This window comes from Robinsoniella sp. RHS, from assembly GCF_001029355.1.
Taxonomy (GTDB): Bacteria; Bacillota; Clostridia; order Lachnospirales; family Lachnospiraceae; genus Robinsoniella; species Robinsoniella peoriensis.
This window is the reverse complement of record NZ_JNGB01000014.1, coordinates 1-57,671: the sequence shown is the minus strand read 5'-3', so window position 1 is coordinate 57,671 and position 57,671 is coordinate 1. Positions and strand designations below refer to the sequence as shown.

Below are 57,671 nucleotides of genomic sequence, written 5' to 3'. Positions count from 1 at the left end.
ACGAGGAGGAAGATTCTTATACAGTTATCGGTAAAATACCATTTTCCTCCCAGAGAAAGTGGAGTGCAGTTTCTTTTGAGGGGGGCGGAACATTTGTTGTCGGAGCGCCGGAACGTCTGTTAGATGGCAGGATACCGGGATTTCTTCAAAAAGAGATTGAAAATGGAAAGCGGGTTATTATTGCAGGCATCACCTGGGACCAGGTACAGCCGGACGAAACCCTTACAAGAGTCTGCCCGTTAATGGCTGTCGTTATCAATGATAAGGTGCGGGAAAATGCTTCGGAAACACTGCGGTATTTCAGGAAGGAAGGCGTGGAGATTAAGATCATTTCCGGTGATAATCCGGCAGCAGTATCTTCAATTGGTAAAGAGGCAGGGCTGGCTAATTACCGGGCGTATATTGATATGAGCACCATAGCGGAAGATGCAGATCTCACCCGGATTACTTCAAAATACACCGTATTCGGACGAACTACTCCATTACAGAAAAAACAGCTTCTGCAGGCAATGAAAGAACAGGGGCATTCGGTAGCAATGACAGGGGATGGGGTGAACGATCTGCTGGCACTGAAAGAAGCGGACTGCAGTATTGCCGTTGCCGAAGGAAGTGATGCGGCTAAGCAGGTTGCTCAGGTAGTATTGCTGGATTCTGACTTTTCTTCCCTGCCGGATGTGCTTTTGGAAGGCCGGAGAGTAGTAAATAATGTAACCAGAGTAGCAGGGGTATTTTTTGTAAAAACCATATACTCTGTGTTATTAACGGTGATCTGTATCTTGTTAAATATGCCGTTTCCATTTATTCCGATACAAATTACACTGATAGATGCTGCGATTGAAGCTTATCCGGCATTCTTAACTGCGTTTGAACCCAATGGAAATAAAGTGGGAGAAAAATTTCTTCCGGCAGCGTTTCGAAGAGCTGTGCCGAATGCCGTCGCCATTATATTTGGTATCATGTCTGTCTATCTGGCAGCCCCGCTGCTTGGAATCGGTGCAGGGCAAATGAATACGGCAGCGTATCTTCTGGTAGGTATTGTGAGTATTGCCGCAGTGATCAGATCCAGTGCTCCATTTACAAAACTGAGAGTTTTTGTATGCAGTACGATGACGTTTGGATTCATTGCAGCGATTACATTGTTTCATTCATTGCTCAAAATCGAAGGACTTAGCTTTGAAGCGGTACTGGTACTGGGATTTGCTTCTGTAGGGGCTCTGTTGCTGGAACGAATCGTGTCTATGATTATTCACATAAGCCAGGGGAAAAATTCAGCAGGTTCTATTTCCGGGAGAAAACAATCAGTTGGTGAAAATTAAAATAAGAGAAAAAACGCGCTGTGGTCCTGGCGCGTTTTTTGTGATTGAGTTAGAGAGTTTGGCGATACGCGGGCATTCGCTGCGAAATCCTGATGCATTTCACAGCTCACTGCCCACTCCCATCTTTCCGTTGCTCCATCTCCATCTACAAAGCGTCCCCTTACTCAGCTAAACCCAAATATAATGTTTTGCAACTTATATATCTATTCTGTTTATGCTAACTAAAATCTTGAGTTGTTCGCGGCATATGTGCAATGCAGTACTAATTTAAATCCCTGATATATTGAATCAGATATTGATAAAAATCAGAAATTGGCTTTTTATTCATTACAAGCTGTTCGTATGTGATGATTATGTCCCGGCGGCATACCGGACTGTCAATGGGAAGGAGGACTACCTGGGGGAGATCAGGCAGAGGACCCCAGGAATATTTAGGCCAGAAGCCAATTCCAAGACCGGCAGCAATCAGGTTACGGACAGCCTCGGGACTGTCGCTTTCGAATGCAATGCGCGGGGTAAAACCTGCCGCCAGACAGAACTGGTCGCAGATTGTACGGATGGGTTTGGAACCGGAGAAGCTAATATAGCCTTCGTTCCGGGTTTCTTCCAGAGAAATGGACTGGCGTAAGGAGTAGGGCGAATTTGCGGGAACAGCCAGAAAAAAGTCTTCCTGGAGCAAGAGCAGGCTTTTGCTGTCCAGTACATTTCCGGGAATAGCAGAAGAAATACTCAGATCATAGACCGTATCATTTTGATCCTGGGACAGCTGGAATATGATATCCGGATGCAGAGATTTATAAGAAATGATACAGCTGGTAACCAGTGCGGTAGCAGTAAGGAGGTTTAAGCGGATTGTCCGGCTGGCATTCTCGTTCACTGCCTGTAATTCTGCCGGGAGATGATCCAGAGCGGACATAATGGGAAGGAGGCGCTCTTCCAGCCGCTTACCCATGTCATTTAAGGCGATGCCTCTGTTCTTGCGGTCAAACAGTAAAACGCCAAGTTCTGATTCCAGCCGGTGGATGGACTGGGAGAGAGCAGGCTGTGCAATGTGCAGGACTTTTGCAGCCTGGGTAATGTGTTCGTATTTAGCAGCAGCCAAAAAATATTTTAGTTGTAGAAGTTCCATGGTATTTTATCCTCTTATATTTTCATCTTTATATGTTGGGAAAATTTCAACATATAATATTTATATTATGTAAATATAATTATTATATATTGGATATGATGGAATGACAAGAATATAATAGTAAATTGAAAAGTAATGCAAGGCAGAGGAGTGCATATAATTATGAAGAAAAAAAGGCATGGACAAATGTCAGAGTCCATACCAGTGGGAATTATACTGGCGGTTGTGGGAGGTTACCTGGATGCCTATACTTATAATGCAAGAGGACATGTATTTGCAAATGCACAGACCGGAAACATGGTTCTTCTCGGACAGAATTTGTCTCAGGGTCAGTGGACGGAAGGAATTCAATACATCATACCCATACTGGCATTTGCAGTTGGGATTTATATTGTGGAAAAAATTAAAGAGAGGTTTCAGCGGAATACGCAAATCCACTGGCGGCAAATTATTGTACTATTGGAAATAATATTGCTTCTGGCAGTGGGATTTCTGCCTCAGTCACTGAACCTGCTGGCAAATGTCTGCGTCTCCTTTGTGTGTGCTATGCAGGTAGAAAGCTTTCGAAAGGTGAAGGGAAATTCTTATGCTACAACAATGTGTACCGGCAATCTGCGAAGTGCTACAGAATTGTTTTGTGCATATAGGCAGACTAAGAATCCGGAACTCAGAAAGCGCAGTCTGCAATACTATGGGATTATCCTGGTTTTTATTATGGGAGCTATTATGGGAGTTGTAATGACGCGGATATTTAAAGACAGAGCTGTATGGTTCTGCTGTGTCTTTTTAGCATTCGGTTTTCTGGTCATGTTTATAAAAGAAGATGCTGAGGGAGAGAATTAACGTTTGTTTCAGATGAATAAGAAAAGAAGAAGGAGCATTTTATCCGCAGGGGAAATGCTCCTTCTGTTATCTGATTTAATAGGATTTTACGGTCATGGTGCTTTTCAAGCCCTTTTTGCTAAAAAGTTTTTTATAGTATGCAGTCTTTGACTTTGGAACTTTAATTACGGCATTTGCAGGAATTCCGGATATTACTTTAAGGCCTGCTTTCCTCAGGTTCTTGGATTTTATTGTAATTGTCTTTAATTTTTTATCTCCATAGAAGGCATATCTGCCAATTGATTTTGTGGAAGACGGCAGTGTAATAGATGTCAGTGATTTACACTTCATAAATGCTTTGTCACCTATGGAAGAAACTCGGGAGGTGCCCATAGTTACTTTTTTGAGAGCCGTACAGTTGTAAAATGCATGATTACCAATTGCTGTTATGTTTTTGCCAATGGTAACTTTTTGCAGTTTTTTATTTCCCTTAAATGCAGCATTGTCAATGGCAGTCACTTTCAGCGTAGTATTCAGAAACTTTACGGTGGATGGGATCGTTATGGATTTCAGGCAAACGCCCTTTTTCACACCAGTTAATTTTACTTTAGATGAAGAGGTTACTTTATAGTTTAGCTTTCCGTAGGTAAAGGTGTTGCCCGCTGCCGGCTTTTTCAAGGCCAGAGAGGATACTGCGTTTGTCAAAGCTTTCATTGCGTTGTCAACTTCACTCTGCGCAGCATTTTCTTTTGTTGAGACTGATCTGGCAGCTGCCAGGGCGTTTTGCAGTGATTTCCAGGAGGAATCGGTATAATTGCCCTGCTTTATACCTGCGGCAGATGTTATTTTCTGATTCAGTACGGTTTTGTCAGCTAATCTAACCAGCCCCTGGAAAGCTGCATTTAATTTTGCCAGGGCGCTGTCAACGCTATTTTGAGCGGCATCTTCATTGGCGGCAGTTAATTTTGCTTCTTTTAGTGCTGCTTCGAATACCGTCCAGCTGGCTTTTGTGTAACCCGAAGACTGTAATTTCGACAGGGCTGTAATCCGATTATTCAGATTTGTCATATCCGCACCAGGAACACCCTGTGTATTCGTAAGATCGGCATAGATTTCCCTGCCATCCTGTGTGCCAAGCATGATTTCACCTACTTTTACATTTTCGGTGGTTGGTCTGTCAAAGGTTATTTTTGCAAGTGCAGTGGGCTGGCTGTTATAGGATATCGTTAATTTCAACTGTCCGTTTTCGGTATCCTGGCGAAGAATGGTACCGCCTTTTGCATCAATTTTTGCAACTATTGCACCATCCAGATCTATCACGGCGTCAATCACGCGGGTCTGAGACTTCTGATTCTCTAATTTTAATATTCCGGACTTTCCAGCCCGTTCAAAGATAACTTTTTCGATATCGCGGTTTTTCTTTGCCATTTCCTCCTGCGTCAGGAAGGCACTGGTATCAAATACTTCCCCGGTCATGGTTTCGGGCTTATCAATGCGAAGTCCGTAGAGGGCAAGTGCTGCGATATCAGAATTGTCTCCACCATCCAGCTTTTTCCCGGAATCTATAGTTTGTCCTCCAAGGCCTATGAAAATATCCATGTTGGAAGGATCGGAGGAACCGTGATTGGTGCTGTTTCCGCCGTGGTCTGAATTAGCAATGATTAAGGTATCATCATAACTGCCTTTTTCTTTTAAAGCATCTGTCACAGCCTTGAAATAATCATCATAGAGCTTTAATTCGGACCAGTAGCGGTCGTTATAATATCCGGTACTGTGGCCGATGTGATCCATATAATCGCTTTGCATATAAACTAATGCAGTATTGTTATAAGCATCACTTCTGATATAGCTGGCAACATCATAGAAGCTTTCCTGAGAAGCGGAGGATTTACCGAATACTGCTGCATCTGCTTCAATAATACCATTTAAAATAGGGTTCCATTCGGAAAATGCTGCCATAGGCCTTTCCGGTGCGGCGGCTGTAACGGCTTTAAACATTGAGGGGTAGAGCGGAGTCTCTTTCCCGAAGTCGGCATAGTATTCCTGACCTGCGCTTGTGTTGGTAAGCTGGTATTCTGGAATTACATCACCCCATGGAATGCCATGAATCATAGAGCTGTAATTTTGCCCGGATATGGAAGGTGTGACCGCCTGAGCAGTGTAGCTTGTAGCAAATTCTTTATTAAACAGATCCATTGCATATTCATTGGTACGTTTTGCCATAATGGCAGGATCGTTTGTTTTTGTGGGAAGTATGGAATTGGAAGTGGTATAGTAGATTGCATCGGGATTCCATACCTGTCCGCCTCCGTCTGTGGTCAGAACAACTGCATGTTTATATGGATAAATAGCAGCAGCATCGGCAACAGCTTCCTTTTGTGCCAAAGGCGCCAGTGCAACATCTCCTGCACCGATAACGCCATCACCGTTAAAATCAAGGGCATTTTTAGCGTAAACTGTAATCGTTTGTACTGCTTCCTGAGGATTCATGGCATCGGTTACATCTTTGTCATTTACATATGCATGGAAGTTTTCTACAGAAACAGTTGTGTCGGTTGTGTCTGATACGGTATTTGTTTTGAAATTCAGCTTTCCTAAACGAGTGGTGCCGTATTGCCGGAAATCATCTGTAGAAAGCGCTGCAGTTGAAGTGATTTTCAAACGGCCGGCATTACTGCTGTCTATGGTAACACCGCTCATTTTATGCTGAACATCTTCGTATGTTAAAACTGCCGGGTCGTAGACCAGGTCATAGGTTATTTTATTTACGGAACCGGACTCATCTGTGTTTGCATGGAGATTTACATTCATTTCAGAGTCTTCAGCAGCAGTGCCGGATGAAATGATTCCCAGGTTTACCTGCTTTGGTGTTGGCTCCTGGATATCAGCGTTTTCAAAAGCTTTTTCATCTAGAGCTTTTACCTGTTCCCCGGTCAAAGCGGTATCATACAGTCTGGCAAAGCTTACAGCGGCATTTGACAAATACTCGACACCGTTGTTAGGACTGCTGTCACCCCCGATAACAAAGTTTAAGGCAGTTGTATTTGCTGTAAATTTAACGGGACCTGCAGCAGCAATTTCGCCTTCCAGTTCTCCATTTACATATAATTTAACAGATTCTCCGTCAACCACACCAATTGCATGAACCCATTGACCCGCCTGGATAGAAGCAGTGGGCTGTCTGTATGAACCACCTACATGAGCAAAGAAAGTGAGCTTTCCACCGTCCAGTCCAAGACCGATTCCGCCGCTTTGCTGGTTTGAGAAAATGTCGTGTTCACCGGATGGAAGACTATTATATTTGAACATGCACTCTATTGAAACTGCATTTGTGATTTTTGCATATTTTGCTGAGTCAAAAGGATATATATATGCGGAACTGCCATCAAAGTCAGCAATTGGTTTATGTAATTCCGGACTTTCTGAAATAACAGGATTGCCGATGGTACGATAGGAATTGGCTGTTTCCGAATGGTCAGTTGCCATCTGATCCGAAAAATCTACGTTCATCACATTGGCAGCCGGCAGCTCCGTTTGATCGGACGAAGCGGCAGATGATTCAATGCCTTTTGCAGAAGAAGTTTCATCACTCTGGAAGAGTGCTTCGGGGGAGGTTGGTGTATCTGCCGGAATAATAGATTCGGATTCCGGTGATACGGTATTTTCTTCAATGGATGCTTCTGTGATTGCAGGTTGTGACTGGTAATCTTTCTGACCAGCCTGTACGGTTGTATCGGTCTCTGCTGCAAATGCCGCCATACCGGTATTGGGGGCAGCTAAGGATACTGCAAGCAAAAATGCAACTGCTTTTCTTTTCATAATGTTTCTCCTTTACATACTTAAATTGTTTGATTTGGACAGTGCCCATTATAACAATGGGGCTTTCGAATAACAATAAAATCCAATTCAAGTTTTTGTAAAGTAATTGTAAAAATACAAGTATAAATACTGAAAATTATTGTAGAAAAACTACAAAACAGGTATATTTATCAGAAAATTACCAATTCATTTTTCTGAATTATGCATACTGACAGGAACGGTATATTTATCGATGCTTTTATAGAGTGGTGTTTTATATAACTATAGTGGGGAATAATAGTTTGTAGAAAAATTACAAAATGAAGATACGAACGGAAACAATACAAACTTTTAAAGATAAAATTGTATTAAAATAAAAACAATCAACAGAACGCGAATAATTGCGTCATATTTTGACAAAACCCAACTTTTCATTATAGTAAGATTATAATTTTGTCGTCGTATCATATTATTCGATATTGATTAAAATTGAATTTCCAAGTACAATAAAAGAGAATCAGGGGTGAATAAAAAAGCAGTAAATGAGGCATAGGCCGGGAGGATAATTAATATTGAGAAGAAGTGACAGAGAAATTACAGACTTAAAGGAAATAATGGATGTAATACAGAAATGTGATACCTGCAGACTGGGATTACAGGATGAAAAAGTTCCGTATATTGTACCTCTTAATTTTGGAGTTCGTGAGGAAAACGGCAGAATTACGCTCTTTTTTCACAGCGCGCCGGAGGGAAAAAAGATTCGCCTGATGGAACAAAATGGTGCTGCCGGTTTTGAAATGGATACGGCGCATGAACTGATAGAAAGTGATACTGCATGTGGATATGGAATGAATTATAAGTGCGTTCTGGGAGTGGGAACCCTTTCATTTGTAGAGGATTATGAAGAGAAAAAAGAGGCACTTTCCATATTGATGAAACAGTATACAACGAATCGCGATCTGACTTTTTCGGAAAATATGATAAAAGCGGTAAAGGTAATAAGACTGGAAGTGGAGGAAATCAGCTGTAAATGCTGTAATCGGTAACAACATATGGAAAAAGAATATTATACGGTAGGTGAAGTATCTAAACTCTGCGATATACCTGTTCGGACACTGCATTATTACGATGAAATCGGCCTGTTAATACCGGCGAAAAAAGATGGGGATACAGGCTACCGCTACTATGCTAAATCCCAGTTGCTGCATGTAAATATAATTAAGCAGTTTAAGGTACAGGGATACAATATTAAAGAAATCAAAGAGCGATTGGCAAATCATACTGCCAGCGTTAGCAGGGAAGCCCTGCAGCAAAAACTGTCTGAAATAAAAGAAGACATTGAAGGTCTGATTCTTCTTGAAAAGAGATTGGAATATTACTTAAATGCATTAAATTACCAGGATCATCAGCCGCATATTCATGCAGATAAGTTACCTCCCATGAAGGTCCTTTTCATCAGAAATAAAGGGGCGGCTGACCCGGTTGGTTTCATGAAGCGCTTTGCAGGTCTGGAGGCGCTGATAAAGAAAGAAAAATGTAATGCAGTTGGGCCGGTGATGGCTGTCTATTATGATGACTACCATGTTTATGATCCGATGAATGCGGATATTGAAGTTTGTGTTTCGGTACAGGAGGCAGGGGAAGGATCTGATTATATTCGCGATTTTGGAAATGTGGAAGTTGTTTCCGCCATACATTACGGACCATACCGCAATGAGTACCAGACGTATGGACTTATGATGGAATGGATGGAAAAAGAAGGATTTGAAATGTGTGGAAATGCAATAGAAAAGTATCTCATCGATCCGGTTCTGACAGAGCATGAAGAAGAGTTTATAACAGAATTATTAATTCCGGTAAGAAAACGTTAAGAAAAAAGCTTGACCCTACAGTTACTGTAGGGTTTATTCTTTTTATGTGAAAGAAAATAGTGTTACATGAAAATAGAAAGGATATAGAAGAAAATGGTACATTTAGTTTATTGTGATGATAAAGCAAAGGTTTTGGAGAAAATTATGGAAGGAACTAAGCGTATGATTGTCCGGGGGGCAGCGGGAAGAAAGATTCCTCACAGCCGTGTATTTGAAGGGGAAACGCTGTATTTTATGAAAAAGGGAACAGGAAAGATAACTGCAAAAGCAGAAGTCGCACATGTGGATAATTATTTAAAGCTTTCGGAAGAGCAGATTATAAAAGTGCTTGCGGAAAATCAGGAAAAGTTAGACCTTACAGAGAAACAAAAAGAAAGATGGCATAAAAAGTGTCTCTGCCTGGTTGAATTTAAAAACGTTGAAGCAATCGAACCTATGGACTTTGACAGGCAGGGAAATATGGATGACTGGCTGATCATTCAGAAGATTGAGGATGTAGTAGTGGGAACAAGTATTCCTTATAATTATGATAATGCTAGGTTTAAATCATAGCAGACCATTCAAATCATAGCAGGTTTTATGTGAATTTTGCCAGAGTGTTTGTGTTTGAAAATTCATTCCCGCCACCTCATTCTCTATCCGGGATATCATTTGTTGATACAAAGATTGGAAATTTATGCCATTCCTTCCAGATATTCTAATATTTCACCAGCATTTGTGTCCGGTTTTGCCTTTTCAAAGACCTTTTCAATAATTCCGCTTTCGTCGATGATATAGGTGCTGCGTACTACACCCATGCCCAATTTTCCATATAATTTCTTTTCTTTCCAGACATCGTAAGCCTGTATGGCAACGAGATCCGGGTCGGATAATAAAATAAAAGGAAGATTAAATTTTTCGGCAAATTTGATATGGGACTTTTCACTGTCCTTGCTTACACCGATTACAACAACATCCTTTTCCTGGAAACCTTGATATGCACTGGCAAATGCACATGCCTGCTTGGTACATCCAGGTGTATTATCCCTTGGATAAAAGTAAAGGACTACTTTTTTTCCGGCGAAAGAGGAAAGGGTGATGGCATTGCCGTCTTTGTCATTTAAAGTAAAATCAGGTGCTTTTGTTCCTGCTGATAACATAATAAAACCTCCTTGTTTGTTCATCTGTGTTATTTTCGAGTATTGAGAATTACAACATTACTTATTATAATAATACTTATTCTAACATATTATGGACAATTTTTGTAATTAATATTTAGAGATGGGAATGCTTTAAAGAACTGGATGCAGAGGAGTAGACAATTTTTTTAATTATATTTTGAGATGCGCTGGCGTTATGATAAGGGAAACAGAGACTATGAATGGGACATTTTTGATTTTGGAATCTGGTGTGGTATGATGATAAAAATGGGTATTTCGTTATATTTATGTGAACGAAATACCCATTTTATATTTAGCTTTCTTTGTAAAAACGAATAAAAGCAATTCCGGATGGTAAAACAGGTACTTTGACAGATTTGTTATTTGCTGTCTCAAGAAATTTAGTCGGTTCCCCCTGGATATCACAACATGCAGCAGCTGTAATGGAGAGCCCTGGGAGTGTAATTGTACAATCGCATGGCATGTCGTTAAAATTTTTTATGGCTGCCAGAATATCAGTGGTTCCGCGTATCGGCTGCAGATAAATTGGATAAACGCAAGGGTTGTCACATGATAGATATTGTGTGATCTGGGTATTTTGGCAATGGATGGCGGAACCAGTCACACATGGTGAATTAGCAAGCATTCCAAGTTCATAGGCTCTTTCTGATGTAAAAGTTTCTAATGCAGTTAATTCGTAATGAAAATGAATTTTTCCGGTTTGTTGAATCGCAAAGTTTGTATCCCAGTAATTATTCATGGGCCAGGCAAGGAGAAGAGGATTTTTACTGCGTTTCATCTCTTTTTCTTCTCTGCCAAAATGGAAACCTCCAACCTGGATAAGAGGTGCATCAGGACATGCAAGTGTTACACCGCTGCCTTTTTCAAATACAGATACTGTTTTATCTACAGTAATCCAGTCTCTGCAGGCGCTGCCCAGAATATCGGTATCGAAATGTACAAATGTATCTGCTGTATCATAAACACAGTCCCAGTCTTTTGAAAGGTTCAACGGAAATGCAAAAAAGATCCCATGAGGTGTCCTTCCATTCTTGTTAGAAAAAACAGCATCCAATAAAATACGTGGATGATTTGCGGAAAAGGAAATTGTCTGATGGATATTATCTAATCCGCAGCCTTGAAGTTCATATGCCAACGTAACTTTGTCATCTTCGCATGTTATTTTGGTGTCAAAAAGAAAAGAAGTGCTTTCGTACAATGCCGGCCAGCCGGTTGCCCACTGGCTGATATTCCGGTTTCCCAGATCTACATCCCGAGGGAAAATGGTACTGCGTTCAGGATCAGCCTGAGCAGGATCGATTTGTTCTTTTATAATATCAAAAAAGACCCATCTGCTGGTTTCGTCAATCAGCTGCTGCTTATTACTGCGGTTTTCAATTTGTTTAATCCTTTTTGCTTCAGGATCAAGTGTAATTTTATAGAAGGGCGTTGTAATGATTGTATCTGTTATTGTAATTGTATCTGCTTTTCTGCTAAGAGCTGGTATGGATTTAAATGGTACTTTCATTGAAGAAAAGGGAGGTACAGTTACATTACCAAGATAAGTCTGGTCAGGATGATTCGTGTCATAGGGCAGATAGGACTTTGCCCTTACTGCGGATAAGGTCCTTCCCGGCTGTAAATAAGAGGAGGGAACATAGAGATCCTGGTCTACAGGGAATCCGGTTGGGTTTACTAGGAAGATCCCGTCCTGGCTATCGGATTGCGCCGGATTGCAGGCGGCAGCTTCCATTTGCTGTGACAAAAGGTAAGCAGAAGTATCTGCGCATCGATAGGCAAAATCTTTTTTATGAATCTCCTGGGCATAAGTTTCCTCTTGATCAAATTCAGTAACCGATGTACAGGATCCCCATGTATGTTCGTCGTATAATAAAGCATTTTCATAAGATTCTGCATGTACCTTTTGGTAATGAGCATCTGAGGAGGATGGGGAAACGCATTCCAGGAAATCTGCTTTACGCAGCAGCTGCTTGGCACGCCGGTTCAGCTTTGTCTCACGGGCGGTGCTTCCGCTTCCAAAGTTCCAGTAGTCATTCCAATCGCCACGGTGAACGGGGACATTTTGGATATGGCTGCCGTACAGACGCTGATATAGCATTTCTGGTGTAATAAAACGAATAGTCTGTTCATGACCTTCTCCGTTGTATCGGCGTATCAGGTCCGCCAGGTTATGATCGGGGCAGTTGTTGTCAAATAAGGGAGGGTTTGTGGCTGTTAATACAGCGAAATCATAATTCCAGCTGCCTGATTCTAAACGTGAGACGTAATCTGTGATGCCTTTATGCATCTTTTGTGTGTCGTTTTCTGCTGTAAAGAGAAACTGACTGAAAAGAGAATAATGTTCGCCTAAAAATGTGGGCAGCCGCCTTTTGTCCGGAGTTTCCCATTCGAACAGGTAAGGGCGTGGAAATGGTATTCCGCCCATATGAATGTTAATTCCAGTCATGTAAAATTCAATATGACTGTCTAACATAAAGGAGGAAAGTGTCCAGGGCTGTCCGTTAACATCGTGATTGATTGCGGTACTGACAGAGCTTCCCGTTAAAGTCCGTATCGTATTCAGGGTTGAAAGTGCCTGACTCAGCTGGAAGGAGGTACAGCCAGGAGTAGTGTGCATTGGAAGTGCGGTTATACTCATCTGCCCTCTGGCGACTAATTCACGGAAAAGGGCAATACGTTTTGGGGAAGCAGTTTCCAGCCATTTTAAAAGTGGATATGTAGCTTCGCATGTCCAGCAAAAGCGTGAAGAATCAGGATAGTCTTTTGTTATTTCGCATAGGTCGATTGCCTGTTCCAGGTAATCACATTGCAGTTCCAGCAGCATGTTTTGCGGATGCGTGTAGCCAATATCTAAGTGACTGTGATGCATACAGAGTATTTCTTTTATTTGAGACATATTTTCTCCATTCTATGTATAAATTATTTTTTATCACGATTCAGAGGGTATTTGTATATAGCATCTTAATGCAATGATTTTAATCATATTTTCGGTTAATGAGGAAGTGGTTCAAATGAGAGAAGCAGTGTTTTTATTTCATGTGGTTTAAGGGCAATTGTAATGATATTTTCTTTAAAATCGGCAGTGGATTGAGGCGCTTCCAGCAAATCACAAACGTACGCCTGATGCAGTGTAAGCGCACAGATAAGCCTGTCGGTTTTAGGGGTATCGCTATAGTTAGATAAACGTATAAGAACGTGATCCCTATTGTCTCCTGCCGGTTTTATCATTGAGATGTATAAGGCATTTTCCGCCAGGTGAAAGCCGGAAAATTGAGGGGCAGATGTCGTGCCATTTGAATTCAGGGTAGTAAAACTGAAAGGCTGGACTCTCATTGCATCTGCCGTGTTCAGCAGTTCCACGTTTGAAGTACCTTCTGCAAAAGGCATCAGTGCGTATTCAAAAGTCAGTTCTCCTTCCAACTGCCCGTCTGGCTGTCCGTTAGTTAAAAAGGTTTTCTCAAAACTTCTAAACAAGGTGACATCAATACGGCCTTCCTTTCCCGGGTGTGCAGCAGCTTCGTGCAGTCCTCCTCCTGACAGGAAAGCAAATCCGCTGCCATCGGTTCTTTTTCGATATAGAATATTGCCAAAAGCCTTTTCTTCGCGTTCTGCTTCTTTCCAGTTTTGCGTGGTATGATCTCTTTGAACCGGACGTTCTACAAAGGTAAAAGCCTGTTCTGCATAATAGCACTTAGATGGTATTCCAGTCTGAAGGGATAAAACAAACCGGTGATCCTTTATACTGTTTTTTACAATAGTGCGGCAATTGATAACTTTTGAATGTTGCTCCAAAGAGAGATAAGTCTTGATTTCCAATATATTTGTAAAGGCACTTCTGCGTGTAAACTGTCTGTGATAATCCATCCTGGTAGGCAGATTTAAATGGTGTGTAATACAGAATGTACTCCTGGAGGGACCGTCAGAAACAATGGCAACGCTTGAGGCAGTGCCGCAGTAAGTCACAAGATCAGGGACTGGCGGTCTGGAACTCCAGCCGTCACCTGTTTCTCCGCAGTCTTTGTAGGTGATCAGGTTCGGGTAGGTCTGATTGCAGGTGAGATCTGTCAATGTTACATTCCCGGCGGGTGAAACTTCTAATTGAAGAAATTCGTTCTCAGCAGTTAAGTTGTGGGAGGTTAAGCTGTCATAATAGCGCACAGGCGATGTCACGGGGACAATGGAGCAGCTTGTTTGACCCATAGCCGGTATAACTGCAGAAAAGCTTATCGTATAGATATCCCTGGCTGTTCCGTAAAATTCAGTGGGTTTTCTCACATTAGTATTGTTTACAATAGATTCAATCTGATAGGGGATTTCTTTGCCGTCAGCATTGAATAGCAGGAACCGATTCACAATTTCAGACGGGATCTGCTCAAAACTGGGTTTGGGATAATCCGTTGGGAATGCAATATCTGCGGTTATTACTTTATTCAGTTCGAAAGGAAGAGGGTTGAATAAAGTCAGCTGTAAATCAAACTTGTTATCCGATTCGGAAAGTATGTTTTCAGATGGAAGAAAAACATGTAATGCATTTTCGTAGATTTCCTGGCCGATTTGCCTGGACTGACGGTAGCGGTAAAGCATATCCTGATGGACTTCGTCAGTAGAACAGCCGCAAATTGAATCGTGGGCATGATTCTTAAGCAGATATTGATAAGCCAGCTTTTCAAAGCCATAGGGCAGAGCTTTTCCATACATAGACGCTAGTGCGGACAGGGGCAGGGCTTTTTTCTCCAAAAGAGTCTGGGTGTCGTCATTTGCTTTTTTTAAATCATAACGGCTGGAAAGGGTACCGGATATTAACTTATTGTGCTCCTCCATAGCATGGGCAGGTGCCTGAAGTTCCCCGGTTCGGGAAGGCATATCATTCAAATGCTGATGAAGGCATGCAAAAAATTCGGATACACCGCCGATAGAAACTTTACTGGAGTAGGTTTTCTCTAATGCTTTTGATAATCTAACTGCCTGTGGATGAATTGGTGTATGGTCCATACCATCCATAAGTATGACAAATGGAAGGGGAGAACGAAGCCTTTCAGCAGCTGCATAGGCGGCAGACGCTTCGGTTTCATTCTGGATTGCCCTGTTATCAGAATATACTTCATTCCAGAAGCTTCCATAACCGCAGCTCTCCGGAACTTTATAAGTAACACAGAAACTTCCATTTGGAGATTGCCATACAAAATAAGCAGGCAGATCACACTCATTTGTGCCACGCCCCAGGATAGCATTTGAAATATGAAAGCCATTTAAAATTTGCGGCATCTGGGAAATATGCCCGAAGATATCACATAGATATCCAAGTGGGAGCACAGGAGTACCCGGTGAAAGTTTATTTGTGAGAGCATGACCCATTTGCAGGTTTGCGATAAGGCTCTCGCCACTTACGAGATTTTCATCAGGCATTGTATACCATGGGCCGATGATTAAGCGGCCGGATTTGATAAGTGCCAGGATCCGGTTTTGGTCTTGCGGCATAATTTCCAGATAATCTTCTATGAGCACTGTCTGTCCGTCGCATATAAAGGAAGTAAAAGCCGGATCTGCCTCCAGTGTAGATAAGATTTCCTGAAAAGTAACTACCAGCCGTTGACGGAAAGATTGGAAAGGCAGATACCATTCCCGATCCCAGTGGGTAGATGCAAAATATAAAATTTTGTCAATTGGTTGATTGGAATACATATATTCTCCTCTCTGTGTTTGGAATTATATTACTAACTAACTGGAAAAAGTAGTAAAATAAGAAAAGTTAGTAATTTAATTCAAACAAAATAAAATGAAATAGCAGCATTGTAGATAAAAAAAGCATATAACATGACGAAAAATAAGTCAATTAAAAACTGAAAAATAGGAGAAATACACAAAAGAAATATCTTGAAATTTACGAAAACGATAGTTAGATTACTAAGTTAGTAATGCTTAGTAACAAAAAATGAAAATCAAATATATGCAAAATGATGAAAAAATAGGTAAAAATATAAAAGTAATTGACGAATAGAACAAAATTTGGTATCGTAATAGATAACAAGACCGAAAAGAAATAAAATAGAAAAACAGAGATATATTACTAAGTACTGGTAGAATATGGAATTAAATTATGCTATACTCAAAATAAGATCGTAATAATGCACATAATAAGGAGAAAAAGTTATGATAGAAAACAGTATTCCTAAGTACCAGCAGATAGAAAAAGATATATTAGAAAAAATTTATCAGGGTGTCTATGCAAAATCATCAAAACTTCCAAGTGAAAATCAGATGGCAGAAATATATAAGACAAGCGTACCAACGGTAAGAAAAGCATTCAGTGAATTAGTACATAAGAGAGCGATTTATCGAATTAAGGGAAGTGGTACTTTTGTAAGTGCAGATGAAATGGAAGAGATACCGAATACAACCAGCAGAACAAAATCAATGCAGAATATCTGTTTTTTGGTTTTTACAGACATAACAGACAGTTCTATTATGAAAATGATCCGCGGTGCTCAGATGTATTTATTTGACAAAGGCTATTCTATGACGATACTCTGCAAAAGCCAAATGTCAGGATCAGAAAGCGAACTGATAAGGGGGTGTTTGGAAAGTAATGTAGATGGAATTATCTGCTTTGCAGAAGATCCAAAAGAGAATGCCGGAAGTTTTCGCATGATAATGCAGCACCATATTCCGGTGGTAATGCTGGACAGGGGGCCAAGTGATGTACCATTTACTCTGGTATCTGCGTATAACGTAGACGGAGGATATCAGATTGCAAAGTATTTATTAGAAATAGGGCATCGAAAGATTGTATTCGCGGCAGATACTGCCCAGCTTGTCGCTGAGAAGGATCGCTTAAAAGGATACCGCATGGCATTAGAGGAGGCGGGAATCCCATATGATGAAAAACTGGTATTAGAACAAATTCATTTATCATCCCAGCAGGATAAGTTAATGGAAATTATCAGAAAGCATGAAATTACGGCAGTACAATGCGTAAATGACAAAATGGCAGTGGAGGTGATGAGAAGATTAAAAAGTGAAGGATACCATGTACCTGAAGATATATCGGTTTGCGGTTTTGACGGTTCGGATGAATCGCAATATGCATCACCAAGAATTACTACCATAAATCACCCGTTTGAAGAAATGGGCCGTGTTGCAGCTTCAAAGCTGCTCAGTCTGCTGGGAGGGAAAAAATCTCATAGCCAGACATATCTTGCGGTAGAGCTGGAAGTTAAGGATTCCAGCTGTCCACCAAAGCAGGTTCCTGCGCCAAAGCAAGATAACTAAATACAGTAAGATGTAAGGTACAATATAATTAGGGAGGTATTTATGTACTATTATGATGAATTAATTGCGGAAATAAGTGTTTCGGAAGGAACAGGCAGTGTGGTAACACCCTTGCCTCATCTGGTACCCATAGGACGAATCCATAAAACTGGTGACAGCTGCCAGATTTCTGTTTCTGCGGACGGACAGTTATTTGAGCAGATAGAAGGACATGGAATGAACAAAACAGCCGGTTATTTAAAGGTTGAATGCAAAGGCAACTGCCGTGTTAAGTTTTTTGTTGGAAAAGGATATTGGGCGCAGGAAGAACATTTCTATACGGATGCTATGAAACAGACAAACGAATGGGCGGGGAGTGACGGGATCAATTCCTTTAACCTGGAAAATGGCAGGGATTCGTATAATGCGGATTGTGATACTACCTTATTTGTATTTGGTGATACACTGGTAAGCAGGGTGGATAAAGAGACGAATGAGAGGATACCGCCGGTTTATATGCCAAGTAATACATATGGGATTATGAATAAGCGTCCAAATGACATTCATTTTGTAATAAAGAAAAATGAAGATGGAATTCCACAGCCTGTGCTGACACCGGTGAAAAATCAGGAGGATGATGAGGGTTGGTTCTGGCTTCAGGACGGTGTTATAGCAGACGGAAATCTCTATCTGACTCCGTTAAACATGAAATCAGACCTTTCAAAGCCAGAAGGATTTCAGTTTAAAGTAGCCGGAGTAACAATGGTAAAAGTTCCGGTCAGAGATAAGTTTCCAGTTTTTGAAGACGCAGAATATTACCCTACCGCGCTGTATAGGTGTAACGGGGGCATACAATATATTGGGGGAATTGCTTACCTGCCCTATGCACCTGAGTTTGGATATGAAGAAGGGGATGGGTTCCTGTATGTTTACGGCTATCAAAATGATGTGAATCAAATACAGGACTGCAGGGTATTCGTAGGACGGACAAGACCGGAAAATATACTGGATACGGAAAGCTGGGAATATTTTGACGGGAAAAAATTTGTTCGGGGAATGGAAAATGCGGCTGTTATTCTTGAACATGCTTCCTGTGAGATGAGTGTAATGCCTATAGCAGAAGGCGATATGAAGGGGAAATTTTTAGCAGTCTTTCAGTACGATGTTCAATCTTCCTATGTAGCATATTCTGTTGGTGAAACACCCTGGGGTCCTTTTGATACACAATGCAAAGTATATTACTGTAAAGAAAAAATATATCTATGCAATTCTATCTATACTTATAATGCGAAGGCCCATTCCCATTTATCAAAACCGGAGTCCATACTGGTATCATATAATGTAAATACGCCGTCTATGAAAGATAATTGCAGAATAGCTGATATTTACCGGCCGAGATTTATTCTTTTGCATGATACAACCATAAAGAAAGGAAGATGGCAATGAAAAAATCTGAAATAATAAAGAAAATTATTTTGCATATTATCTTAATTCTACTGGGATTGTTTTTTGTATTTCCGCTGGTTTGGATGATTTTAACAGCCTTAAAATCACCGGCAGATCTCATAGATCCCAATAAGTTTTTTCCAACCACTCCAATTTGGGGGAATTTTAAAGCAGCACTTACTTCTATTCCGTTTTTACAATATTTTAAGAACAGTGTGTTTATTTCAGCAGTTTGTGTAGTTGGATCTGTATTTTCTTCATCATTGACAGCATATGCTTTTGCGAAACTGAAATGGCCTGGGAAGGATGTGCTGTTTGTTATAATGCTGTCTTTAATGATGATACCTTCTCAGATTATACTAATTCCCATGTTTACTATGTATGCAAAGATAGGATTGTTAAATACTTACATACCGCTTACAGTGCCTTGCTTTTTTGGAGTGGGATGCAGTATGTATATATTCCTGCTGCGGCAGTTTTTTAACGGTATTCCAAAAGAGCTGAGTGAAAGCGGATTAATTGACGGAGCCGGACACTTCCGAATCTTCTGGAGCCTGATTCTGCCACTTGCCAAACCCGGTATGATTACCGTTTCTCTTTTTACTTTTATGTTTACCTGGAATGATTTTTTTGGTCCTTTGATTTACGTTACGGATCATACGAAATTAACGCTGGCAGTGGGATTGCGTGCATTTCAGACCCAATATGAATCACGGTATAATTTAATGATGGCAGCAGCACTCGTGGCAATGATTCCCACCGTGCTCATATTCTTTTTAGCTCAGAAAAAATTCGTAGAAGGTATTACATTTAGCGGTATTAAAGGATAACCAAATAAAAACGAACGTCAAAACACATTTTGAAAGGAGAATTATGATGAAGAAGAGAATGAAAGAAATTTTAAAAAGAGGTATTGGAATTGCAGGAGCATTGACACTTGTAATATCGATGGCAGGGTGTGGACAGGAGAAAAAAGAGGAGCCGGCATCTGGCGGCGAAACGAAAGCCCAGGAGAGTGTAAAGGAAACAACAGCTGCAAAAGCAGACGGAGAGAAAACAAAAATATCTTTCTGGCATATTTTTCCTGTGGGATCCGATGGTTATGATGAACTGGATGAGCTGATCATGAATTTCAATAACGTACAGGATAAATATGAGGTGGAGCATGTAGGTTATCCATTCCTGGATTATTTCAGCAAGATGACAACTGCTTTTGCGGGAGATGTGGCACCGGATATCTTCTTTTACACGTTGGATGATGTTCCGGTAAGAGCAGCAAATAATACCATTGCAAATTTAACGCCATTTATTGAAAGAGATAAATATGATCTGAGTGATCTCTATGAAACAGAAGTGGGATTTGGTTCTTATGACGGTCAGCAGTATGCACTTCCGGCTTCTTCCACCAGCCGTATGCTGTTTTACAATTTAGATATGTTAGAAGCAGCCGGATTAACAGAAGCGGATGTCCCCAAGACCTGGGATGAGTTATACGAGGTAGCACACAAAATGGATATCGTTGAGGATGGTGTCATTAAACAGCTGGGATATGACCCGACTGCCGGTCAATCAAACTATTTCCAAATGCTGTGGCAAACTAATTTAGATTTTTTTGATGAAGAAAATAACATTGTAATTAACGATGACGCACATAAAAAAGTGTTACAGTGGATGATAGATTTTAATAAGGATTATCCATATGCACAACGTCAGGCTTTTACAGATGCAAGTAAAACACTGGGAGCGGATGCTTTTGTCAGCGGACGTCTTGCAATGATGGTTGGCACAAATGACGAATATAAAGTGCTGCAGAACAGTCAGGTTCCTTTCCGTTACGGGGTTGCAACGCAGCCAATTCCGGAAGGAGGCACCCGCGTAAACTGGAGTTCCTGCTGGTCCTATGAAATCTTCAACAGTAAAAATGATGATAAAATTAATGGCGCGTGGGAATTTATGAAATATATGTTAACTCCTGAAAACCAGCGAGCATTTTATGACAGCCAGGGTCTTCTTACCGCATCGAAAAAAGCAAATGAAACTTTAAAAACAGATGAAATTATGAGTAAAATTATTGAGGAGCTTCCATATACCAGTGAGAAAAAATACATTGATTTTGCGCCAAAATGGCATGAGGACTGGAATCAGTTTATGGAAAAAGCGGTTGCCGGTACACCTGTGGATGAAGTTATGAAGGAAGCTGAACAGTTTTATAAAGAAAAGCGGGAAAATTATAAAGCAACGAATTAGCTTTAAAGCATAGCGGCAGAAGGAGGAATAACATGAAGCGGGGTTCAAAAAAACACAATAAATTAGATGCTGAAGCAAAGGCAGGACTATTATTTGCATTGCCGTTTATTATTGGATTAGTTATATTTACGGTGATTCCCTTTGTCAGTTCTTTTATCTTCAGCTTTACAAATTACAATATGAAGACCAGTCCGGATTTTGTGGGATTGGCTAACTATAAAATAATGCTGGCAAATGATTCCTTGTTCTGGCCGTCTTTGTGGAATACGATTGTGCATGTACTGATCTCTACACCATTAAATTTGATTTTTGGTGTCATGCTGGCATTATTACTGAACAACAAATTAAAAGGTATGAACGTTTACCGCACTATATTTTATCTTCCAAATGTAGTATCCATGGTGGCAATGGCGCTTCTGTGGCTCTGGTTATTCCAGCCTTCCTTTGGTTTGATCAATCAATTGCTGGGGCCCATCTACAAGTTATTGGGTGCACAGCCTATCGGATGGCTGAATGATGCGTCTACTTCCAAGCTGGCAATCGCTCTAATGGGATTATGGACCTGCGGCGGATCGATGGTTATATACCTGGCACAACTTCAGGATATTCCCAGAGATTTATATGAAGCGGCTGAAATTGATGGTGCAAACGGATGGCAGAGAATGAAACGGATTACAATACCACTTATGACTCCGGCTATTTTTTACAATTTGATAATGACGCTTATCAGCGGGTTCCAGGTATTTATGCAGTCCTTTATTATGACTAGCGGAGGTCCTGCACGCTCTACCTATTATTTCGCATATTATTTATATGATAAAGCATTTAAAGATGGGCAGATGGGTATGGCGAGTGCCATGGCATGGTTCTTACTGGTGGCAACACTGATCGTTACTATGATTGTATTTGTAACAAGCAGACGCTGGGTATTCTATATGAACGGAGAAGAAAATTAAAGAACTGCAAAAAGGCGGCCGGTAGATGCTTTTGCCGGCTGCTTTAAGAATATTTGGGGGGAATTTTATGGATAAAATAAGAGAAACGGAATTTAGCAGGAAGGTTTTTGAAAATCCGCCTGCATGGTACAGAGGTGTCCCTTTCTGGTCATGGAACTGCTTTGTGGATAAAAATAAGATAGAGCGTGATGTCCGGATTTTTAAAGAAATGGGGTTTGGCGGTGCGGACATTCACAGCCGTTATGGCCTGCAAAATGAGTACCTGGGAGAAGAATTTCTGGAACTGGTGCAGTTTTCCCAGAAGGAGCTGTCAAAGGAAGGACTTTATACATGGCTGTACGATGAAGACCGATGGCCCTCAGGTGCGGCAGGAGGATTAATAGCCAGACCGGAAAATACTTCCAGATGTCTTCTGTTTACTCCGAAGAAGCAAGGCGGCAGTTTTTGCAGGGACAGGGAAGAATTTGAGAGGTGCCAAAGATCCGGTGAAGATCCTGATGGATATTTTCTTGCAGCATACTGTGTTCAGTTGGAACAGGAATGTCTAAAAGGATACCAGAGGACAGAAACGGACCATTATAAATGTAATGACGGAGTCTTGTGGTATGCATATCTGGCGCTCGAGAGGAATGACATCTGGTATAACGGTTATGGTTATGTGGATACATTAAACCCGAGGGTGGTTCAGGAATTTACAGAAACTACCCATGAAAAATATGCAAATGTCTGTGGAAGTGCATTTGGAAAAGAAGTCCCAGTGATATTTACAGATGAACCACAGTTTGCATATAAAGAGGCATTGCCCTTTCCGATGGATAAATGTGATATTCATTTATCCTATACGGATGATTTTGATATTAAGTTCATAGCAAAATACGGTTATTCCATTTTGGATTATATTCCTGAGCTAATATGGGAACTTCCTGACAGCAATGTGTCGGTACACCGATACCGTTATCACAATTTCGTTTCTGACATTTTTGCCCAGTCTTATTTTCAGACATTGTATCAGTGGTGTGAGGAACATCATATATTGCTGACCGGACATGCCGTTGAGGAGTCCACACTATGGTCGCAGACCAGAGCGATAGGTGAGGCGATGAGATGCTATCAGTACCTGCATATACCTGGTATAGATATTTTGTGTGATGCAAGAGAGTATTTAACTGTAAAACAGGCGCAGAGCGTTTCACGCCAGGATGGCCGGGATGGTGTCATGAGCGAGCTATATGGGGTGATGAACTTGGATGTTACTTTTCGGGAGCATTTAATCCAGGGAAACTGGCAGGCAGCTATGGGCGTTACCCACAGAGTACTGCATCTTTCACTAATGTCACTGGAAGGTGGAGCAAAAAGGGATTTCCCTGTTTCCTTATCTTATCAGACGCCCTGGCATCAGGAATATAAAGTTCTGGAGGACCACTTTGCAAGGGTAAATTTTGCCATGAGCCAAGGTAAAAGCAGGGTGAGGGTAGGTGTTGTTCATCCGATAGAAAGCTATTGGCTGCATTGGGGACCAATGAATCAGACCCAGCTTTATAGGGAAGAGCAGGAAGAGCGATTAAAGGAATTAATAGACTGGCTTTTATTTGGATTAATTGATTTTGATTTTTTATCAGAAGAACTTTTGTTAAAACAATACAGGGAAACAGATTTCGGATTTCAGGCAGGAGAGATGTGCTATGAGATGATTTTAATACCGGGCTGTGAGACACTGCGAAGTACTACCCTGGAGTACTTGAAGAAGTTTAAAGCACACGGAGGAAAAATTCTCTTTTTAGATCAGCCGGGGGCTTATATAGATGCCCAAAGTAGCCCAAAATTAAAATGTTTTGCCGGCAAGGAAGAAATTGTTTCTTTTTCAAAGAGTGTAATTTTGCATAAACTTGAAGTAGTAAGGGATGTGGATGTAGTTGAAGTTCAAACAGGACGCCGGGGGAAAGATCTGTTGTATCAGATGCGGGAGGAAGCAGACGGAGGTAAGTATCTATTCCTTTGTAATGTTACTCAAAATGAAATGCCAAGTTTTTTTGAAATTACGGATGATGGACTGCCTGGAAAAACGTGTGAAGTGCATTTGCGGGGAATATATCGAATTGAAAAACTTGAGACGAATACAGGAAATATTCTGCCGGTAGATTGTGTTTATCAAAATGGCATGACCATCTGGTATGAAAAAATCTATTCGGGAATGAGTTTTTTATATCATGGTATTCCTGCGGAGCAAAGTATTACAAATGGCAGGGCAGACGTTAGTAAAAAATATACAGATACACATCCGCAAATTGTATGTGAACTTGACTGCATAGGCTATCAACTGGAAGAGCCAAATGTTTTGCTTCTGGACATGCCGGCATTTTCTGTGAATGGAGAAGACATGCACCATGAAGAAGAAATTCTGAGGATAGGGAAGTATGTAAGGACAGAATTAAAGTATCAACGCAGCTATGAGCAGCCATGGCGGTTAAAAGAAAATAATAACAGGCCGGATATGGTTACCCTTCAATTTCATATAGAAAGTGAGATCGAAGGAATGCCTGTAAAGCTGGGGATCGAGCAGCCCCAATATACAGAAATTATCTGGAACAATATACCGGTAAATATGCAGCCGGATGGTTGGTATATAGATGAAGCGGTTAAAACAATACCGTTGGGTTTGTTACAAAAAGGCTGTAATGAATTAATCATTGAAATGAGAACCGGAGTGCAGACAGATTTTGAGCCGTTTTATTTACTGGGTGATTTTGGAGTAAAACTAGAAGGCAGAAAAGCTGTGGTAATTAAGAAACCAGGACATTTAAGTTATGGAGACATAACTTCTCAGGGATTTCCTTTTTATGGAGGGAATATAACGTATTTCTGTAATTTTCAACAGACAGGAGATGATAAAATTCTTTCTATCCATGATTTTAGTGCACCTTTGCTTAATGTGTATATGGATGGGATGAAAGAAGGAAGCATTATTTCAGCTCCGTATGAAGTGAAACTCAAAGGGGGAGATGCAGGGAAAAAGCAAATCGAAATACGGTTATATGGAAACCGTTATAATACACTGGGAGCGGTGCACAATTCAAACCCGTCCTACGATTGGTATGGAAATAATGCCTGGGAGACACAGGGAGCATATTTTGCTTATGAATATCATTTAAAACCGGCAGGAATTTTCACCAGCCCCCGGATTATTACCAAAGCGAGTTTAAAACACGCTCTAGAGCGTGTTTGAAAATTCATTCCTGCCATCTGCACGCCCCACTTTGCGGCATATTTGCCCCGAATTCAGGTTACGTAGCCCGCTACGCGCCCTTCATCCGGGACAAATCTCCCACAAACTGTGACGCACAGCTGCCAGAAAGCAATTTTAAAACACGCTCTAGGGTAAAATTAAGAAAAGAATCAGGAGGAAATTTATGACTTCAAGAGAAAGAATCAGGGCCGTTTTGAATCATCAGAAGCCCGATGTACTGCCAATTGATTTTGGCGGGCACCGTTCCAGCGGCATTAGTGCTATCGCATATAATAGGTTAAAAAAATATTTGGGATATCCACAGGAGACTACAAAGCTTTATGACGTAATGCAGCAGCTTGCCATACCCGAAGATTTTATATTAGAAAGGATGGGAGGGGACGTAGTACAGGTTAAAAGGCTTATGTCTGCATTTCAAATAAAGGGCGACCGTTACAAAATATCCGAATTACCGGACAAAAGCCCCTGCATGGTCCCCTATGACCTGAATCCCGTAGTCAATAAAAAAGGAGATTTCGAGATCCATGACATCAATACCGGAGAACTGCTGGCTGTACGTCCGAAGGATGGGACACTGTATGATTCGGTGAGATATTACCTGGAGGATGTAGAGACACTGGAAGAATTACAGGAGCAGCTGGTATTGCCTGAAGTGACCGAAGAAGAATTGGCATTTATCGAGGTTCAGGCGAGAGAATTGTATTACAATACCGATAAAGCGCTGCTTATGCATGCAGGATGCAGTGTATTCGAGCAGGGGCAGCAGGATTTTGGGTATGAGAACTGGGCTTGCCATCTTTTACTGGAAAAGGAAATGGTGCATGAGTGGGCAGAGAAGATGACGGATGCCTATGTGGTTAATCTGCAGAAAATGCTGGACAGGGTGGGCGAATACCTGGACGTGCTTATTTTTGGCGGGGATGATTTGGGAAACCAGATTCAGCCTCAGTTGTCACCGGAGCTGTACCGTGAAATGATAAAGCCATACCATAAAAAGATCTTCCGGTTTGTCCGGGATAATTATCCGGGGGTTAAGGTAGCGCTGCATAGCTGCGGATCTATTTATGATCTGATTCCGGATCTGATTGAGGCAGGGGTACAGGTGCTGAATCCGGTTCAGATCTCTGCAAGGGGTATGGACCCTGTGAGACTGAAAAGAGAGTTTGGAAAAGATCTGGTATTCTGGGGAGGTGGAGCAGACATGCAGCAGTTTGTGGCTGGCACATCCAGGACAGAGGATATTTACCGCCATAGCAGCGAATTAATTGAAATATTTAATAAAGATGGAGGGTTTATTTTTAATCAGTGCCACAATATTTTGGATGAGGTATCGCCGGAGAAGATTCTGGCTATTTATCAGGCGGCATTGGATTATCGGAAGTAGAAAAGAATGAAATAATATAAAGCTGTAGGTCAAAAGTAATTGATCTATGGCTTTTTATTTTGCAGTTATAAAAGGATACAACTTAGACTATAATTTCCGCAACTTAGAAAAACCAGGTTGAAATAAAAAATGCCAGTGTGTATAGTGGGAATAGATCAAAGAGAGATTTGCGGCAGGAGGTGGAAGGGTGAAGATACATGTCAGGGAGGACAGCAGTTTAAGTGATATGGAGATTACAATTAATTGTCCAAGTGCAAATGAAAAAATAGATAAAATTATTGCCGTGTTACAAATGATGGATCATAAAATTACCGGTATCAAAGATAAACAAACCTATATTTTGGATACTTCCGGAATTTTATATATTGATACCGTAGATAAAAAGACCTTTTTTTATACGGAGTCAGCAGTCTATGAGACACCGATGAAATTATATGAACTGGAAGAACAGCTTGCGGACATGGATTTTTTCCGCGCTGGGAAATCCTGTATTATAAATTTTAATCAGATTAAATCGCTGCGCCCGGATATTGATGGAAGAATTCTGGTTACTATGAATAACGGAGAAAAAGTATTTGTTTCCAGACAGTATGCAGGGACAATCAGAGAGAAGTTGGGGGTGAAATAAATGAGTGATAAAATTCTTTCAAAATACAAATTTGCTGCTCAGGTAATGATCATATTTGCGGTGGAAATCCTGGTTATTGCGATTGCAGGTGCTTTGTGGGGAGAAGAGTCAATGGATTTTTCAAATCTGTATCAGCTGGGGGGCAAAGGGATTGCGAACACCACAATTTTACAGCTTTTTATGTGTTCCATTGTACTTAATCTGGTGCAGAGTATCAGTATGTCTGCTAAAATATTTCAAAATGTCATGATGCTTTGGCGTACGGTAATAATGGTTGTGCTGAGTGTGCTTGTGATTTTGATTTTTGTTATCTGCTTTGGGTGGTTTCCTTTGGATTTCTGGCCGGCTTGGGTAGGCTTTTTCATTTCTTTTGGTCTCTGCTTCCTTGGCAGTACCATACTTATGGTTATTAAGACGAAGCTGGAACAAAAGAAATACGACAGACTGCTAAAAGTTTATAAAGAGAAAAAGAAAGAAAATTAGAAGAAGGGCAGATAAGGTTGAAAGAAAATTAAGATATAGAAAGGATGCCACGGTGTGATTCTTTCAACCTGTTTTATTGTGGCAGTATTGCAGGCAAGCCTGCAATATGCAATGGGTATAAGGTTGAAAGAAAATTATGATATAGAAAGGATGCCACGGTGTGATTCTTTCAACCTGTTTAATTGTGGCAGTATTGCAGGCAAGCCTGTAATATGCAATGGGTATAAATATGGGAGAGATTGTAATTCGAGATATATCGAAATCGTTCAATGAGAAATGTGTTTTGAATAATGTGAATTTAAAGATAGAAGAAGGAGAAGTGTTCGGTCTTTTGGGACCGTCAGGCGCAGGAAAAACTACATTAATTAAAATTTTAACCGGACAGTTAAAGCCGGATCTGGGGGAAGGGACCATTTTTGGAAAGTCCTGCGTACAGCTGGACAGAGAAGATTATAAGATGATCGGTATGGTTCTGGATAACAGCGGATTGTATGAACGGTTGAGCTGTTATGATAATATGTTGTTGCCGGCACGGATATACGGAGTAGAAAAAAAGAGAATTGGTGTACTGTTAAAACGTGTGGGGCTGGAAGATGCGGAGAAAAAAGCTGTGGAAAAATTGTCAAAGGGAATGCGGCAGAGGCTGGTACTGGCAAGAGCGATGCTTCATCAGCCAAAACTATTATTTTTGGATGAACCTACAAGCGGTCTGGACCCGTCGGTGACACAGACAATTCATGAGCTTTTGCAGGAACTGAAAAAGGAGGGGACAACGATATTCCTCACTACCCATAATATGGAGGAGGCTTACAAGCTCTGTGACCACGTAGCCCTGTTAAATGACGGTGGAATCGTAGAATACGGGGTACCGGAAGAACTTTGCAGAAAATACAATACCCAGAATATCATCACAATTCTGTGTAAAGATAAATCGATTGTAAAACTGAAAAATACAAGGGAAAATGCGGACAGAATTATGGAATATTTTCAGGGGGAATGCGTGGAATCTATTCATTCTTCAGAACCGGATCTGGAAACGGTATTTATGGAATTAACCGGAAGGAGGCTGCTATGAGTATACATGCAAGAGTATTACAGGCACTGTTTAGCAAACAGATAAAAGACACGGCACATAATATGCAGGTGCTGATATTATTTTTTACATTTCCGGTGATTGCAATGGTTATGACCCAGAGCATGGGAAAACAGATGGGGAATAGCGCATTTTTTATATCAATTTTTGGTGTTATGCATGGGATATTCACACCCATCGTAGCAACTTCTTCTATGATGGCGGAAGAAAAGGAAAAAAATACACTGAGAATGCTGCTAATGTCCAACGTTAACCCAATAGAGTATCTGATTAGTACCGGTGGATTTGTGTTTCTCTGTACTATGGTTACCGGTGTGCTCTTTTTACCACTGGGAGGATATTCAGTGGCTGAAATGGTAAAATTTATGGCGGCATTGGGAATAGGAAGCATTTTATCAGTTGTTTTAGGCATGGCGATCGGTGCATATGCCAAAAATATGACGTCGGCAAACGGTCTCGCACTGCCCTTTGGGATGATCTTTGCTTTTTTACCTATGCTTGCAAAGTTTAATGACAAGATAGGACAGATTGCAAAATTTACTTATGGACATCAAATCAGCAGTTTTGTGGAAAAAATGGAAGGGATCAGCTGGGAAGGTGTACTGGTGATAGTGGTAAATTTTGCAATAATGCTTGTTGGATTTGTAATTGTGTTCCGCAGAAACCGGTTAGATGGATAAGCTGTATAAAAGCCTGGACGGTAAATAATCCAGGCTTTTACTATCCCCGGCAGGTTGACGCATCCCCTATAAAATAGTACAGTATATAAAAATACTGTTAACTACTTATGAAATGAGGGATGATTATGATAATCAGTGCAAGCAGAAGAACCGATATTCCATCGTATTATACCGATTGGTTTTTAAACCGGATCCAAGAAAAACAGGTCTGGGTCAGGAATCCCATGAATGCCCACCAGATCAGCCGGATTGATTTATCTCCGGAAGTAGTGGACGGCATTGTTTTCTGGACCAAAAATCCAAGACCAATGCTGAAAAGGCTGAATGAACTGAAAGAATATGCTTATTATTTTCAATATACGTTAAACCCCTACGGAAGGGAAATAGAAGAACACCTTCCACTTCTTAAGGATCGGATGAATAGCTTTCAGTGCCTATCGGACATGATCGGAAAGGAGCGTGTAATCTGGCGTTATGATCCGGTTATACTAAATGATACTTATACGGTGCAGTACCATGTAAAGGAATTTTCCAGTATGGCTGAAATGCTTGCTCCCTATACAAATAAATGTGTCTTCAGCTATTTGGATTTCTACACAAAAATGAAAAACAGGATGAAGCAGATGGGGATCCGGCCGGCAGTAAGAGAAGAAAAAGAATATCTGGCAGAAGCATTTTCAAAGGCGGCATCCCGCTATGGAATTGCTTTGGAAACATGTGCAGAAGATATCGATCTTCATAAATTCGGTATTGCTCACGGAAGATGCATTGATGACAGACTGCTGTCAGAGATCATAGACTGTCCCCTGAAGGTGGAAAAGGATAAGAACCAGAGGCTGGAATGTGGATGTGCGGCCAGCATTGATATCGGATTATATAATACCTGTAAAAATGGCTGCGTATATTGTTATGCTAATTTAAACCACGAACTTACTTTAGAAAATAATGCAAAGTATGATAGGGATTCGCCCTTGCTCTGCAGTAAACTGGGGGATAAAGATATTGTAAAGGACCGAAATGTAAAAAGTTTGAAGGAAAGACAGTTAAGCTTGTTCTCACGTGAATCGATAATCCTGTCCTAGAGAAAAAAGTGCTTGACATTGACGCAGCGTAAAGGTTTAACATGGATTTATCAGGAGGTGGATAGAAAATGGAATATAGCATTCAGAAACTGGCTAAACTGGCGGGAATCACTACCCGGACACTGCGCTATTATGATGGAATTGGTCTGCTGCATCCGGCATATGTGAATGAATCCGGATATCGCATATATGGAGAAAAGGAAGTGGACGCACTTCAGCAGATCCTGTTTTTTCGAGATATGGGAATGGAACTGTCCAAAATAAAAGCGATCACTGCAGATGTTTCATTTAACCGGGTGAATATTTTGAGGGAACATCTGGATGTTTTAAAACAACGTCAGCAGCAAATTGATCTCCTGATTAAAAATGTTACTAAAACAATTGAAAAGGAAGAAGGGAATAGAAGCATGACTGACAGAGAAAAATTTGAAGGCTTAAAAAAAGAAATGATACAGGAAAATGAAAAACGGTATGGTGAAGAGATCAGAAAAGCCTATGGAACAGAAGCAGTGGATAAGAGTAATGCCAAACTGATGAATCTGACCATGGAAGAATATGAAAAAATGCAGATGACAGGAAAAGAAATAAACTGTCTGCTGGAGGAAGCGGTTCAGAAGAAGGAAAATCCTTGGGGAGAACTGGGACAAAAAATTGCCGGACTTCACAAAGAATGGTTGTCATACACCTGGAGCCATTATACACCGGAGGCCCATAACGGAGTAGCTGAAATGTATGTGGCGGATGAGCGTTTTACGGATTATTATGACCAGAATGTAAAGGGATGTGCCCGTTTCTTAAGAGACGCAGTTCAGGCAATGAACCAAAGTAAAAAATAGTATGAAAACAAAGTAAAATTCTATTGAAATTCTCACATAAACCAGATAGAATATTCAGTGCGTACAAATGATCATGTACCGTATTGGAGAAGAGAAAATGGTTGAAAATAATCTAGAAAAAGATAGTATTAGAAAACTTGTACTGCGCCTTGGAATTCCTTCCATGCTGGCGCAGTTTATTAATGTGTTATACAGCGTGGTAGACCGTATGTATATTGGGAATATTGATCAGATTGGAGAGATTGCCCTGGCGGGAGTCGGCATCTGCGGGCCGATCGTGGCACTTTTGTCCGCATTTGGGTCATTTGTGGGAGTGGGCGGCTCCCCCCTTATGAGTATCCGCATGGGAGAAAAGGATGAAAAATCAGCAAAACAGATTCTGGCAAACAGCTTTTTACTGCTGCTAGTGGTATCGGTGGCACTGACGATCATATTGTTGCCCCTCAAAGAAAATCTGCTGCTGTGGTTCGGTGCCAGTGAGCAAAGTTTTCCCTATGCAAATGATTATTTTACCATCTATTTACTTGGTACCGTATTTGCGCTGATGTCCATCGGTATGAATCAGTTTATCATCTGTCAGGGATATGCAAAAGTCGGGATGATGTCCGTGATGATCGGTGCAGTTATGAATCTGGTATTAGATCCTGTATTTATCTTCGTTTTTGGTATGGGAGTAAAGGGTGCGGCAATTGCTACGGTCATTTCCCAGATGGTATCCTGCGGTTTCGTACTTAAATTTTTGTTTGGGAAAAAAGTTCCCATAGCAATCAGTTTTGGAGGATACAGTCTTGGGATTATAAGGAAGATTGCCTTTTTAGGACTAACACCATTTATCATTATTGTTATGGACAACGTTCTGCTGATCGCCCTGAATACCGTTTTGCAAAAGTACGGCGGTCCGGACAGGGGAGATATGCTGATTACCTGTGCAACAATCGTACAGAGCTTTATGCTTATGGTAACGATGCCGCTTGGAGGAATCACGGCCGGAACCCAGACGATACTTGGATATAATTATGGAGCACGCAAATCGGACCGAGTTTTGGAAGCGGAGAAGTGGATTGTTATTTTATGCCTGATCTTTACTACTATCATGTTTGTGACGGCTCAGAATTTTGCCAGACCTTTTGTAGGGATATTTACCCAAAACGAAACATACATTCAGTTTGCAGCAAGAGCCATCCGGGTATATACTTTAGGTATCATACCACTAGCAATTCAGTACACCTTTGTGGATGGATTTACCGGTATGGGCATTGCAAAAATGGCACTACCATTGTCTACCTTCAGAAAGGTTGTGTATCTTGGCGCAGTATTCCTGCTTCCCCTGATATATGAAATCGACCAGGTGTTTCTGGCAGAGCCTGTTGCAGACGTGATTAGTGCGGTGGTTACGGGAACCTGCTATTTTGCAATGATAAAGAAAATTTTACATAGGCGGGAAACTAATGTATAAAAAGGCATCAGAATGTATGGGAGGTGTGTGGGATGTGGGTTTTATTTGCTTTTGGATCAGCACTTTTTGCAGGCATAACGGCAGTTCTGGCAAAACTTGGAATTGAGAAGACAGATTCATACCTGGTAACTGCACTTAGAACGGTAATTGTAGTGATCTTTGCATGGCTCATGGTTTTTGTGGCGGGATCTTTTCATACAATTGGAGAGATCGGCAGAAAAACTTTTGTGTTTTTAATCCTTTCCGGAATGGCTACCGGTGCGTCCTGGATATGCTATTTTAAGGCGCTGCAGCTGGGAGATGTAAATAAGGTAGTACCTATTGATAAATCAAGTACAATACTGACAATGCTTTTTGCATTTCTGTTTTTAAAAGAGGGGCTTGGCGGTATCAAGGTGCTTGCAATGGGCCTGATCGGAACGGGCACTTATCTGATGATTGAGAAGAAACATAAGGATCATGGGCTGCCCCGTGCTAAAACCCAAAAAGGCAGGGGCTGGCTGATATATGCTCTTCTCTCAGCAGTATTTGCAAGTCTTACGGCGATACTTGGCAAAATTGGGATAACTGGTGTAGAATCCAATCTGGGAACAGCAATCCGCACTATGGTTGTATTAATCATGGCATGGATCATAGTTTTCGGACTGCACAAACAAAAAGAAATAAAAGACATAGATAGACGATCCTGGATATTCATTTTTTTATCCGGGCTTACAACAGGACTGTCCTGGCTTTGTTACTATCGGGCATTGCAGGACGGACCGGCAGGCGTTGTAGTGCCCATCGATAAACTGAGTATTTTAGTGACCGTCTTTTTTGCTTACTTTGTTTTAAAGGAAAAATTAAAGAAAAGGGCTGTGACAGGACTGATTTTGATTGTACTTGGTACACTTGCTTTACTTATCTAGAAAAATGGATTAAAATATGGGTAGAATCAGAAATAAATCAGCAAGGAGAATTAGTGTGAACGGTGGAAAAGGCGGAAACAGCAAGACATACCGACAGTTAAACAGGGGACTGATGTTAAAGCTGGTTGCTACGGGAGTCTGTACTTCCAGGGCAGAGCTTGCAAGAAGAACAGGTCTTACGAAAATGGCAGTTACAAATATTGTATCGGAAATGCTGGAACAGCATTTGATTGAGGAAACCAGTGTTGTGCAGAATGAGGAAGTCGGAAGGAATCCGATCCGCTTGAAAATATCCGGACAATGCCCGAAAATCATTGGCGTACTGGTATTCAGAAGCCGTCTGGAAGTTGTTATGTGTGACTTTAGTTTAAATATCATCAGGCGGGAGACCAGAGTCATGAAGGAAGCCTGTGTGACCAACAGCGATGGGCTGATGGAACAGTTATATGAGATGATTGACAGGCTGAGGAAGAAAGAGAGGAACATACTGGGAATCGGCGTGGCATCCATTGGTCCGGTAGATGTGAAAAAGGGAATGATCCTGGAACCCCTCTATTTTTGGGATATTAAAAATATCCCCATTGTGGAACTATTGACAGAGCGGTATCATCTCCCTGTCTTTTTAAACCATGACAATCAAAGCGGAGCACTTGCAGAGCTGTTATATGGATATGGAAATGAGTATAAGGATTTCCTGTTTCTGGGTCTGGGACGGGGAATCGGATGCGGGATGGTCATGAACGGAGATTTGTATGAAAACCAGAGCGGACTTCCGTCTGAAGTGGGACATACCAGCATTGATTACCAGGGGGAGCAATGTACCTGTGGAAATAAAGGATGTCTGGAATTATATGCAACCACTCCGGTAGTGGAAGAACGTCTGCAGAGAGAAACAAACAACAATTACCGTTTTACCCGGTTTTGCAGGGAAAGCAATGATCCGGCGGTGGAAGAAGTATTCGCCGATGTGATGAAGAAACTGGCCGCAGCGTTGGTAAATTATGTAAATATTTTAAATCCGGGTCTGATTCTTCTGGGGCATGATGGGATTTATCTGCCTGGGAATGCCATTGCAGTCCTGAAAGAGGAAGTAAACAGCCGCAGATTTTTTCACAATGCGCAGGAAATTGAAATCAAAAAAACACAGTTTGGGGCAGATGCGCAATTGCTGGGAGGAGCATGCCAGGTATTGCAGCAGGCATTTTTAGGAAAACTGCTATTTTAAAAAATATTTTTTTAGTTGAAATGTATATTGACTTTACTATTTTAATTAATTATAATAAATGTAATTAGTAAAGGCGATTTACATATATAATATTACTATAAATAACCTTAAAACAATTGGAGGTAAAAAAATGGATGTTATTTGTGTTGGAGAAATGTTAATAGACTTTATTCCGGGAAACGAGCCGTTTAGTTATATCAGAAAGGCTGGCGGAGCGCCGGCAAACGTTGCTATTGCAATCGGGAAAAATGGTTTAAAGGCCGGATTCTGCGGCAAAATGGGAAATGACGATTTTGGACGTTTTCTGGTAGATACTTTAAAAGAAAATAATGTGGAAGTTTTATGTGAAGAGTTGACAAAGGATGCCGTTACGACTATGGCATTTGTAACTCTGGCGGAAGATGGAGACCGCTCCTTTACATTTGCAAGAAAGCCGGGGGCAGATACCCTGCTTACGATAGATGATGTTAAGAACGCAAATATAGAAGACAGCAAAATGGTACATGCAGGTTCCTGTTCCCTGTCCCAGGGAACCGCAGTGGACGCTACCGTCTATGCAATGAAAGCGGCTCATGAGAACAACAAGCTGGTAAGCTTTGATGTAAATTACCGCAATGTAATGTGGGATGATGATATTGATGCATGTGCGGCTAAAGTTCGGGAAGTACTGCCTTATGTGGATCTGCTCAAGATTTCGGAAGAAGAAGTAGATATGATGGGCGGTGAAGAAAATATTCTGGCGCTTATGAAGGAAAATGGAATTACGGTTGTAATTGAGACATTAGGTGCAAAGGGGGCAAAATGCTTCTTTGGCGGTGAAGTACGCGAGATTCCCGGCAGAAAAGCGAAAGCAGTAGATGCTACCGGCGCCGGCGATGCATTCTGGGGCGGATTTTTATCCAGTATCCTGATACAGGGTGCGGAGAAAAAAGAGGATATTGCCTTAGAGAATATTTTAAAAGCAATGGAATATGGAAATGTTGCAGGATGGATCTGCGTACAGACTAAGGGGGCAATTGATTCCCTTCCTACAAGAGCTCAGATTGAGGAATATTTGTAATATTAAAATGATCTGTTAGAGGGGTTTGACACATTTGGTAACAAAATAAATAGCGGAAATGATCCGCGGATAAGTATAAGGAGAAGGCAGAATATGAAACGATCAAAAATCAATGCAGTTATTAAAGACATGGAAGCATTAATCAAAGAACATGGTTTTGAAGTCCCGCCATTTTGCAAATGGACAGCAGAAGAATGGAAAGATAAAGGAGCGGAATACGATGAAATCCGCGACAATATGCTGGGATGGGATATTACAGATTACGGACTCGGAAAATTTGATGAAGTAGGCTTTGCTTTAATCACTATCCGTAACGGTAATTTAAAAAATGATAAGTATACGAAAACCTACGCAGAAAAGCTTCTGATGGTAAATGAAGGCCAGATGGCTCCTATGCATTTCCACTGGAATAAGATGGAAGATATTATCAACCGCGGCGGCGGAAATGTCCTGATCCGTGTTTATAATTCAACGGAAGACGGAGCATTTGCAGATACGGATGTTACAGTCAACTGCGATGGAAGAGAATTTAAAGTACCTGCCGGAACCCAGGTTCGCCTGACTCCGGGAGAAAGTATTACCATTTATCCATATATGTATCATGATTTCAATGTAGAAGAAGGAACAGGCGCCGTGCTGCTGGGAGAAGTATCTATGTGCAACGATGATGAAAATGACAATCGTTTCTACGATCCGATTGGCAGATTCCCAACAATCGACGAAGATGAACCTGCCTACAGATTACTTTGTACGGAATATCCAAAGGCATAGAGCCAGCAAGTCAAAATATAATAAATTTTATAATAGATTTTATAATAAATATATAGGAAAATAAAGTAGAGAATAAAGTAGAGAATAAGGTATACGGATATAGTAAAAAAGGTATTGTACGTTTAAATAAAATGCAATACCTTTTTTTACTATATCCGTATTTATTTTGCTGTAGTGAATCTTTTTAATAAGCCATGCAACAGAAGAGGAAAATTTATACACTTATTTATAAAACAAAAGTTTTGTATTTTAAATACAAATTCAAACAAGGGGGAAGAAAAATGAAAAAGAATTGTAAGAAGATCGTTCGTATGGCGGTGTGGGCATTCGTATTGGTAATTGGCATCGGATTATGGATGAATGGATGTGAAAAAAAGCAGGAAGAGGTTAAAAAGGAAAGAATAGGGGTGATTGCTCAGATTATGCCGGGATATGAGCCGGGAAAAGGTGATCCGGATCAGGAACCACAGACCGTGCTGGGGATTTTACCGGAAGAGAAAGAAGACGAAGATGATGATGACCTGGAGGCGGTCCCTCGTGAACCGGCAAAGATACGAGGCATGTATTTGCAGCTTAGTGAAAGTGCTTATTATTTTGCAGATGTAGAAAGTAATTCCTTATTTAGTCTGGTCATGACAGATGAGAATGAAATCCATAACCTGAATGGGGAACAGATTTCTTTTGAGGAACTTAAGACAGGGAATATTGTAGATATCTATTATACAGGAGGTATGATGGAATCTTATCCCATGGTTTGCGACAGGGTTATAAAAATGCAGGTCGTAAAGAAAGGCAGTGAGGCAGACGCTGCTGCCAATCTGGAACAGGCAAAGAATTTTTATTGTGAGCCGGATCCAAATGAGAAGCCGGGGCTGCAGATTCAATACATTCCGGCGGAGGGAATGGAAGCCTCTTCCAATATTTCCTACAGGGCTTATGAGTGGACGGTTACCAATGAAGATGGAACGGAAAATGTTGAAAAAGCAGATAGTAAACCGGCAATTCAATATGAGAATCTGGAAGAAGTCGAAATTTCCGTAGATACCCAGGAACTAAAACTTGTTTTCAGTAAAGACCCGGAGGAAATAATTGTCCAAAGATGGAAGGCAGAAGACAGAGGACAGGACCAGGCTAAACCCGGTGAGCCGGTATTGGCCACAAGAAGAGACAAAATATGGATGATCCCAAAAGGAGAAGTCGGGTATGTGTATGAAGTCACCGGAAAGTGGGGAGAAGATTTTGTCGTATATGGATTTTTAATCAGGAGGCGCTAATAAATGCAGTGCCTTGAAATTCACCATGGTGTGTCTTAAAATTCATTCCCGCCATCTGCACACCCCACTTTGCGGCATATTTGCCATGAATACAGGTTAAGCAATTTTCAGATAAGCTCTGGTCCGCCCCCTTCTCTTTCCGAGATAGCATTCGTTGATACAAAGCTGGTTTTCTCAGCATGATGCACCCCCGGGGTTGTGGCATGCCGGACGCGATTGACGTAAAGCAACTGATCTTGAGAACGGAATTTGTTTTTCATTCTCTAACCAGAAAAAGGAGCAAACTTCCATCTTCTTTTACGCAAACAGCCCAAACATACTGAGCATCATCCAATAAAGAACAGCCTGTCACAGCCCAGGGGTTCCAACCGGCTGAGAAAACCAGCTTTGTATCAACGAATGCTACCTCGGAAAGATGGGTGTGGGAAACTGGTATGGGCGGAGGAAGCGTAGAGCAGAGCTGAGTATTTACTTACCTTTCCGAAGTGTTTTTTGGCGGATAGTATTCGACTGGCTCCCATCGGATACTAAGCGGGCAGTGAGCTGCGAAATACATCAGGATTTCGGAGCGAATGCCCGCGTGCTGCCAAAAAGCGCTTCGAAAAGGTTAGAAAATACCAGTTCTGCGGCCAGCTGACGGAGCCCATGCCAGTTTCCCACACCCATCTTTCCGTACACTACCTACATCTACAAAGCGTCATTCCTCAGCTAAACCCAAATTTAAGATAAAATTATTCGCTGTAGCTCTAAAGTAAAAATTTAGGATATAATTTGACGCTCTCGAAATCCTATGATAAACTAATTAAATATGGTAACAAATGAAACCTTGATACGATATCCAGGGAGCTTGTATGACAGGCTGAGAGGAAGTTATGAACTTCGACCGGTGACCTGATTTTAGGAAACAGTATCAGGGACAAGTCTTGCATCTTCCTGCAGGACTTCTTTTATTTTGCAGGATTATTTGCAGATGTATCATGGATTCTATGATTCATGTGGTTAATATAAGAAGAAATAAGGAGATACCGATTATGAAAGTTAGTGGAAGAGATCTGAAACTGTATGCAGTAACAGACCGTAAATGGGTGGGAGAGCAGTCGCTGGAAGAACAGATAGAGGAAGCGCTGGCTGCCGGGGTTACTTTTTTACAGCTCAGGGAAAAACATATGGAAAAGGACGAACTTCTGGAAGAAGCGAAGCGCATAGGTGAGATTGCAAAGCGTCATCAGGTGCCTTTTTTAATTGACGATGATGTTGAAATGGCAATTGCCTGCGGTGCAGACGGTGTACATATCGGACAAAAAGACATGCCGCCCAAAAGAGCAAGAGAACTTCTGGGAGAAGATAAAATACTGGGGGTCACCGCCAGAACATTAGAACAGGCGAAAAGCGCATGGGAGCAGGGCGCGGATTATCTTGGAGTAGGGGCTGCATTTCCCACATCTACCAAAGACGATACGGAAGTGATTACAAAAGAGACAATCCGGGAGATCTGTGAAGCAGTGCCGATTCCGGTTGTGGTGATCGGCGGCATTACAAAAGAGAAGATCAGGGAACTTCGGAACTGTAAAGCTGCCGGAGTCGCTGTGGTATCAGCGATATTTGCAAGCGAGGACATTACCGGGGCGGTGAAAAGTCTGAAAAAAGAGGTGGAAGAAAATCTATGGGCAGATTAGGAGAAATCGAAGGAGCTATTTTTGATATGGATGGAACACTACTGGATTCCATGGCCATGTGGGAAAATATGGGCAGTATTTATGTGAAAAAGAAAGGGAAAGTACCTGCTCCGGATCTGGATGAAGTTATAAAAGATATGAGCTTTGAGGAATCAGCCCGATATATAAAGGAGCAATATCAGTTCCGGGAAGATATTAAGACAATGATGGATGAAGTGAATCAAATGGTGCAGGAGAATTATCAGGGGAAAATTCAGGGGAAGCCATTTGTAAAAGAGTTTTTGGAGAGCCTGAGAAAAAAGGGGGTTCCCATGTGTGTAGCAACGGCGACGGATGAGCCGTTGGTGAAAACTTGTCTGAAACGATTAGATCTTCTGAAATATTTTAAGGAAATATTTACCTGCAGAAAAGTAGGGGCGGGGAAAGAACGGCCTGATATCTATGAAGCGGCGCTCTCAGAACTGGGAACGAGTAAGGAAAAGACGTTTGTTTTTGAAGACGTACTTCATGCAGTTAAGACTGCAAAACAGGCGGGATTTCCGGTGGCGGCTCTCTATGATGAAAGTTCCAAAAAGGATTGGGAAGAGATTACAGGGCTGGCAGATATTTCAGCAGTATCTATGGGAGAATTTATTTCAGGATGACCTGGAGCGTGTCTTAGAATTCATTCCCGCCATCTGCACGCCCCACTTTGCGGCATATTTGCCCCGAATTCAGGTTACGTAGCCCGCTATGTGCCCTTCATCCGGGAAAAATCTCCCACAAACTGTGACGCGCAGCTGTCAGAAAGCAATTTTCAGACACGCTCTGGAGAATATGGACCCGGGTTTCCCAAGGAGACAGGAAATCTGGAAGTGGGCAGTGCAGCAATGAAAATATATAATGGACAGAGGACAACAAAATGAAGAAAATACTTACAATAGCAGGTTCGGACTGCAGTGGCGGAGCGGGGATACAGGCAGATATTAAAACAATCACAGTACATGGAATGTATGCCATGAGCGCTGTTACAGCGTTGACGGCACAAAATACGATGGGGGTATTTGGAATAGAAAAATGTACACCCCAATTTTTGGAACAGCAGCTGGACTGCATATTCAGGGATATTTTTCCGGATGCGGTTAAAATCGGAATGATTCCGGATGCCGGACTGATTCATTCTGCAGCAGGAAAACTTGCGGAATATGGAGCATTTCGTATTGTTCTGGATCCGGTTATGGTCTCAACCAGCGGCAGAACGTTATTAGAAAAAGAGGCAAGAGATGCGTTCATGAAAAAATTATTGCCGCTGGCTGCTCTGGTTACACCGAATATACCGGAAGCAGAAGTGATGAGTCAGATGAAAATAGAAAGTCCAGGCGATATGGAGACAGCAGCCAGGGTGATCTCCGGTTTCTATGATGGTGCCGTGCTGATTAAGGGTGGGCATCAAAAAGAGACTGCCAATGACCTTTTGTATGAAAATGGAAAAGCAACCTGGTTTTACGAAAAGCATATGGATAATCCGAACACCCATGGAACTGGCTGTACTCTGTCATCTGCAATTGCCTGCCAGCTGGCAAAAGGATATAATATGGAAGGCAGCCTGAGGCGCGCGAAGGAGTATCTATCCGGGGCTATCCGGGCAAATCTGGATTTGGGACAGGGCGCAGGACCTTTGAACCACTGTTACCGTATTTAATAATTAATGCATGATATAGCAAGTGGAATCACGTTCAACGAAGGCAGGGCGCATTTCAATCCGGCTGATGGGAACACCTTTGATCAGGCTATCCACAAGAATAAATGCACTTTTACCAAGATCTACCCGGTTTTGGCGGACCGTAGTCAATGCCGGGGTCAGATATCTGGCCAGGGGAAGGTCATCATATCCGGTAACACTGATGTCCTCGGGAACCTTTTTCCCCATATTATAAAGTTGTTTAATTACGCCGGATGCAATAAAATCGCTGGCGCAGATAATCGCAGTTGCTCCTTTTTCCAGAAAATGAGGTACATATAAGGGAGCGCAGTCTACATGGTAATCACCATAAGCAATCAGGTCTAAATCAAGATCTATTTTATTTACCCACAGAAAATGTTTGTACGCATTCAGACGGCGTTCCGTAATCATAGAATCCTGGTTACCGCAGAGCATGGCGATCCGTTTGTGCCCTTTTGCGGCGAGATGGTTAACCACACCTTTCATGCCTTCAAAATTATCGGTACCTACATATCCGACCCAGGGATTGTCTTCAATGTAATTATCTAAAAGCGCCGTAGGAACTTTGGTATGGTTCAGCTGTTTCAAATAGTCATCGTGAAGGCGGAAACCAAGAAGAAATGCTCCTGAATAGCCATTTTTTAACATAAAGGTATCATATTTCTCACGTGTCTGCATAGAAAGGTTGGTGGGAACAATCGTAACCTCATAGTCGTTGCGGACTGCAGCCTGTTCAAAGCCGGAGATAATTTCATAACCAAACTGGTCTACATTTTCATAGTTCATATCTTCAACCATAATGCAGATTTTGCGCATTACTTTGCCCTGCAGGGATTTTGGTTTATATCCCAGTTCCACCGCGGCGTCCAGTACGGACTGACGCATTTTTTCACTAATGTCGCTTGCACCGTTCAGGCCTTTGGAAACGGTGGCGGGTGAGATGCCTAATTTTTTTGCTATATCTTTAATTGTCGCCATAAGATTTCCTCCGAGTAACGAACTTTCTGGCAGTTCGAAAATTATATTGACAATATACCATAAAAATGATAATATGGCAATGAAAAGTTTCGAAAAGTTTCGAAAAAAAATAATATGAAAATTACGAGAGCCATTTATGAATCAGGAGGTAATAGAATGTTAGAAAAAGAATTAAACGGATACCTGGAAGAAAAATTTCAAAAGACAATTGCAGAATGCTCTGATGAAGAAATTTATCTTGGACTCTTACAACTTACGAAGAATCACATAAAAAAATCAGGTAAAAACAGTGGGGAAAAGAAACTGTATTATATATCAGCAGAATTTTTAATTGGAAAGCTTTTATCCAATAACCTGATTAATCTGGGGTTGTATGACCAGGTAAAAGAGATTCTTTGCAAAAATAAAAAAGATCTGACACAGATAGAAGAAGCAGAACTGGAACCTTCCCTTGGAAATGGCGGACTGGGCAGACTGGCTGCCTGCTTTTTAGACTCGATTGCAACCCTTGGCTTAAATGGCGATGGAATCGGACTGAATTACCATTATGGACTGTTCCGCCAGATTTTTGAAAATAATAAGCAAAAAGAATTGACAAATCCCTGGATTACAGAGCAAAGCTGGCTGACAAAGACAGATACGCATTTTGAAGTTCCGTTCAAAGGATTTAAGCTGATTTCCAGCCTTTATGATATTGACGTAACCGGATATCATAACCACGCTAATAAACTGCATTTATTTGATATCGACATAGTGGATGAATCCATTGTAGAAGAGGGGATTCATTTTGATAAAAATGATATCCTTCACAATCTGACGTTGTTTCTGTATCCGGATGACAGTGATGAAAAGGGACAGCTGCTTCGTATTTACCAGCAGTATTTTATGGTCAGTAATGCAGCACAGCTGATTATCCGGGAATGCAGGGATAATGGCTACAGCCTTCATGATTTATACAAACACGCAGTGGTTCAGATAAATGATACCCATCCTTCTATGGTAATTCCGGAATTGATCCGCCTGTTAATAAAAGAAGGGATCCCAATGGATGAAGCCATCTGCATTGTCAGCAAAACGTGTGCATATACCAACCATACGATTCTGGCTGAGGCTCTGGAAAAATGGCCAAGATACTATCTGGAAAAAGCCGTACCACATCTGCTTCCGATTATAGATGAACTGGACAGAAGAATCAAAGAAAAATATACGGATGAAAAAGTAGCAATTATTGACAAAGACAACCGCATACACATGGCACATATGGATATTCATTATGGTTTCAGCGTAAATGGGGTTGCGGCTCTTCATACACAGATTTTAAAAGAATCTGAATTGAAGCATTTTTATGATATTTATCCTGAAAAATTTAATAATAAGACAAATGGAATTACATTCCGCCGCTGGCTGATGCATTGTAATCCGGAATTGACAGAACTGATTAGCGGACTTATCGGAGAAGGCTTTAAAGAGGATGCGGACTGTCTGAAAGAATTACGCAAATTTGCAGAAGATGAAAAAGTTTTAAAAAGCCTTCTGGAGATTAAAAACAAAGACAAAGCAGCATTAAAGGAGTATCTGAAAGAAACTCAGGGGATAGAAATTGATGAAAATTCCATCTATGATATTCAGATCAAACGTCTGCACGAGTATAAAAGACAGCAGATGAATGCGCTTTATATTATTCACAAATATCTGGAAATAAAGGGAGGAAAACTTCCAAAGAGACCGATTACCATGATCTTTGGTGCAAAAGCTGCTCCGGCATATGTGATAGCAAAAGATATTATTCATCTTATTTTATGCCTTCAGGAAATGATTTCCAGGGATGCCAGTGTTCGACCATACTTAAACGTGGTAATGGTGGAAAACTATAATGTAACCAAAGCGTCTAAACTGATTCCGGCCTGCGATGTATCTGAACAGATATCACTGGCGTCCAAGGAAGCCAGCGGAACCGGAAATATGAAATTCATGTTAAATGGAGCCGTAACCCTTGGTACTGAAGATGGGGCTAATGTGGAAATTCACCAGCTGGTTGGTGATGACAATATTTATATTTTTGGAAAATCAAGTGAAGAAGTCATTGCCCATTACGAGAAAGCCGATTATGTATCAAAAGATCTCTATGATACCGATGCAGCCATCAGAGAAATGGTGGATTTTATTGTGAGCAAAGAGATGATAAAGATTGGCTGTGAAGAAAACTTAAGCAGATTTCATCAGGAATTGATTCATAAAGACTGGTTTATGACACTTCTGGATATCAATGATTATATTGAGACAAAAGATAAAGCGTTTACGGATTATGAAGATAGAATGGCATGGGCTAAAAAGATGCTGGTAAATATCAGCGAAGCAGGCTATTTTTCATCTGACAGGACGATCAGGCAATATAATGAGGAGATCTGGAAATTGTAAAATAGTTTGGACATCACAAAAGTTCATACTTTTTTTACAAAAATAGATACCACATTTTAGAAAATTGTGGTATTATAGAAATTATGATGAAGAAGAAAAATAAATTTACCAAAAGGCTTACTAAGATTGCACTTGTCATAGGAGCAGAAGTTTTGCTGTTCAGTGGCTGCCTGGTGATGATATACGCTCGTGGGACAGGAGAGAGTGAGAATCAGGGAACATATCAGGAAAATGTCACATTAGGAACAAAAGAAACAAATGCAGGAGCAGAAAAACAAAGCAGTCTCCAGGCAGGAACAAATCAGGATAAGAATATTACTTCTCCGGTGAATGAACAGAAGACAGCGGGAACCGCACAGGTTTCTAATAATTATAATACGGTTGCTACAGAAAAGATGATGGAATCAGAAAGCGAAACCGAGACAGACGTTAACGATGATTCCGCTGTATCAGCAGCTAAGACAGAATCGGAAATGCTTTATGTAGAACCGATTAGTCAGCTTCCGGAACTGCCCACAGGCTGTGAGATTACATCACTGACTATGGCACTTAATTATGAAGGCTATGATATTGATAAAGAAGATCTTGCGGACAACTATCTCACCAAGGGAAGACCGGGTGTAAATAGTTATGAAGATGCATTTCTTGGAAATCCAAGAGAAGAAGATTCTTATGGATGCTTTGCACCGGTAATTGTCAGAACAGCTAATAAGTATCTGACAGAACAGAACAGCGCAAAGCGTGCGTATGATGTCAGCGGCACAGAACTGGAAGATTTATTTGATGAGATCCGAGCTGGAAATCCGGTTATTATCTGGGGCTCTATGAATATCGATGTAGATATTGAATATACAGACGAATGGGAAATTGACGGCAAGCTGCTGCGCTGGCCTGGCAATGAACACTGTATGGTATTAAGCGGATTTGACTTAAATAATGAGACCGTCACTGTATGTGATCCGTTACGGGAAGTAGAGACGTATGATTTCGATTCCTTTGAAAGACATTTCAAACAGATGGACAAGATGGCAGTAGTGATTAAATAAAGAAATTGGTAATTGAGGACTATGGAATGTAAGAAGCCTGGCTTTTTATATTCTGTAGTCCTTTTTATATTGTTACATGCTGTTATACATGATAAAATGGAGTCAGATGCTGGCACATGCCAGGAAATTTCAGGTCGGGAGATGACAGACCATGGAGGTACAATTATTAATCGTTGATGATGAGATGCAGATACGAAGAGGGATTGAGTTAGGGATACCCTGGAAGGATTTCGGGATCACCAGAGTGTTGACAGCGGAAGATTCTCCAGGTGCGATTACGATTTTAGAAAGGGAGAAGATTCAGATACTAATTACAGATATACGGATGCCGGGAATGACAGGACTTGATCTGGCTGAATTTTCTAAAAAAATGAATCCGGATATTCACGTTATTATATTAAGCGGATATTCGGAGTTCGATTATGCAAAAAAGGCGATTAATATCGGTGTAGTGGAATATCTGATAAAGCCTATTAAAATCAATGAGCTTACGGGGCTGATACAAAAGATCATGGAAGAAATACAAAGCAGGATACAGGAGGATGCACAACAGAGAAAGGGTATGCTGGAACAGAGGCTTAAAGCATGTTTTGACGGAGCAGGAGAATCGGACGAAAATTATGAAAGACTATTGGAGGAGTATACAGGATGCGAATTAAATAAAAATATCCTCTGTATTGTGTTCGGCTTTGACAGCAGGATTAGCAATGATATTTCCAGAAGCTGTGAATATGCCAGAGAACAGCTTATCAATGAGGAGAAAAACGGGAAGGAAAATACATATTTATTAAGCTGGGGAAAGAAACTGGTATGGTTTACTTTAATGGATATCAGAAGATCCAGGGACCAGGTAATATTTCAGATGGGCAATGTATTACGCAGAATAAATGGAGACCTGCGTAAGACAGACAGTTGTGGAATATCAGGCGGTGCGGCGGGAATTATGCCTTTAAAGAATCTGCATCTGGCTGTAAAAGCCGGAGAGCAGCTACTGAATCACCGGTTATATCTGGGCTGCAGTGTATTAATTGATCAGAAAGATGTAAGAAAAAAGAGTGAGACCATGTTCACTCTGGGGGAGACAGGGCATCTGCGCCTCTGTATTGCAGGTTACCGGTATGCAGGGGCAGAAAAGTATATTAAAAAGCAGTTTCGCAATATGAGTGAATTAAAAATAACATCCTATGATATTGTGAAAGGGACGTGTCTGAATCTCATGCAGATTTTGTTTCATACGCTGAAAAGCAGCGGGCTGGATGTAGAGGCAGTGCTGGAGAAAAACAGACAGAGTATTCTGGTGATACCGGATTTATTGACGTTGGAACAATATCAGGAGTGGATATTAAATTTTTACTACCTGATACTAACCGGTGTTTCAAGCAATAAGGAACAGTCTCTTAATCGAATGGTAATTACAGCATTATCCTACATCACTGTGAATTACAGTGATGAAATCACGGTAGATTCCATTTCTTCCTATGTAAATAAATCAAAAAATTACTTCAGCTATCTTTTTAAAAAGGAGATGGGAATATCTTTTACGGAATATCTGAATAAATATCGGGTAGAAGAAGCAAAAAGGCTGATGGAAACTACGGTAGATTTAAATGCGGAGATAGCCCGGAAAGTGGGTTTTCGGGATGAAAAATATTTCTCTGCAGTATTTAAAAAGCTGGAAGGCTGTTCCGCTACGGAATTTCGAAAGAAAAAGGGAGATTATGAGTAGTTTAATAAGTAAGTTGAAGAATCTGGGAATCAGCCAGAAATTTATATTCAGCCTTATGATATTTTTGGTTATTCCGTTGTTACTCTTATTAATGATTGTGACTTTTCAGCTTCGCAGCAGTCTCAATACTAAGGCATGTGATATCAATCTGGAAATATTAAAGCAGACAAAAGCCGGCCTGGAAAGTTTAATCAGTGATGTGGAAAATTTTTCCCTGAATATTGCGGCAGATGAGCAAATCCAGCAAATCATTACAATGTATGGTGAAAAAGAACAGACAGAGGAATTGGAAAAACTGAGAGCGGACCTTTCTTATCGGATACGGATTGAGATGGAATCTCACAGAAATATTAAAAGTATATCTGTTTTTAAACCCGGAGCAGTGGTTTTGCAGAATGGGGATTATGTTCTGAAGGAAGATGAACAAATGATACCCAGGTTAAGGGAATTAAGTGGATTACCGATGTGGACAACCTTGCATGAGGGAGAAACCATCAGTTATAATGCGCCTTATCAGAAAATGTATCTGCTAAGGGCGATTAATGATATCCGGACTATGGAGGTCATAGCCTATGAACGTATTACCGTAGATGAAGCATATTTCAGGGAACAGTACAGGGGTATTCTCTCAGAAAAAAGCAGGATCTTTATTGTGAACCGGGATGGCAGAATTCTTTCTTCTTCGGAGACCGGCAGTTTGGGCGGAGATTTTAAGGAGCTGGGTTATGGAGAACTGCCTCAGGCAAAAGCAGGATATTCTAAAAAAGGAGATGTTATCATTTCCTATTACAAGATAGATGATGCAGGCTGGAATATAATAAAAATCGATGATCCCCGGGAATTATTGCAAAGCGGCAATGCAGTTTATTACACGATATTACTGTGCATTATGCTCACGCTGATATTCGGGGCAGTATTTTATACGGTGCAGAAAAAAACTATGATTAAGCCAATCCAGGAGCTTTCCAGAGAAACCGGAGAATTTACCGGTGAGCGGTTTCAAATAGGAATTTATGATGAAAGTGAGGATGAAATTGGAACTCTGAACAGGAATCTTGCCGGTATGGTTGCGTATATCCACAACCTGATTCAGACACAGTATAAAAATGAAATTAAGCAAAAAGAAATAGAACTAAAATATATGCAGAGCCAGATTAATCCACATTTTCTGTACAATACGCTGGATTCCATCAGATGGATGGCGGTTGTTGACCACAATGATGAAATCGCCCAGCAGGTGGAAGCACTGTCGGATGTCTTCCGGCATGCGTTGAATCGTGGGAGTGAGATGGTAACGGTAAGGCAGGAAGTGGAACACTTAAGAAGTTATCTTCTGATTCAGAAAAACCGGTTTGGAGAAAGAATCCGTGTGTCAATCCAGGTGGATCCGGAACTGGAAGATTGCAGGGTACAGAAACTGATCCTGCAGCCGCTGGTAGAAAATGCTTTTGTCCACGGACTGGAAAAGAAAGTAGGGGGCGGCAGGATATGGGTGAAGATTCAAAAAGAAGAATTGGCAATGTTGTATACCGTAGAGGATGATGGTGTTGGAACCAACGCTGAGGAGATAAACCGGTGTTTAAAAGATGAAAAGCAGAGTGAAAATGTATTTGCACTGAAAAACATCGACGAAAGACTGCGAATGAAATATGGGAATGATTACGGTATCCGTTTTCGTTCCAGGGAGAATGCGGGAACTCGGGTGGAGGTTAGAATACCCAGGTAGTGCCGTCCGGAGTGTATGCTCTTGTGTGGTAGTAATAGATTCGGAGTGATGTTATTATGAGAAAGAAAAAAGTTATGGTACTGGCATCATCAGCGCTTATTTTAGCCATGCTTCTGGGGTGCTGCGGGGTATCGGAGCGGCAGGAAACGCAGTTAAATGGAAAAACCGAAATTAAAAAGATTCGGTTTTCCGGTAAAGTTCTGGAGTATACATCCAGTGACCGTATGATGGAAAAGCTGCAGGAAAAGTTTAGTAATAAATACACGATAGAAACACTTCCGGCGGAGTGGCAAAATCAGGAAAAAATAGTGCGCAGAGAAATAATTTCCGGAAAACCGTGTGATATCTATAATTTTGAAATGAAAGGTATCATATTGTTAGATGGTATGGCATTGGATTTAAAACCTTATCTGGATGCTGATCCGGACTGGAAGTCACAGTTTCGCCCCAGTGCTCTTAAGCAGGCATGTATTAATGGCAGAATTCTGGCAGTTCCATGGGAATCAAATTTTCCGGTAATCCTTGCAAATAAGGAAATCCTAAACAGATCAGGTATAACAATACCGGAATCCTGGACATATGAAGAATTTGAAAATGCATGTGAAAAGATAAAAAGGCAGGACATATATCCTTTTGCAAATGCCAGCGATATGGGACATGGAAGCTGGCTTTACCGCAATGGAATGCTCTCAGCCAGTTTAAGCAGTGGAACTCATGATTTATACGTAAAAGGCGGTTTACCTCTTGATGGGAAAGAATCAAAGGAAACATTGCAGGCGATCAAATCTTTATATGATAAGAACTATATGTATCCCGGAGAGCAGGCGGTTACTGCACGGGTAGATGAAATAAAAGCGGGATTTATGGCAGGGGAAACTGCGATGATCACGGAGATTGGAACAGGAGCACAGGCGACGGCAAGGGTTGCAAAAAAATGTGGAATTGAGGCAGTTATTGTGCCATGGCCCAAGATTGGGGATACAGATGCCAATCATTCCGGAGATAATGCGCTTTTTATTCCGAAAAATTGTAAAAATATTGACGCAGCAATTGAGATAATCAAAGTATATACAAGCGTAGAGATACAGTCTATCCACTTAGAAGATGGATATATACCGGCTAATCGTAATGTAGAGGTAACAGATCCATTTGTCAAGTCGGTAATTGCCCAGATGGAACATCTTTATGCGGAAGATCCGCCGTCACAGGATATGACGCAATACAGAGGTTATCAATTAATACCGGATCTGGTTCTGGGACAGGGGGAAGATGAGGTGATGGCAAAATTAGAGCAGTACCGCATCGGCAATCAGAAGATTGGGCAGACAGAGTAAGCACAAAGCACAGGAGGCATATAAATGTTTAAAATAGGCGAGTTTTCAAAGCTAACGCAGGTATCCATCCGAATGTTAAGGTATTACGACGAGACAGGCTTGTTAAAACCAGCGGGAACCGACCATTTTACTAATTACAGATTCTATTCTGCTGATCAGATTTCTACTTTGAACAAAATCGTATTTTTGCGGGATTTAGGATTTCATGTTTCGGACATTGCAGCTGCACTCAGCCAGTGGGATGATAACTTTATTGTAAACCAGCTTGATAACAAACGTCAGGAAATCGAACGCACAATTAAAGCTGAACAGGATAAGTTATCCAAAATAGAGCAGGCAAAAAAAGATATTCGTCAGGAAAAAATAGAGATACATTACAATGTTTCCATAAAATCCGTTCCTGGCGCTCAGGTGCTTTCTTTAAGGCGGGTTGTTCCTTCCTATTATTCGGAAGGTCAGTTGTGGAAAGAAATGACCGCTTTTGCAGCGGAGAATAAGATTTCGGTTTCTAGCAATACGTTTGCTATTTATCATGATAGCGATTACAGAGAAAAAAATGTGGATATTGAAATATGTGCACCTGTCTCACGGATGGATAAGGATAAAGATGGCTTTACATTTCGGAATATAGAACCCGTACCAATCATGGCAAGCACTATGGTCTACGGATCTTTTGAAAATATTTCAGGTGTATTTCTTTCCTTTGCAGGCTGGCTGGAAGAACACAGCCAGTATAAAATGCTGGGACAAAGCAGACAGATTGTCCATCGCGGACCATGGAATGAGAAAAACAGTGGTAATTTCCTCACAGAAATACAAATACCATTAGAAAAAATATAATAATAGTTTCAAACGATATGCCTGTACATTTCCTGCTGTACAGGCATTTTTGTATTTTGAGAGACAGAAAACCGGGATAAAATGAGTTCTTGTAAAAATCGTAGAATTTCAGGAAGATTCGTAGAATATCAGGTTCAAGGGAAGAGGAAGAATTGATAAAATGTATCCAATAAAAGTCCGTAAGATTTCAAACCTTTTAAAGAAGATCTGAAACGAAAAATAAGATTTGTTAAGTTAAGATGGAATTGTACTTTACACACAGCAGAAGTTATAAAACGGGTTTGAAAAACCATGGGATGGGAGGAAAAATGTATAAGGTATTATTGGTAGATGATGAGGTTCTGATCAGGGAAGCGGTACGTGACAATGTGCACTGGTCAGAACTGGGATTTCGGTTGATTGGAACATGCAGGAACGGAAAGGAGGCAGTGGAGGCAATACAGGAAACACCTCCGGATTTGCTTTTGACGGATATCCGGATGCCTCATATGGATGGAATCGCCCTTACACGATTTGTATATGAGAATTATCCCGGGATAAAAGTAGTAATTATCAGCGGGTACGACGAGTTTGAATATGCAAAACAGGCAATCAGGTATAAGGTGATTGAATACATATTAAAACCAATCAGTGCATATGAACTGTCAGACACGTTAACGAAGATCAGGCAGAATCTGGATTATGAAAATCAATGGCTGACCAATATGAAAAAGATAAGGGGGGCTTATTACAACAGCCGCCAGATATTGAAAAGGGAGTTTTTGAACCGTCTGCTGCTTGGTCAGATAATAAATGAGGGGATAGAACAAAAAATGAAGGAGATGGATATCTGTCTTTGTGGGAAATATTTCACGGTGATTCTGATTGAAGCCAGAGACGATACGGTATTTAGCAGGAGTTCCTTTCAGGATAACAGGGATCTGGCGCTGTTTGCAATATTAAATGTCTCTGAAGAAGTTATGGGACAGTCAGGAAACGGGGTAGTATTTCAGGATAAAGCATCCAGAACAGTTGTTATACTGGGAGCTGACGGACCCAGGGAATTAGATTTTAAGAGTCTGGAAATTTGCAGGCGTTTAAAACAGAATATTGAGGCCTTCCTGAAACTGGATGTTGTATTTGGTGTCGGAGAGTTTGCAGAGGTAATTACAGCTCTGGGAAAAGCCTTTCAAAGTGCAGGGGATGTACTGGAATACCGTTTTTTATCAAAACAGAAAGAGATTTATTTTGCCAGGGATTTTCGAAATGTCAGGGGTGAGAAAAGTATTGATATGAAGGAATGGATTGCCAGAATTACTCTCGCAGTCAAGAAAAATGACGAGGGCTGTCTGATCGGGGAACTTTCGGCTTTTATCAGAGATCTGCAGTCATCCTGTGTATCGAAAAAAGTATGCACGATCAATGTCCAGAATATGATGGTGTCACTTATGAATCTGATGGATGAAATACAGGTAAAAGACAGCGGGATACGTTATGAAATGAAACGCCTGCAGGTTGCCATATATGAGGACGAAAATCTGGAATGCGTAGAGCGGCATCTCAGGGAAGCTTGTATAAAAACGGGGAAAGCACTGGCATTGGAAAAAGACGGATATTATCAGCGCCAGGTCATGCTAGCCCACGATTACATAGACAAGCATTATCAGAATGCGGATATATCGCTAAATTCGATCTGTGGATATCTCGCAGTTAGTGTCAGTCATTTTAGTTATCTGTTTAAACATTATACAGGTGACACATTTATAGAAGCACTGACTAAAAAAAGGATTGAAAAAGCCAAAGGCATGATGGAGAATACCTCAATGAAAATATACGAAATCTCAGAGGCAGTAGGTTATGAGAATCCCCAGTATTTCAGCAGTATCTTTAAAAAATACACGGGAAAGACGCCCAGGGAATATATGAGAATGGTACGATAATTGGAACTGCAAAGGTTACCAGAAGACGGAAAGTGGTGAAAGTGTGGAAGAAAGTTGTGTTTTTGTGGAAGATACTTTATTAAACAGCAGATAGAAGAAGGATATAATGAACTTGTATCAGGAACAATCAATTACGCTTAAAACAGGAAGAAGAGAGGATAGGATATGAAAAGGAGAAGTAAAAAACTAATAGCACTGCTGTTGGCGTCAGCTATGATGACAACAACCGGTATGGGGCTGCCGGGGATTGAGGGAAGTGTAGTACATGCCCGGGAGAATGAGAATGCCGGGAATGCTCTGTATGTGGCAGTGGATGGTAATGATAAGACGGGAGATGGTACACTGGGAAAACCATTTGCTACGTTTGAAAGAGCCAGAGATGCTGCCAGAGAACAGAATCAGGAGCATACGACGGTTTTGGTAAGGGGAGGCACCTATTTCTTTCCAGATACATTGGAATTGACCGCACAGGATTCCGGTATTACCTTTCAGAATTATAATGGAGAGGCTGTGGAACTAAGCGGAGCGGCAACATTTGATCAGTTAACCTGGACTGATTATGAAGGCAATCCGAATATAAAGGTGGCTGAAGTGGATCCGAACCTTGGAATAGATAAATTATTTCTGGATAAGGAAGAACAGGTATTGGCGAGATATCCGGATGCAACGCCTGGAGTGCTTCCTTTAGAAGGGGCAACTACAAGAGCAAATATCAAATCCCGGGTTAAAAATTACGATGATCCTGCCGGCGGATATATCCGTGCTATCCACAGCAATGGATGGGGCGGTAATGATTATATTATCACAGGCAAAAATACATCGAATGCTTTGGGTCTGGATTACCAGTGGGTAGGTGACAACAACCGCGGGAATGGAATGAAAGACAATGCGGTCATGATTGAAAATGTATTTGAAGAACTGGATGCATCAAAAGAATGGTATTATGATAATAAAGAAGGAAAACTTTACGTTTATCCCGAGGCGGGGATAGATTTAAATGATGTATCTGTTGAAGCTGCGGTAAATACAGATATTATCAGGATAGAAGGCGAGGACAGTGAGCATCCGGTAAGTGATATTACGCTGGACGGATTTACCTATTTTGGCACGAAAAGAACCATGTTTACTGTTAATGAGGAAGGCAAAGAATACATTCCTCTGATGAGGGGAGACTGGTGTGTAGTAAAAGCAGGTGCGGTCTATATAGAAAATGCCAGGAATATTCAGGTTGTGAATTCAAACTTTAACCACATGGGCGGAAATGGAATTTTCATGTATGGTTACAACGACCGGAATATTGTGAATAACAATGAATTTATAGATATTGGATCGACAGCTGTTCAGGTAGTGGGAGATCCAAAGTCTGCTTATGAAGCGTCATTCTGGGAGCATGCTTTATATCCGGATCTGCAGGTACATAAGACCAGCGTTGATTTTCCGGAGAAGGCAGGACCAGCAACAGAAGACTATCCGAGAGATATTGAGATTACTAATAATCATATGGAGAATCTGGGGATTTTCGAGAAACAGTCCTGTGGTGTGAATCTGTCGGTCAGCAGCAGGATAAAAATTCTCCACAATACGATTCACAAAAGTGCCCGATCCTGTATCAATGTAAATGATGGAACATTCGGCGGACATGAGATTGCTTATAATGATGTATATAACGCCCAGTTAGAGACTACCGATCACGGTCCGTTTAATTCCTGGGGAAGAGACCGGTTCTGGTCTGTACCAAAATATAATGCAAGCGGTGAAAGCGGAGATTTGATAAGAAATTATGAAAAGGACGCAAAGGTATATGACCTGGCCCGGATTGATGCATATCAGACCAATAAGATTCATGATAACCGGTTCCAGCATGATTCCAATGCAGCCCACACCTGGGGAATCGATTTAGATGACGGTTCATCCAATTACGAGATTTACAACAATCTCTGTCTGGGGCTGGGAATTAAATTAAGGGAAGGTTTTGACCGGAAAGTATATAATAATATTATCCTGGACGGACAATTCCAGATACATGTTTCCTATAAAGAGGCAGGAGATGAAATCCACAGTAACATCGTGGCAAATACAACACCATACGGATTTGCAGTGGTGGATGAAAACAGGTTTAAACAGGCAGAATATGCAGTAGATAAAAACTGGTACTATGATTTTGGTGCAGAGATCAATCTTCCTTCCTGGTATCATGCGAACAAGGCACAGAATGATTATGATAAAAATGCACTGATCGATGTGGATCCCAAATTTAAAAATGCCAGAGGTAATGATTACACGGTATTAAATGAGGAAGGCATGGAGAAGGTAGATTTTCAAAATTTTTCCATGGATCAGTTTGGAAAACCGGAATGTCCGTGTAAGGCTCCGATTTATGCAAAAATTGATTCTGGCTCGGGCGGTTCAGACATCCTGCAGAGAGAGCAGTGGAAAGGTGCATCGGTAACGGGAATCGATGACAATATCATTTCATCCACTGCCTCTAATGATTACAACGGAATTTACTTTGAAGAGGTACCGGAAGACAGTGAGGCTTATGCACTGGGATACCGGAAGCGTGACATCGTCAAATCCGTTAATGGAACAGCTCTGAACGACAAGAAATCGTTTTTTGCAGAGTTAAACAAATTAGAGCCCAATGCACTGGTTATACTGGATATTCACCGGACAAACAGTATGCAGACGTTAAGCTATCACAAGACAGAAGGAGAATCCAGGTATATTGACTGCAACGACCCGGAAGTAACATACAGCACCCAGGTTTCCACAGACTTATATACGCAAAACGGATGGTATTTTGATTCCAGGAAGAGTGATGACCAGGGATCTACCGTGTGTGCATTCCCGGATATTAAACAAGCTGATTCTGCATGGTTTGAAGTGGCATTTAGCGGAACTAAAATAGAGTATATAACGAGAAAATACTCGGATCAGGGTGATATCGAGATGATTCTTACCAATGCAGACACAGGAGAAGAAGTAGAAAGAAAGACGATCAGCTGTAAAGATAACAGCCGTCTCTACCAACAGACTGTGTATACTTCACCAATATTACCGGAAGGTAATTATAGACTTCGGGGTGAGAAAAAATCCGGTGTATATATGATTGTAGATGCATTTCATGTATATCAGGAAGAAAAGGATATTTTAAACGTGCTTACTGACCCGGCACAGATGAAATATGCAAATAATACAGTAGTTTTAGAACCTCGTTCTGGAGAAACCTTCCAAAACGTGATGGATCTGAAAAATAAAAGCACATCAGATATAGAGGGAAAAGTATCTTATCTTCTGTATGATATTGAAAAAGGGCTGAAGCTCATCAGTGTCAAGGATGATCCGGTTGTTATAAAGCGAGGAGAAACACAAAATTATAAGGGAAGTTATACATTTCCTGAGGATATAGGCAATAAGGTACTTCAGATCATGGTAACAAATTCAACAGATGAAGCAATTGCATATAATACCTGGATTAAAGCAGAGGGAACCGAGATGGAAAAGGTACCGGTTAATCCAGATACCCAGGATAATACTATGGGAATCAGTTATGATAAAAATACCAGAATTGTAAATGTTACTGCAGCAGGAGTTACAACCAATTCACAGGCAGTAATCCGGGTGAAACTGGATGGGAAAGATCTCTTTGTAAATCAGGTAAAGGCCCAGGGTAAGAGGGCAGGATTTAAATTTGTACTGCCGGATACAATGAAAGAAGCAGGAAGCGTAGAGTTTACCGTTCACAGTGATTTGGGAAAATCTCTGGAATACAGTCTGAATCTGGATCCCCACGAGAATGTCGTAAATAAAGACACCCTGAATCAGGCAATAGCCGCAGCAGATCTCATAACAAACGAAAATTATACAAAAGACAGCTGGTACCTGTTTCAAAAGGCTTTAAAGAATGCAAAAGATGCCCTGGAATCAAAAGAACTGACCCAGGACAAGGCAGATGCACTGGCAAAAGCATTGAATGAAGCACAGAAGTCATTGGAAAAAGCAGAGTATGCATTGATTACAAAAGGAAACGACGATGCTGTTAACCGCACCGGAAACTGGACTGTCCGGGAAAATTCACAATCCTGTGATACAACAGTTAAGGATAGTTATGCAGAATTTGAATTTTCAGGAAATACCATAGAATGGTACGGAGTAACGGCAAGTGATCATGGTATTGCGGATGTGAGTG

General features: G+C 41.1%; 44 protein-coding genes and 2 pseudogenes (1 of these 46 running past the window's edge). 37 read left to right on the top strand and 9 right to left on the bottom strand.

Annotation, left to right across the window (positions count from 1 at the left end):
• A protein-coding gene (locus tag RHS_RS07555) for a cation-translocating P-type ATPase (protein WP_047832811.1) crosses the window boundary here: on the top strand, positions 1–1,316 show its 3' portion. 1,057 nt of this gene lie to the left of the window's left edge; 1,316 of the gene's 2,373 nt are visible here — the last part of the coding sequence; its start codon lies beyond the left edge, outside the window; the stop codon is at positions 1,314–1,316.
• 262 nt (positions 1,317–1,578) lie between these two features.
• Here RHS_RS07555 and RHS_RS07550 read toward each other — a convergent pair whose 3' ends face one another.
• Positions 1,579–2,445, bottom strand: a complete 867-nt coding sequence (locus RHS_RS07550; RefSeq protein ID WP_047832810.1) for a LysR family transcriptional regulator — start codon at positions 2,443–2,445, stop codon at positions 1,579–1,581.
• Between the two features lie 162 nt (positions 2,446–2,607).
• Here RHS_RS07550 and RHS_RS07545 point away from each other — a divergent pair, with 162 nt between their 5' ends.
• Positions 2,608–3,288 (top strand): DUF1275 family protein, encoded by a 681-nt coding sequence (locus RHS_RS07545; protein WP_047832809.1) that lies wholly within the window; start codon positions 2,608–2,610, stop codon positions 3,286–3,288.
• A 75-nt stretch (positions 3,289–3,363) separates the two neighbouring features.
• Here the strand turns inward: RHS_RS07545 and RHS_RS07540 are convergent, their stop codons facing one another.
• Positions 3,364–7,086, bottom strand: coding sequence for a leucine-rich repeat protein (locus RHS_RS07540; RefSeq protein ID WP_395021710.1), 3,723 nt, complete (start codon positions 7,084–7,086; stop codon positions 3,364–3,366).
• Between the two features lie 551 nt (positions 7,087–7,637).
• On the opposite strand from RHS_RS07540, the gene RHS_RS07535 reads away from it, so the two are divergent.
• The 3 genes from RHS_RS07535 to RHS_RS07525 all read left to right on the top strand — a co-directional run bounded on the left by RHS_RS07535 (position 7,638) and on the right by RHS_RS07525 (position 9,488).
• A complete protein-coding gene (locus RHS_RS07535) occupies positions 7,638–8,111 on the top strand; it encodes a pyridoxamine 5'-phosphate oxidase family protein (RefSeq protein ID WP_047832808.1) in 474 nt (157 codons plus the stop codon).
• A 6-nt stretch (positions 8,112–8,117) separates the two neighbouring features.
• Positions 8,118–8,936: a MerR family transcriptional regulator gene (locus RHS_RS07530; protein ID WP_047832807.1), complete on the top strand. Its 819-nt coding sequence runs from the start codon at positions 8,118–8,120 to the stop codon at positions 8,934–8,936.
• A 93-nt stretch (positions 8,937–9,029) separates the two neighbouring features.
• Positions 9,030–9,488, top strand: a complete 459-nt coding sequence (locus RHS_RS07525; protein ID WP_027296352.1) for a hypothetical protein — start codon at positions 9,030–9,032, stop codon at positions 9,486–9,488.
• A gap of 122 nt (positions 9,489–9,610) precedes the next feature.
• Here RHS_RS07525 and bcp read toward each other — a convergent pair whose 3' ends face one another.
• From bcp to RHS_RS07510, 3 genes are all read right to left on the bottom strand, one after another.
• Positions 9,611–10,075 carry a thioredoxin-dependent thiol peroxidase gene (bcp, locus tag RHS_RS07520; protein ID WP_047832806.1) on the bottom strand — a complete coding sequence of 155 codons (465 nt, stop codon included), beginning with the start codon at positions 10,073–10,075 and terminating at the stop codon, positions 9,611–9,613.
• A 313-nt stretch (positions 10,076–10,388) separates the two neighbouring features.
• On the bottom strand, positions 10,389–12,992 hold the full coding sequence (locus RHS_RS07515) for a hypothetical protein (RefSeq protein ID WP_047832805.1): 2,604 nt from the start codon (positions 12,990–12,992) through the stop codon (positions 10,389–10,391).
• A 95-nt stretch (positions 12,993–13,087) separates the two neighbouring features.
• Entirely contained in the window at positions 13,088–15,778 is a 2,691-nt protein-coding gene (locus RHS_RS07510) for a glycosyl hydrolase-related protein (RefSeq protein ID WP_047832804.1), read from the bottom strand.
• Positions 15,779–16,246: 468 nt separating this feature from the next.
• On the opposite strand from RHS_RS07510, the gene RHS_RS07505 reads away from it, so the two are divergent.
• From RHS_RS07505 to RHS_RS07480, 6 genes are all read left to right on the top strand, one after another.
• Positions 16,247–17,365, top strand: a complete 1,119-nt coding sequence (locus RHS_RS07505; RefSeq protein ID WP_044294675.1) for a substrate-binding domain-containing protein — start codon at positions 16,247–16,249, stop codon at positions 17,363–17,365.
• Positions 17,366–17,407: 42 nt separating this feature from the next.
• Positions 17,408–18,790 carry a DUF4185 domain-containing protein gene (locus RHS_RS07500; protein ID WP_047832803.1) on the top strand — a complete coding sequence of 461 codons (1,383 nt, stop codon included), beginning with the start codon at positions 17,408–17,410 and terminating at the stop codon, positions 18,788–18,790.
• Positions 18,787–19,620: a carbohydrate ABC transporter permease gene (locus tag RHS_RS07495; RefSeq protein WP_052430780.1), complete on the top strand. Its 834-nt coding sequence runs from the start codon at positions 18,787–18,789 to the stop codon at positions 19,618–19,620. Before RHS_RS07500 ends, RHS_RS07495 begins: the two co-directional genes overlap by 4 nt.
• 43 nt (positions 19,621–19,663) lie before the next feature.
• Positions 19,664–21,037, top strand: coding sequence for an ABC transporter substrate-binding protein (locus tag RHS_RS07490; protein WP_395021706.1), 1,374 nt, complete (start codon positions 19,664–19,666; stop codon positions 21,035–21,037).
• A gap of 32 nt (positions 21,038–21,069) precedes the next feature.
• Positions 21,070–21,993: a carbohydrate ABC transporter permease gene (locus RHS_RS07485; protein ID WP_044294666.1), complete on the top strand. Its 924-nt coding sequence runs from the start codon at positions 21,070–21,072 to the stop codon at positions 21,991–21,993.
• Positions 21,994–22,060: 67 nt separating this feature from the next.
• On the top strand, positions 22,061–25,216 hold the full coding sequence (locus tag RHS_RS07480) for a glycosyl hydrolase (RefSeq protein WP_047832824.1): 3,156 nt from the start codon (positions 22,061–22,063) through the stop codon (positions 25,214–25,216).
• Here RHS_RS07480 and RHS_RS30480 read toward each other — a convergent pair.
• Positions 25,135–25,335, bottom strand: a pseudogene (locus RHS_RS30480) (DUF6783 domain-containing protein). The gene RHS_RS07480 and the pseudogene RHS_RS30480 overlap by 82 nt on opposite strands.
• On the opposite strand from RHS_RS30480, the pseudogene RHS_RS30475 reads away from it, so the two are divergent.
• The 14 genes and pseudogenes from RHS_RS30475 to RHS_RS07415 all read left to right on the top strand — a co-directional run.
• Positions 25,273–25,404 (top strand): annotated as a pseudogene (locus tag RHS_RS30475) (DUF6783 domain-containing protein); the annotation flags it as partial. The pseudogenes RHS_RS30480 and RHS_RS30475 overlap by 63 nt on opposite strands.
• Complete coding sequence (locus RHS_RS07475) at positions 25,401–26,621, top strand: uroporphyrinogen decarboxylase family protein (protein ID WP_047832801.1); 1,221 nt, start codon at positions 25,401–25,403, stop codon at positions 26,619–26,621. The pseudogene RHS_RS30475 and the gene RHS_RS07475, both read left to right, overlap by 4 nt.
• Before the next feature lie 187 nt (positions 26,622–26,808).
• Positions 26,809–27,249, top strand: a complete 441-nt coding sequence (locus RHS_RS07470; RefSeq protein WP_027296354.1) for a LytTR family DNA-binding domain-containing protein — start codon at positions 26,809–26,811, stop codon at positions 27,247–27,249.
• Positions 27,250–27,732 (top strand): hypothetical protein, encoded by a 483-nt coding sequence (locus RHS_RS07465; RefSeq protein WP_027296355.1) that lies wholly within the window; start codon positions 27,250–27,252, stop codon positions 27,730–27,732.
• 292 nt (positions 27,733–28,024) lie between these two features.
• On the top strand, positions 28,025–28,807 hold the full coding sequence (locus RHS_RS07460) for an ABC transporter ATP-binding protein (protein ID WP_395021724.1): 783 nt from the start codon (positions 28,025–28,027) through the stop codon (positions 28,805–28,807).
• Positions 28,804–29,505, top strand: coding sequence for an ABC transporter permease (locus RHS_RS07455; RefSeq protein ID WP_395021702.1), 702 nt, complete (start codon positions 28,804–28,806; stop codon positions 29,503–29,505). The genes RHS_RS07460 and RHS_RS07455 overlap by 4 nt, the downstream gene beginning before the upstream one ends.
• Positions 29,506–29,630: 125 nt before the next feature.
• Complete coding sequence (locus tag RHS_RS07450; RefSeq protein ID WP_047832800.1) at positions 29,631–30,587, top strand: DUF1848 family protein; 957 nt, start codon at positions 29,631–29,633, stop codon at positions 30,585–30,587.
• A 68-nt stretch (positions 30,588–30,655) separates the two neighbouring features.
• Positions 30,656–31,423, top strand: a complete 768-nt coding sequence (locus tag RHS_RS07445) for a MerR family transcriptional regulator (RefSeq protein ID WP_047832799.1) — start codon at positions 30,656–30,658, stop codon at positions 31,421–31,423.
• A 97-nt stretch (positions 31,424–31,520) separates the two neighbouring features.
• Positions 31,521–32,879, top strand: coding sequence for an MATE family efflux transporter (locus RHS_RS07440; RefSeq protein ID WP_047832798.1), 1,359 nt, complete (start codon positions 31,521–31,523; stop codon positions 32,877–32,879).
• 32 nt (positions 32,880–32,911) lie between these two features.
• Entirely contained in the window at positions 32,912–33,787 is an 876-nt protein-coding gene (locus RHS_RS07435) for an EamA family transporter (protein WP_047832797.1), read from the top strand.
• A gap of 55 nt (positions 33,788–33,842) precedes the next feature.
• A complete protein-coding gene (locus RHS_RS07430; protein WP_161597414.1) occupies positions 33,843–35,012 on the top strand; it encodes an ROK family protein in 1,170 nt (389 codons plus the stop codon).
• 130 nt (positions 35,013–35,142) lie between these two features.
• Positions 35,143–36,072 carry a carbohydrate kinase gene (locus tag RHS_RS07425; RefSeq protein WP_044289710.1) on the top strand — a complete coding sequence of 310 codons (930 nt, stop codon included), beginning with the start codon at positions 35,143–35,145 and terminating at the stop codon, positions 36,070–36,072.
• Between the two features lie 93 nt (positions 36,073–36,165).
• Complete coding sequence (locus tag RHS_RS07420) at positions 36,166–36,843, top strand: D-lyxose/D-mannose family sugar isomerase (RefSeq protein WP_027296363.1); 678 nt, start codon at positions 36,166–36,168, stop codon at positions 36,841–36,843.
• 281 nt (positions 36,844–37,124) lie between these two features.
• Complete coding sequence (locus RHS_RS07415) at positions 37,125–38,117, top strand: hypothetical protein (RefSeq protein WP_047832795.1); 993 nt, start codon at positions 37,125–37,127, stop codon at positions 38,115–38,117.
• Here RHS_RS07415 and RHS_RS07410 read toward each other — a convergent pair.
• Together RHS_RS07410 and RHS_RS30470 are read right to left on the bottom strand one after the other, a co-directional pair.
• Positions 38,104–38,268, bottom strand: a complete 165-nt coding sequence (locus RHS_RS07410; protein ID WP_395021722.1) for a DUF6783 domain-containing protein — start codon at positions 38,266–38,268, stop codon at positions 38,104–38,106. The two genes, RHS_RS07415 and RHS_RS07410, sit on opposite strands and share 14 nt — an antisense overlap.
• Before the next feature lie 404 nt (positions 38,269–38,672).
• Entirely contained in the window at positions 38,673–38,795 is a 123-nt protein-coding gene (locus tag RHS_RS30470) for a hypothetical protein (protein WP_395021698.1), read from the bottom strand.
• Positions 38,796–39,148: 353 nt separating this feature from the next.
• On the opposite strand from RHS_RS30470, the gene thiE reads away from it, so the two are divergent.
• The 4 genes from thiE to thiD are packed head-to-tail and all read left to right on the top strand — an operon-like array spanning position 39,149 to position 41,474.
• The gene (thiE, locus tag RHS_RS07405) at positions 39,149–39,793 is read left to right on the top strand and encodes a thiamine phosphate synthase (protein ID WP_044294640.1); all 645 of its coding nucleotides are present in this window, start codon (positions 39,149–39,151) and stop codon (positions 39,791–39,793) included.
• Positions 39,781–40,437: an HAD family phosphatase gene (locus RHS_RS07400; protein WP_047832794.1), complete on the top strand. Its 657-nt coding sequence runs from the start codon at positions 39,781–39,783 to the stop codon at positions 40,435–40,437. Before thiE ends, RHS_RS07400 begins: the two co-directional genes overlap by 13 nt.
• Before the next feature lie 18 nt (positions 40,438–40,455).
• The gene (locus tag RHS_RS30465; protein WP_395021720.1) at positions 40,456–40,698 is read left to right on the top strand and encodes a DUF6783 domain-containing protein; all 243 of its coding nucleotides are present in this window, start codon (positions 40,456–40,458) and stop codon (positions 40,696–40,698) included.
• Entirely contained in the window at positions 40,695–41,474 is a 780-nt protein-coding gene (gene thiD, locus RHS_RS07395; RefSeq protein ID WP_047832793.1) for a bifunctional hydroxymethylpyrimidine kinase/phosphomethylpyrimidine kinase, read from the top strand. The genes RHS_RS30465 and thiD overlap by 4 nt, the downstream gene beginning before the upstream one ends.
• 3 nt (positions 41,475–41,477) lie before the next feature.
• Here the strand turns inward: thiD and RHS_RS07390 are convergent, their stop codons facing one another.
• The gene (locus tag RHS_RS07390; protein ID WP_044294636.1) at positions 41,478–42,473 is read right to left on the bottom strand and encodes a LacI family DNA-binding transcriptional regulator; all 996 of its coding nucleotides are present in this window, start codon (positions 42,471–42,473) and stop codon (positions 41,478–41,480) included.
• Between the two features lie 156 nt (positions 42,474–42,629).
• Here RHS_RS07390 and RHS_RS07385 point away from each other — a divergent pair, with 156 nt between their 5' ends.
• The 8 genes from RHS_RS07385 to RHS_RS30460 all read left to right on the top strand — a co-directional run.
• Positions 42,630–44,891, top strand: a complete 2,262-nt coding sequence (locus RHS_RS07385; RefSeq protein ID WP_047832792.1) for a glycogen/starch/alpha-glucan phosphorylase — start codon at positions 42,630–42,632, stop codon at positions 44,889–44,891.
• Between the two features lie 83 nt (positions 44,892–44,974).
• Positions 44,975–45,937 (top strand): C39 family peptidase, encoded by a 963-nt coding sequence (locus RHS_RS07380; protein ID WP_081998837.1) that lies wholly within the window; start codon positions 44,975–44,977, stop codon positions 45,935–45,937.
• A gap of 151 nt (positions 45,938–46,088) precedes the next feature.
• Entirely contained in the window at positions 46,089–47,663 is a 1,575-nt protein-coding gene (locus tag RHS_RS07375; protein ID WP_047832791.1) for a response regulator, read from the top strand.
• Positions 47,656–49,389 (top strand): sensor histidine kinase, encoded by a 1,734-nt coding sequence (locus RHS_RS07370; RefSeq protein WP_047832790.1) that lies wholly within the window; start codon positions 47,656–47,658, stop codon positions 49,387–49,389. Before RHS_RS07375 ends, RHS_RS07370 begins: the two co-directional genes overlap by 8 nt.
• Before the next feature lie 56 nt (positions 49,390–49,445).
• Entirely contained in the window at positions 49,446–50,723 is a 1,278-nt protein-coding gene (locus tag RHS_RS07365; protein ID WP_047832789.1) for an ABC transporter substrate-binding protein, read from the top strand.
• A gap of 24 nt (positions 50,724–50,747) precedes the next feature.
• Entirely contained in the window at positions 50,748–51,563 is an 816-nt protein-coding gene (locus RHS_RS07360) for a MerR family transcriptional regulator (RefSeq protein ID WP_047832788.1), read from the top strand.
• Positions 51,564–51,871: 308 nt separating this feature from the next.
• Positions 51,872–53,482 (top strand): response regulator, encoded by a 1,611-nt coding sequence (locus RHS_RS07355; RefSeq protein WP_395021691.1) that lies wholly within the window; start codon positions 51,872–51,874, stop codon positions 53,480–53,482.
• A gap of 165 nt (positions 53,483–53,647) precedes the next feature.
• Positions 53,648–57,671: hypothetical protein (locus RHS_RS30460; protein WP_395021689.1), on the top strand; the 4,024-nt coding region annotated here is incomplete at its 3' end.

Bases quoted from the DNA above. Each gene is read 5' to 3' on its own strand.
- RHS_RS07550 (WP_047832810.1), bottom strand. From the start codon at position 2,445: ATGGAACTTCTACAACTAAAATATTTTTTGGCTGCTGCTAAATACGAA.
- RHS_RS07545 (WP_047832809.1), top strand. From the start codon at position 2,608: ATGAAGAAAAAAAGGCATGGACAAATGTCAGAGTCCATACCAGTGGGA.
- RHS_RS07540 (WP_395021710.1), bottom strand. From the start codon at position 7,086: ATGAAAAGAAAAGCAGTTGCATTTTTGCTTGCAGTATCCTTAGCTGCC.
- RHS_RS07530 (WP_047832807.1), top strand. From the start codon at position 8,118: ATGGAAAAAGAATATTATACGGTAGGTGAAGTATCTAAACTCTGCGAT.
- RHS_RS07525 (WP_027296352.1), top strand. From the start codon at position 9,030: ATGGTACATTTAGTTTATTGTGATGATAAAGCAAAGGTTTTGGAGAAA.
- bcp (WP_047832806.1), bottom strand. From the start codon at position 10,075: ATGTTATCAGCAGGAACAAAAGCACCTGATTTTACTTTAAATGACAAA.
- RHS_RS07515 (WP_047832805.1), bottom strand. From the start codon at position 12,992: ATGTCTCAAATAAAAGAAATACTCTGTATGCATCACAGTCACTTAGAT.
- RHS_RS07510 (WP_047832804.1), bottom strand. From the start codon at position 15,778: ATGTATTCCAATCAACCAATTGACAAAATTTTATATTTTGCATCTACC.
- RHS_RS07505 (WP_044294675.1), top strand. From the start codon at position 16,247: ATGATAGAAAACAGTATTCCTAAGTACCAGCAGATAGAAAAAGATATA.
- RHS_RS07500 (WP_047832803.1), top strand. From the start codon at position 17,408: ATGTACTATTATGATGAATTAATTGCGGAAATAAGTGTTTCGGAAGGA.
- RHS_RS07495 (WP_052430780.1), top strand. From the start codon at position 18,787: ATGAAAAAATCTGAAATAATAAAGAAAATTATTTTGCATATTATCTTA.
- RHS_RS07490 (WP_395021706.1), top strand. From the start codon at position 19,664: ATGATGAAGAAGAGAATGAAAGAAATTTTAAAAAGAGGTATTGGAATT.
- RHS_RS07485 (WP_044294666.1), top strand. From the start codon at position 21,070: ATGAAGCGGGGTTCAAAAAAACACAATAAATTAGATGCTGAAGCAAAG.
- RHS_RS07480 (WP_047832824.1), top strand. From the start codon at position 22,061: ATGGATAAAATAAGAGAAACGGAATTTAGCAGGAAGGTTTTTGAAAAT.
- RHS_RS07475 (WP_047832801.1), top strand. From the start codon at position 25,401: ATGACTTCAAGAGAAAGAATCAGGGCCGTTTTGAATCATCAGAAGCCC.
- RHS_RS07465 (WP_027296355.1), top strand. From the start codon at position 27,250: ATGAGTGATAAAATTCTTTCAAAATACAAATTTGCTGCTCAGGTAATG.
- RHS_RS07455 (WP_395021702.1), top strand. From the start codon at position 28,804: ATGAGTATACATGCAAGAGTATTACAGGCACTGTTTAGCAAACAGATA.
- RHS_RS07450 (WP_047832800.1), top strand. From the start codon at position 29,631: ATGATAATCAGTGCAAGCAGAAGAACCGATATTCCATCGTATTATACC.
- RHS_RS07445 (WP_047832799.1), top strand. From the start codon at position 30,656: ATGGAATATAGCATTCAGAAACTGGCTAAACTGGCGGGAATCACTACC.
- RHS_RS07440 (WP_047832798.1), top strand. From the start codon at position 31,521: ATGGTTGAAAATAATCTAGAAAAAGATAGTATTAGAAAACTTGTACTG.
- RHS_RS07435 (WP_047832797.1), top strand. From the start codon at position 32,912: ATGTGGGTTTTATTTGCTTTTGGATCAGCACTTTTTGCAGGCATAACG.
- RHS_RS07425 (WP_044289710.1), top strand. From the start codon at position 35,143: ATGGATGTTATTTGTGTTGGAGAAATGTTAATAGACTTTATTCCGGGA.
- RHS_RS07420 (WP_027296363.1), top strand. From the start codon at position 36,166: ATGAAACGATCAAAAATCAATGCAGTTATTAAAGACATGGAAGCATTA.
- RHS_RS07415 (WP_047832795.1), top strand. From the start codon at position 37,125: ATGAAAAAGAATTGTAAGAAGATCGTTCGTATGGCGGTGTGGGCATTC.
- RHS_RS07410 (WP_395021722.1), bottom strand. From the start codon at position 38,268: ATGCTATCTCGGAAAGAGAAGGGGGCGGACCAGAGCTTATCTGAAAAT.
- thiE (WP_044294640.1), top strand. From the start codon at position 39,149: ATGAAAGTTAGTGGAAGAGATCTGAAACTGTATGCAGTAACAGACCGT.
- RHS_RS07400 (WP_047832794.1), top strand. From the start codon at position 39,781: ATGGGCAGATTAGGAGAAATCGAAGGAGCTATTTTTGATATGGATGGA.
- thiD (WP_047832793.1), top strand. From the start codon at position 40,695: ATGAAGAAAATACTTACAATAGCAGGTTCGGACTGCAGTGGCGGAGCG.
- RHS_RS07390 (WP_044294636.1), bottom strand. From the start codon at position 42,473: ATGGCGACAATTAAAGATATAGCAAAAAAATTAGGCATCTCACCCGCC.
- RHS_RS07385 (WP_047832792.1), top strand. From the start codon at position 42,630: ATGTTAGAAAAAGAATTAAACGGATACCTGGAAGAAAAATTTCAAAAG.
- RHS_RS07380 (WP_081998837.1), top strand. From the start codon at position 44,975: ATGATGAAGAAGAAAAATAAATTTACCAAAAGGCTTACTAAGATTGCA.
- RHS_RS07375 (WP_047832791.1), top strand. From the start codon at position 46,089: ATGGAGGTACAATTATTAATCGTTGATGATGAGATGCAGATACGAAGA.
- RHS_RS07370 (WP_047832790.1), top strand. From the start codon at position 47,656: ATGAGTAGTTTAATAAGTAAGTTGAAGAATCTGGGAATCAGCCAGAAA.
- RHS_RS07365 (WP_047832789.1), top strand. From the start codon at position 49,446: ATGAGAAAGAAAAAAGTTATGGTACTGGCATCATCAGCGCTTATTTTA.
- RHS_RS07360 (WP_047832788.1), top strand. From the start codon at position 50,748: ATGTTTAAAATAGGCGAGTTTTCAAAGCTAACGCAGGTATCCATCCGA.
- RHS_RS07355 (WP_395021691.1), top strand. From the start codon at position 51,872: ATGTATAAGGTATTATTGGTAGATGATGAGGTTCTGATCAGGGAAGCG.